This is a genomic window from Streptomyces sp. NPDC058880 (assembly GCF_042742535.1).
Taxonomy (GTDB): domain Bacteria; phylum Actinomycetota; class Actinomycetes; order Streptomycetales; family Streptomycetaceae; genus Streptomyces.
The window spans coordinates 1-55,397 of record NZ_JBHYMC010000042.1; the positions used below are offsets into that span (position 1 = coordinate 1).

At 73.0% G+C, this 55,397-nt stretch carries 54 protein-coding genes (1 of these 54 running past the window's edge); 19 read left to right on the top strand and 35 right to left on the bottom strand.

Annotated features, from left to right (window positions below):
* The 5 genes from ACFW2G_RS22205 to ACFW2G_RS22225 all read right to left on the bottom strand — a co-directional run.
* A partial coding sequence (locus tag ACFW2G_RS22205) for a DEAD/DEAH box helicase (RefSeq protein WP_384681019.1) occupies nt 1-1,549 on the bottom strand: 1,549 nt, incomplete at its 3' end.
* A 101-nt stretch (nt 1,550-1,650) separates the two neighbouring features.
* Nucleotides 1,651-1,854, bottom strand: a complete 204-nt coding sequence (locus ACFW2G_RS22210) for a cold-shock protein (RefSeq protein WP_030028954.1) — start codon at nt 1,852-1,854, stop codon at nt 1,651-1,653.
* Nucleotides 1,855-2,070: 216 nt separating this feature from the next.
* The gene (locus ACFW2G_RS22215) at nt 2,071-3,228 is read right to left on the bottom strand and encodes an acetyl-CoA C-acetyltransferase (RefSeq protein WP_384451218.1); all 1,158 of its coding nucleotides are present in this window, start codon (nt 3,226-3,228) and stop codon (nt 2,071-2,073) included.
* A gap of 26 nt (nt 3,229-3,254) precedes the next feature.
* Complete coding sequence (locus ACFW2G_RS22220) at nt 3,255-3,845, bottom strand: TetR/AcrR family transcriptional regulator (protein WP_037926744.1); 591 nt, start codon at nt 3,843-3,845, stop codon at nt 3,255-3,257.
* Between the two features lie 252 nt (nt 3,846-4,097).
* Complete coding sequence (locus ACFW2G_RS22225) at nt 4,098-4,880, bottom strand: SDR family oxidoreductase (RefSeq protein WP_384451215.1); 783 nt, start codon at nt 4,878-4,880, stop codon at nt 4,098-4,100.
* Between the two features lie 87 nt (nt 4,881-4,967).
* On the opposite strand from ACFW2G_RS22225, the gene ACFW2G_RS22230 reads away from it, so the two are divergent.
* Together ACFW2G_RS22230 and ACFW2G_RS22235 are read left to right on the top strand one after the other, a co-directional pair.
* A complete protein-coding gene (locus tag ACFW2G_RS22230) occupies nt 4,968-6,113 on the top strand; it encodes an acyl-CoA dehydrogenase family protein (RefSeq protein ID WP_384581110.1) in 1,146 nt (381 codons plus the stop codon).
* Nucleotides 6,113-7,105, top strand: coding sequence for an acyl-CoA dehydrogenase family protein (locus ACFW2G_RS22235; protein ID WP_384581112.1), 993 nt, complete (start codon nt 6,113-6,115; stop codon nt 7,103-7,105). Before ACFW2G_RS22230 ends, ACFW2G_RS22235 begins: the two co-directional genes overlap by 1 nt.
* On the opposite strand, the gene ACFW2G_RS22240 is transcribed toward ACFW2G_RS22235, so the two are convergent.
* The gene (locus ACFW2G_RS22240) at nt 7,092-7,820 is read right to left on the bottom strand and encodes a class I SAM-dependent methyltransferase (RefSeq protein ID WP_037926758.1); all 729 of its coding nucleotides are present in this window, start codon (nt 7,818-7,820) and stop codon (nt 7,092-7,094) included. The two genes, ACFW2G_RS22235 and ACFW2G_RS22240, sit on opposite strands and share 14 nt — an antisense overlap.
* A gap of 226 nt (nt 7,821-8,046) precedes the next feature.
* Between ACFW2G_RS22240 and ACFW2G_RS22245 the strand changes: the two genes are divergently transcribed.
* The 3 genes from ACFW2G_RS22245 to ACFW2G_RS22255 all read left to right on the top strand — a co-directional run bounded on the left by ACFW2G_RS22245 (nt 8,047) and on the right by ACFW2G_RS22255 (nt 10,027).
* Nucleotides 8,047-8,775 carry a VWA domain-containing protein gene (locus tag ACFW2G_RS22245; RefSeq protein ID WP_384451206.1) on the top strand — a complete coding sequence of 243 codons (729 nt, stop codon included), beginning with the start codon at nt 8,047-8,049 and terminating at the stop codon, nt 8,773-8,775.
* A gap of 35 nt (nt 8,776-8,810) precedes the next feature.
* Nucleotides 8,811-9,374 (top strand): pyridoxamine 5'-phosphate oxidase family protein, encoded by a 564-nt coding sequence (locus tag ACFW2G_RS22250; protein WP_052031194.1) that lies wholly within the window; start codon nt 8,811-8,813, stop codon nt 9,372-9,374.
* 185 nt (nt 9,375-9,559) lie between these two features.
* Nucleotides 9,560-10,027 (top strand): HIT family protein, encoded by a 468-nt coding sequence (locus ACFW2G_RS22255; RefSeq protein ID WP_037926764.1) that lies wholly within the window; start codon nt 9,560-9,562, stop codon nt 10,025-10,027.
* On the opposite strand, the gene ACFW2G_RS22260 is transcribed toward ACFW2G_RS22255, so the two are convergent.
* From ACFW2G_RS22260 to ACFW2G_RS22280, 5 genes are all read right to left on the bottom strand, one after another.
* A complete protein-coding gene (locus ACFW2G_RS22260) occupies nt 10,021-10,353 on the bottom strand; it encodes a DUF397 domain-containing protein (protein WP_384581115.1) in 333 nt (110 codons plus the stop codon). The genes ACFW2G_RS22255 and ACFW2G_RS22260 overlap by 7 nt on opposite strands.
* Nucleotides 10,338-11,174, bottom strand: coding sequence for a Scr1 family TA system antitoxin-like transcriptional regulator (locus ACFW2G_RS22265; protein ID WP_384581117.1), 837 nt, complete (start codon nt 11,172-11,174; stop codon nt 10,338-10,340). Before ACFW2G_RS22265 ends, ACFW2G_RS22260 begins: the two co-directional genes overlap by 16 nt.
* A gap of 220 nt (nt 11,175-11,394) precedes the next feature.
* Nucleotides 11,395-12,855 carry a glutamate synthase subunit beta gene (locus ACFW2G_RS22270; protein ID WP_384451193.1) on the bottom strand — a complete coding sequence of 487 codons (1,461 nt, stop codon included), beginning with the start codon at nt 12,853-12,855 and terminating at the stop codon, nt 11,395-11,397.
* Nucleotides 12,848-17,398 (bottom strand): glutamate synthase large subunit, encoded by a 4,551-nt coding sequence (gltB, locus tag ACFW2G_RS22275; protein ID WP_384581193.1) that lies wholly within the window; start codon nt 17,396-17,398, stop codon nt 12,848-12,850. Before gltB ends, ACFW2G_RS22270 begins: the two co-directional genes overlap by 8 nt.
* A 426-nt stretch (nt 17,399-17,824) precedes the next feature.
* Nucleotides 17,825-18,556 (bottom strand): VIT1/CCC1 transporter family protein, encoded by a 732-nt coding sequence (locus tag ACFW2G_RS22280; protein WP_037926773.1) that lies wholly within the window; start codon nt 18,554-18,556, stop codon nt 17,825-17,827.
* Between the two features lie 251 nt (nt 18,557-18,807).
* Between ACFW2G_RS22280 and ACFW2G_RS22285 the strand changes: the two genes are divergently transcribed.
* From ACFW2G_RS22285 to ACFW2G_RS22315, 7 genes are all read left to right on the top strand, one after another.
* Complete coding sequence (locus ACFW2G_RS22285; RefSeq protein ID WP_037926776.1) at nt 18,808-19,803, top strand: ADP-ribosylglycohydrolase family protein; 996 nt, start codon at nt 18,808-18,810, stop codon at nt 19,801-19,803.
* The gene (locus ACFW2G_RS22290; RefSeq protein ID WP_384581119.1) at nt 19,800-21,272 is read left to right on the top strand and encodes an ADP-ribosylglycohydrolase family protein; all 1,473 of its coding nucleotides are present in this window, start codon (nt 19,800-19,802) and stop codon (nt 21,270-21,272) included. Before ACFW2G_RS22285 ends, ACFW2G_RS22290 begins: the two co-directional genes overlap by 4 nt.
* 7 nt (nt 21,273-21,279) lie before the next feature.
* Nucleotides 21,280-22,422: an ADP-ribosylglycohydrolase family protein gene (locus tag ACFW2G_RS22295; protein WP_384581121.1), complete on the top strand. Its 1,143-nt coding sequence runs from the start codon at nt 21,280-21,282 to the stop codon at nt 22,420-22,422.
* Nucleotides 22,423-22,721: 299 nt separating this feature from the next.
* Nucleotides 22,722-24,152: an ADP-ribosylglycohydrolase family protein gene (locus tag ACFW2G_RS22300; RefSeq protein WP_384581123.1), complete on the top strand. Its 1,431-nt coding sequence runs from the start codon at nt 22,722-22,724 to the stop codon at nt 24,150-24,152.
* Nucleotides 24,149-25,174 carry a ribokinase gene (rbsK, locus tag ACFW2G_RS22305; protein ID WP_384581125.1) on the top strand — a complete coding sequence of 342 codons (1,026 nt, stop codon included), beginning with the start codon at nt 24,149-24,151 and terminating at the stop codon, nt 25,172-25,174. Before ACFW2G_RS22300 ends, rbsK begins: the two co-directional genes overlap by 4 nt.
* Nucleotides 25,175-25,293: 119 nt before the next feature.
* On the top strand, nt 25,294-26,580 hold the full coding sequence (locus tag ACFW2G_RS22310; protein WP_037927555.1) for a CoA transferase: 1,287 nt from the start codon (nt 25,294-25,296) through the stop codon (nt 26,578-26,580).
* Nucleotides 26,577-27,392, top strand: coding sequence for an HpcH/HpaI aldolase/citrate lyase family protein (locus ACFW2G_RS22315; RefSeq protein WP_384581127.1), 816 nt, complete (start codon nt 26,577-26,579; stop codon nt 27,390-27,392). Before ACFW2G_RS22310 ends, ACFW2G_RS22315 begins: the two co-directional genes overlap by 4 nt.
* 156 nt (nt 27,393-27,548) lie before the next feature.
* On the opposite strand, the gene lgt is transcribed toward ACFW2G_RS22315, so the two are convergent.
* The 11 genes from lgt to hisI all read right to left on the bottom strand — a co-directional run bounded on the left by lgt (nt 27,549) and on the right by hisI (nt 36,775).
* Entirely contained in the window at nt 27,549-28,607 is a 1,059-nt protein-coding gene (gene lgt, locus ACFW2G_RS22320; RefSeq protein WP_384581129.1) for a prolipoprotein diacylglyceryl transferase, read from the bottom strand.
* A gap of 88 nt (nt 28,608-28,695) precedes the next feature.
* The gene (locus ACFW2G_RS22325) at nt 28,696-29,646 is read right to left on the bottom strand and encodes a thioredoxin domain-containing protein (protein ID WP_078556928.1); all 951 of its coding nucleotides are present in this window, start codon (nt 29,644-29,646) and stop codon (nt 28,696-28,698) included.
* Nucleotides 29,647-29,741: 95 nt separating this feature from the next.
* Nucleotides 29,742-30,569, bottom strand: a complete 828-nt coding sequence (trpA, locus tag ACFW2G_RS22330) for a tryptophan synthase subunit alpha (RefSeq protein WP_384581131.1) — start codon at nt 30,567-30,569, stop codon at nt 29,742-29,744.
* Nucleotides 30,566-31,816 carry a tryptophan synthase subunit beta gene (trpB, locus tag ACFW2G_RS22335; protein WP_384581133.1) on the bottom strand — a complete coding sequence of 417 codons (1,251 nt, stop codon included), beginning with the start codon at nt 31,814-31,816 and terminating at the stop codon, nt 30,566-30,568. Before trpB ends, trpA begins: the two co-directional genes overlap by 4 nt.
* 204 nt (nt 31,817-32,020) lie before the next feature.
* Nucleotides 32,021-32,176 (bottom strand): tryptophan biosynthesis modulator TrpM, encoded by a 156-nt coding sequence (gene trpM, locus ACFW2G_RS22340; RefSeq protein WP_370466706.1) that lies wholly within the window; start codon nt 32,174-32,176, stop codon nt 32,021-32,023.
* A 77-nt stretch (nt 32,177-32,253) separates the two neighbouring features.
* A complete protein-coding gene (trpC, locus tag ACFW2G_RS22345; protein ID WP_037926797.1) occupies nt 32,254-33,063 on the bottom strand; it encodes an indole-3-glycerol phosphate synthase TrpC in 810 nt (269 codons plus the stop codon).
* Nucleotides 33,064-33,235: 172 nt separating this feature from the next.
* A complete protein-coding gene (locus ACFW2G_RS22350) occupies nt 33,236-33,733 on the bottom strand; it encodes a DUF2752 domain-containing protein (RefSeq protein ID WP_078556930.1) in 498 nt (165 codons plus the stop codon).
* Nucleotides 33,734-33,822: 89 nt separating this feature from the next.
* Complete coding sequence (locus tag ACFW2G_RS22355) at nt 33,823-34,074, bottom strand: HGxxPAAW family protein (protein ID WP_037926800.1); 252 nt, start codon at nt 34,072-34,074, stop codon at nt 33,823-33,825.
* A gap of 135 nt (nt 34,075-34,209) precedes the next feature.
* Nucleotides 34,210-34,884 carry a TIGR02234 family membrane protein gene (locus ACFW2G_RS22360; protein WP_384581135.1) on the bottom strand — a complete coding sequence of 225 codons (675 nt, stop codon included), beginning with the start codon at nt 34,882-34,884 and terminating at the stop codon, nt 34,210-34,212.
* Between the two features lie 14 nt (nt 34,885-34,898).
* Nucleotides 34,899-36,389, bottom strand: a complete 1,491-nt coding sequence (locus ACFW2G_RS22365; RefSeq protein ID WP_384451162.1) for an anthranilate synthase component I — start codon at nt 36,387-36,389, stop codon at nt 34,899-34,901.
* A 17-nt stretch (nt 36,390-36,406) separates the two neighbouring features.
* Complete coding sequence (hisI, locus tag ACFW2G_RS22370; RefSeq protein ID WP_384451159.1) at nt 36,407-36,775, bottom strand: phosphoribosyl-AMP cyclohydrolase; 369 nt, start codon at nt 36,773-36,775, stop codon at nt 36,407-36,409.
* A gap of 91 nt (nt 36,776-36,866) precedes the next feature.
* Here hisI and ACFW2G_RS22375 point away from each other — a divergent pair, with 91 nt between their 5' ends.
* Nucleotides 36,867-37,499: a TIGR03085 family metal-binding protein gene (locus ACFW2G_RS22375; RefSeq protein WP_037927566.1), complete on the top strand. Its 633-nt coding sequence runs from the start codon at nt 36,867-36,869 to the stop codon at nt 37,497-37,499.
* A gap of 127 nt (nt 37,500-37,626) precedes the next feature.
* On the opposite strand, the gene hisF is transcribed toward ACFW2G_RS22375, so the two are convergent.
* The 8 genes from hisF to hisD are packed head-to-tail and all read right to left on the bottom strand — an operon-like array spanning nt 37,627 to nt 43,337.
* A complete protein-coding gene (hisF, locus tag ACFW2G_RS22380; protein ID WP_037926812.1) occupies nt 37,627-38,382 on the bottom strand; it encodes an imidazole glycerol phosphate synthase subunit HisF in 756 nt (251 codons plus the stop codon).
* Nucleotides 38,379-38,777, bottom strand: coding sequence for a RidA family protein (locus ACFW2G_RS22385; RefSeq protein ID WP_037926815.1), 399 nt, complete (start codon nt 38,775-38,777; stop codon nt 38,379-38,381). Before ACFW2G_RS22385 ends, hisF begins: the two co-directional genes overlap by 4 nt.
* The gene (gene priA / locus ACFW2G_RS22390; RefSeq protein ID WP_384451153.1) at nt 38,774-39,502 is read right to left on the bottom strand and encodes a bifunctional 1-(5-phosphoribosyl)-5-((5-phosphoribosylamino)methylideneamino)imidazole-4-carboxamide isomerase/phosphoribosylanthranilate isomerase PriA; all 729 of its coding nucleotides are present in this window, start codon (nt 39,500-39,502) and stop codon (nt 38,774-38,776) included. Before priA ends, ACFW2G_RS22385 begins: the two co-directional genes overlap by 4 nt.
* Nucleotides 39,502-40,152 carry an imidazole glycerol phosphate synthase subunit HisH gene (gene hisH / locus ACFW2G_RS22395; protein ID WP_384451150.1) on the bottom strand — a complete coding sequence of 217 codons (651 nt, stop codon included), beginning with the start codon at nt 40,150-40,152 and terminating at the stop codon, nt 39,502-39,504. Before hisH ends, priA begins: the two co-directional genes overlap by 1 nt.
* On the bottom strand, nt 40,149-40,316 hold the full coding sequence (locus ACFW2G_RS22400; protein ID WP_030855494.1) for a hypothetical protein: 168 nt from the start codon (nt 40,314-40,316) through the stop codon (nt 40,149-40,151). Before ACFW2G_RS22400 ends, hisH begins: the two co-directional genes overlap by 4 nt.
* Nucleotides 40,317-40,318: 2 nt before the next feature.
* Complete coding sequence (gene hisB, locus ACFW2G_RS22405; RefSeq protein ID WP_037926825.1) at nt 40,319-40,912, bottom strand: imidazoleglycerol-phosphate dehydratase HisB; 594 nt, start codon at nt 40,910-40,912, stop codon at nt 40,319-40,321.
* A complete protein-coding gene (locus ACFW2G_RS22410) occupies nt 40,909-42,036 on the bottom strand; it encodes a histidinol-phosphate transaminase (RefSeq protein ID WP_384581137.1) in 1,128 nt (375 codons plus the stop codon). Before ACFW2G_RS22410 ends, hisB begins: the two co-directional genes overlap by 4 nt.
* Nucleotides 42,015-43,337, bottom strand: a complete 1,323-nt coding sequence (hisD, locus tag ACFW2G_RS22415; RefSeq protein ID WP_037926831.1) for a histidinol dehydrogenase — start codon at nt 43,335-43,337, stop codon at nt 42,015-42,017. Before hisD ends, ACFW2G_RS22410 begins: the two co-directional genes overlap by 22 nt.
* A 285-nt stretch (nt 43,338-43,622) precedes the next feature.
* Between hisD and ACFW2G_RS22420 the strand changes: the two genes are divergently transcribed.
* A complete protein-coding gene (locus ACFW2G_RS22420; protein WP_037926834.1) occupies nt 43,623-44,360 on the top strand; it encodes an LON peptidase substrate-binding domain-containing protein in 738 nt (245 codons plus the stop codon).
* A 19-nt stretch (nt 44,361-44,379) separates the two neighbouring features.
* The gene (ybaK, locus tag ACFW2G_RS22425) at nt 44,380-44,874 is read left to right on the top strand and encodes a Cys-tRNA(Pro) deacylase (RefSeq protein ID WP_384451140.1); all 495 of its coding nucleotides are present in this window, start codon (nt 44,380-44,382) and stop codon (nt 44,872-44,874) included.
* Nucleotides 44,875-44,991: 117 nt separating this feature from the next.
* Here ybaK and ACFW2G_RS22430 read toward each other — a convergent pair whose 3' ends face one another.
* Genes ACFW2G_RS22430 through ACFW2G_RS22445 form a run of 4 tightly spaced genes read right to left on the bottom strand, consistent with a single transcriptional unit; the run spans nt 44,992 to nt 48,946 of the window.
* The gene (locus tag ACFW2G_RS22430) at nt 44,992-45,681 is read right to left on the bottom strand and encodes a hypothetical protein (RefSeq protein ID WP_052031196.1); all 690 of its coding nucleotides are present in this window, start codon (nt 45,679-45,681) and stop codon (nt 44,992-44,994) included.
* 28 nt (nt 45,682-45,709) lie between these two features.
* Nucleotides 45,710-46,576, bottom strand: a complete 867-nt coding sequence (locus ACFW2G_RS22435) for an ABC transporter permease (protein WP_078556932.1) — start codon at nt 46,574-46,576, stop codon at nt 45,710-45,712.
* On the bottom strand, nt 46,573-47,610 hold the full coding sequence (locus ACFW2G_RS22440; RefSeq protein ID WP_384451135.1) for an ABC transporter ATP-binding protein: 1,038 nt from the start codon (nt 47,608-47,610) through the stop codon (nt 46,573-46,575). Before ACFW2G_RS22440 ends, ACFW2G_RS22435 begins: the two co-directional genes overlap by 4 nt.
* A 28-nt stretch (nt 47,611-47,638) precedes the next feature.
* Nucleotides 47,639-48,946: an NYN domain-containing protein gene (locus tag ACFW2G_RS22445; protein ID WP_384581139.1), complete on the bottom strand. Its 1,308-nt coding sequence runs from the start codon at nt 48,944-48,946 to the stop codon at nt 47,639-47,641.
* A gap of 220 nt (nt 48,947-49,166) precedes the next feature.
* Here ACFW2G_RS22445 and ACFW2G_RS22450 point away from each other — a divergent pair, with 220 nt between their 5' ends.
* Entirely contained in the window at nt 49,167-49,325 is a 159-nt protein-coding gene (locus ACFW2G_RS22450; protein ID WP_172671389.1) for a hypothetical protein, read from the top strand.
* 93 nt (nt 49,326-49,418) lie between these two features.
* On the opposite strand, the gene dnaE is transcribed toward ACFW2G_RS22450, so the two are convergent.
* A complete protein-coding gene (gene dnaE / locus ACFW2G_RS22455; protein ID WP_037926841.1) occupies nt 49,419-52,961 on the bottom strand; it encodes a DNA polymerase III subunit alpha in 3,543 nt (1,180 codons plus the stop codon).
* Nucleotides 52,962-53,132: 171 nt separating this feature from the next.
* Between dnaE and ACFW2G_RS22460 the strand changes: the two genes are divergently transcribed.
* The 3 genes in view from ACFW2G_RS22460 to ACFW2G_RS22470 are tightly spaced (at most 48 nt apart) and all read left to right on the top strand, a layout consistent with a single transcriptional unit that may run on beyond the window.
* Nucleotides 53,133-54,467, top strand: a complete 1,335-nt coding sequence (locus tag ACFW2G_RS22460) for a DUF2252 domain-containing protein (RefSeq protein WP_037926843.1) — start codon at nt 53,133-53,135, stop codon at nt 54,465-54,467.
* A gap of 37 nt (nt 54,468-54,504) precedes the next feature.
* Nucleotides 54,505-55,194 (top strand): hypothetical protein, encoded by a 690-nt coding sequence (locus ACFW2G_RS22465; RefSeq protein WP_037926846.1) that lies wholly within the window; start codon nt 54,505-54,507, stop codon nt 55,192-55,194.
* Nucleotides 55,195-55,242: 48 nt separating this feature from the next.
* Nucleotides 55,243-55,397 carry the 5' end (the start) of a DsbA family protein gene (locus ACFW2G_RS22470; RefSeq protein ID WP_384451227.1) on the top strand. The gene runs 640 nt beyond the window's last position, so 155 of the gene's 795 nt are visible here — the first part of the coding sequence; the start codon lies at nt 55,243-55,245; its stop codon lies beyond the right edge, outside the window.

The following is a 55,397-nucleotide window of genomic DNA, read 5'->3' on the forward strand; positions in this document are numbered from 1 at the left end:
GGCCCTGGCCGCCGCGACGGCCCTGGCCCGAGCCGGACGCGGCCGGGGCCTGCCCGGACCCGCCGCCGGAGCGGCGGCCCCGGCCCGCGGCCGCCGGGGCGCCGCCGGTAGCGGTGCCGGTGCGGGGGCCGCCCGAGCGGCGGCGCGAGCCGGAACCGGAGCCGGAGCCGCTGCGCGCCTTCGGCGCGGGCTGCTGCGGTACCTCCAGCACCACCGGGATACCCGAGGGCTCCTTGGCGCCGGTCAGCCGGGCCAGCTCCTCGTCGGAGGACTTGATCTGCGCGGTGCGCGGGGTGATCCCGGCGTCCGACATGAGCCGGGTCATGTCCCGCTTCTGGTCGGGCAGCACCAGGGTGACCACGCTGCCGGACTCGCCGGCGCGCGCGGTGCGGCCGCCGCGGTGCAGGTAGTCCTTGTGGTCGGTGGGCGGGTCCACGTTGACGACCAGGTCGAGGTCGTCGATGTGGATGCCGCGGGCCGCCACGTTGGTGGCGATCAGCGCGGTGACCTCGCCCGTCTTGAACCAGTCCAGGGTGCGGTTGCGCTGCGGCTGCGAGCGGCCGCCGTGCAGGCCGGAGGCGCGCACACCGTCCGCCAGGAGCTTCTTGACCATGCGGTCCACGCCGCGCTTGGTGTCCACGAACATGATCACCCGGCCGTCGCGAGCGGCTATGCGCGTCGCCACGGCCTTCTTGTCGGTCTCGTCCATGACGTACAGGACGTGGTGCTCCATGGTGGTGACCGCACCGGCCGAGGGGTCGACGGAGTGGCCGACCGGGTCGCTCAGGAACATCTTGACCAGCTTGTCGATGTTCTTGTCGAGGGTCGCCGAGAAGAGCATGGTCTGGCCCTCGGGCCGGACCTGCTTGAGCAGCGCGGTGACCTGCGGCATGAAGCCCATGTCGGTCATCTGGTCGGCCTCGTCGAGGACCGTGATCGACACCTGCGACAGGTCCGCGTCGCCGCGGTCGATGAGGTCCTTCAGGCGGCCGGGGGTGGCGACGAGCACCTCGGCGCCGCGGCGCAGGGCGCCCGCCTGCCGGTTGATCGACATGCCGCCGACGACGGTGGCGATGCGCAGGTTGACGGCCGTGGCGTACGGAGCCAGGGAGTCGGTCACCTGCTGCGCGAGCTCGCGGGTCGGTACGAGGACCATCGCGAGCGGCGCCCTCGGCTCCGCGCGGCGGCCGGCGGTACGGGCCAGCAGCGCCAGGCCGAAGGCGAGGGTCTTGCCGGAGCCGGTGCGACCGCGGCCGAGCAGGTCACGGCCGGCGAGGGAGTTCGGGAGGGTCGCCGCCTGGATGGGGAACGGCTCGGTGACGCCCTGGGCCGCGAGGGTCTTCAGCAGCGCCTCGGGCATGTCCATGTCCTCGAACGCGGCGACCGGCGGCAGTGCCGGGACGGTCGGCTCGGGCATGGTGAATTCCTGGGGCCGGGGTGCGGGCGGGGCGGACTTCTGCCGTCCCGCACCAGCCTTCGGACGCCCCTGGGCCGCTCCTCGTCCCCGGGCGGGGCGGCGGCTGGGACGTGCGGAGCTGGAGCTGGTCATGCGAGAAAGCCCTCCTGAAACCGGCAGGTGAAACACAGGTCGAGACAGCAGACAAGCCGGGGCCCGCACCTCGCGGTGCGGACCCCGGCATGCTGAAGGAATTAGGCGGGGATGATGTTCTCCGCCTGGGGGCCCTTCTGGCCCTGCGTCACGTCGAAGGACACGCGCTGGCCCTCGGTGAGCTCACGGAAGCCCTGGGTGGCGATGTTCGAGTAGTGGGCGAAGACGTCCGGGCCGCCGCCGTCCTGCTCGATGAAGCCGAAGCCCTTTTCCGAGTTGAACCACTTCACGGTGCCAAGTGCCATGTTGAATCTCCTGAATAGGCGGCAAGGGCCCCATCCGGAGATTCCGGGAAAAACAATAAAAGCGCCTGAGGAACATTCCCGTCAGGCGCACATAGAGTTCATGGGTACCACAACTGCAACGCCGCTTAATTTAGCACATGTACGCCCCGGTGTGCGGACCGGCCGGTGTGACCTGTGCCCCCGCGCTGTCGGCGGGGGCGGTGGACCGCCGGCCGGCTACAGCCGTTCGATGATCGTCACGTTGGCCTGGCCGCCGCCCTCGCACATGGTCTGGAGGCCGAACCGGCCGCCGGTGCGCTCCAGTTCGTGCAGGAGGGTGGTCATCAGCCTGACCCCGGTCGCGCCCAGCGGGTGGCCCAGGGCGATGGCACCCCCGTTGACGTTGACGCGCTCCGGGTCGGCCCCGGTCTCCTTCAGCCAGGCCAGCACCACCGGGGCGAACGCCTCGTTGATCTCGACCAGGTCGATGTCGGCCAGCGACATGCCGGTCTTCTTCAGCGCGTACGCCGTCGCCGGGATGGGCGCGGAGAGCATGCGGACGGGGTCCTCGCCGCGCACCGAGAGGTGGTGGATGCGGGCACGCGGCCGCAGGCCGTGTTCGTGCAGCGCCCGCCCGGAGGCGATCAGCAGGGCGGCGGCGCCGTCGGAGACCTGGGAGGAGACCGCGGCGGTGATGGTCCCGCCCTCGACGACGGGCTTGAGGGCGGCCATCTTCTCCAGGGTGGTGTCCCTGCGCGGCCCCTCGTCCGCGGCCACGTCCCGGTAGGGTGCGATCTCGCGGTCGAAGCGCCCCTCGTCGACGGCCCGCACGGCCCGCCGGTGGGAGCGGAGCGCGTACTCCTCCATGTCGGAGCGCGAGATGCCCCACTTCCGCGCGATCAGCTGCGCGCCGTGGAACTGGTTGACCGGGGCGTCGCCGTACCGGGCGCGCCAGCCTTCCGAGCCGGCGTAGGGGCCTTCCGTGAGGCCGAGGGGTTCGGCGGCCTGCCGGGAGGCGAAGGCGATCGGGATCATCGACATGTTCTGGGTGCCGCCGGCGACCACGAGGTCCTGGGTGCCGGAGAGCACGCCCTGAGCGGCGAAGTGCACCGCCTGCTGGGAGGAGCCGCACTGGCGGTCGACGGTGACCCCGGGCACCTCCTCGGGCAGGCCGGCGGCGAGCCACGCGGTGCGTGCGATGTCTCCGGCCTGCGGGCCGACCGTGTCGAGGCAGCCGAAGACCACGTCCTCCACGGCGGCCGGGTCCACCCCGGACCGTCCAACGAGCTCCCTGAGGACGTGCGCGCCGAGGTCGGCCGGGTGGACGGCGGACAGGCCCCCACCGCGCCGCCCGACGGGGGTGCGTACGGCGTCGACTATGTAGGCCTCGGGCATCGGGACTCCTCAGACGGTCGGACCGGTCAGGTGGGGCGCAGGGCGATCCCGTCCAGGACCATCGACAGGTACTGGCGGGCGATCTCTTCGGGGCTGTGCTGTCCGCCCGGCCGGTACCAGGACGCCGCCACCCACACCGTGTCGCGCACGAAACGGTAGGTGAGGCGGATGTCGAGGTCGGCCCGGAAGACCTGGGCGGCGACTCCTCGTTCCAGCGTCCCCAGCCAGGCCTTCTCGAACTTCTGCTGTGAGTCGGACAGGTAGTGGAACCGGGGCTGGGCGGAGAGGGTGCGGGCCTCCTTCTGGTAGATCGCGACGGCGGCGCGGTGCCGGTCGATCTCGCGGAAGGACTCGGTGACGAGGGCCTCGATGGTCTCCCTGGGGCCGAGTCCGGCGGCGAGGACGGCGTCGTACCCGTCCCACAGCTCGGTCAGGAAGGCGGAGAGGATCTCGTCGAGCATCGATTCCTTGGAATCGAAGTGGTAGTAGAGGCTGCCGGCGAGCATCCCGGCGGCGTCGGCGATCTTGCGGACGGTGGTGGCGTCGTAGCCCTGTGCGGCGAAGACCTCGGCGGCGGTGTCGAGGAGTTCGCGGCGCCGCTCGGGCGAGGGCGTCACCTGCTGCTTCTTCCTGGCCGCCGGCCTGGCTCGCGGCGTGGCTCGGGGCGTGGCTTCCGGCTGGTTCGTTGGCACGCGTCCATTGTCGGGCCAGGTCGTGTCCGGTGGATCCGGGCGGGCTCGCGGCGTCCGGCGCCGGGTCGCGCCGCGCCGCCCCCGGTCGCCGATCCCCCGCGGGGGCTCCCCCGTCCGTGCCGCGGCCCGCGGCGGCGGAGGCCGCGAGCCGGTTCGCCCCGATCCATCGGACCCGGCCTAGGCGCGCTGACTGCTGACGGAGACGGTCTCGCCCGTCATGTACGACGCGTAGCCGCTGGCCAGGAACACGATGACGTTGGCGACCTCCCAGGGCTCGGCGTGGCGGCCGAAGGCCTCGCGGGCGGTGAGTTCGGCCAGGAGTTCCCCGCTGGTGACCTTCACCAGGTGCGGGTGCATGGCCAGGCTCGGGGCGACCGCGTTGACGCGTACGCCGAACTCCGCGGCCTCCAGGGCCGCGCAGCGGGTGAGCGCCATGACCCCGGCCTTGGCCGCGGCGTAGTGGGCCTGGCCCGTCTGGGCGCGCCAGCCGACGACGGAGGCGTTGTTGACGACGACTCCGCCCGTGCCGGTGGCCCTGAAGGAGCGCAGGGCGGCCCGGGTGCAGCGGAAGGTGCCGTTCAGGGTGACGTCGAGGACGCGGTTCCACTGCTCGTCGGTCATGTCGGCGAGGGCCGCGGTGCCGCCGAGCCCGGCGTTGTTGACGACGATGTCGAGGCGGCCGTGGGCCTGTTCGGCGTGGGCGAACAGGGCTCGGACCTGGTCCTCGTCGGTGACGTCGCAGGGCAGGGAGGTGATGCGGCCGGCACCGAACTCGGCCGTGAGCGCGTCCTCGGTCTCCTTGAGCCGGCGGACGTGGGCGTCTCCGATGACGATGCGGGCGCCCTCCTCCAGGAAGCGGCGGGCGGTGGCCCCGCCGATGCCGGCACCCGCAGCGGCGGTGATGACGGCGGTGCGGCCGTGCAGCAAGTGGTGGCCGGCGGTGTACCGGGGCTCGTTCATACGAACTCCTCGACGCTGCTCATGGCCGTACGTTAACCTACCAAACACTTGTTAGGGAAGTGTGGCGTTCGAGGAGGCGGGCACCCGATGGACCTGACCCAGACAGCCGGAGTGGAGGCCTTCCGGGCCGAAGCACGCGCCTGGCTGGCCGACCACGTACCCGCCTCCCCCCTGCCCTCGCTGGAGACCCGGGAGGGCTTCGCCGCGCACCGGGAGTGGGAGGCCCGGCTGCACGCGGACCGCTGGGCGGTGGTGTCCTGGCCCGAGAAGTACGGCGGCCGGGGCGTCGACCTGGTGAAGTGGTTGGTCTTCGAGGAGGAGTACTGGGCGGTCGGCGCGCCGGGCCGGGTCTCGCAGAACGGCATCAGCCTCCTCGCGCCGACGCTCTTCGACCATGCGACGGTCGAACAGCGGGCCCGCGTACTGCCGCCGATGGCGAGCGGCGAGGTGGTCTGGGCGCAGGCCTGGTCGGAGCCGGAGTCGGGCTCCGACCTGGCCTCGCTGACGTCGCGTGCGGTCCGCACCGAGGGCGGCTGGCTGCTGTCCGGGCAGAAAACCTGGTCCTCGCGGGCGGCCTTCGCGGACCGGGCCTTCGGCATCTTCCGCACCGACCCGGACACCCCGAAACCGCACCAGGGGCTGACGTACCTGATGTTCGACCTGCGGGCGCCGGGGGTCACGGTGCGGCCGATCGGCCGTCTCGACGGCAAGCCGGCCTTCGCGGAACTCTTCCTGGACGAGGTCTTCGTCCCGGACGAGGACGTGATCGGGGAGCCCGGGCAGGGCTGGCGGATCGCGATGTCCACCACCGGCAGCGAACGCGGGCTGACCCTGCGCTCCCCCGGCCGGTTCCTCGCGGCGGCGGACCGGCTGGCCGCGCTGTGGCGCGCGCAGGGGGACCCGGCCGACACGGCGCTGCGCGACCGGGTGGCCGACGCGGTGGTCGGGGCGCGCGCCTACGAGCTGTTCACCTGGGCCGGCGCCTCCCGATTCGCCGCGGGCGGGGCCGTCGGCGCCGAGTCCAGCCTGAACAAGGTGTTCTGGTCGGAGTACGACATCGCCCTGCACGAGACGGCACTGGACCTGCTGGGTGCGGACGCCGAGCTCGCGGACGGGGAGTGGGCCGAGCCGTGGGTCTTCTCGCTGGCCGGGCCGATCTACGCCGGGACCAACGAGATCCAGCGCGACATCATCGCCGAGCGGCTGCTCGGCCTGCCGAAGGGCCGCCGCTGATGCGCTTCCTGCCGACCGACGAGCAGTCGGACTTCGCCCGCACCCTGCGCTCCCTGCTGGGCTCGGCCCGGGTTCCGGCGGCGGTACGGGCCTGGGCGGACGGCGCGTACGCGCCCGGGCTGGCGCTGCGCTCCCGGCTCGCGGCGACGGGCCTGTTCGCGCTGGCCGCCCCCGAGGCCTACGAGGGGGCCGGCCTGCTCCCGGCGGAGCTGTCGCTGGGCTTCGTGGAGCTGGGCCGGGCCGGGATGCCGGGGCCGGTGGTGGAGAGCGCCGCCGCGTCGGTGCTGCTGTCGGAACTGGGGGACGAAAAGCTCGCCGAGCGGTTCCTGCCCGGCCTGGTCGCGGGTGAGGCCTGGGCCACCCTGACGCTGCCGGACGGCGGGCCGTACGCCCTGGACGCGGACGCGGCCACGTACTGCTTCACCGTGTCGGCGGCCGGCGAGCTGCGGCTGGCCGCCCCCGCGCCGGGGGAAGTCCTGCGGTCGACGGACCCGGCGCGGCGGCTGTCGCGCCCCACGGCGGCCGGGGGCACACTCCTGGCCGCGGGGCCGGCTGTGGCGCGCGCGGCCGGGGCGGCCGGGCGCTGGGCCCGGCTGCTGACGGCGGCCCAGTGCCTGGGCGTGGGCGAGGCACTGCTGGAGCGGACGGTCGGATACGTCCGGCAGCGCACGCAGTTCGGGGTGCCGGTCGGCTCCTTCCAGGCGGTCAAGCACCGGCTGGCCGACACCCTCCTGGCCCTGGAGTTCGCCCGCCCGCTGCTGTGGGCGGCGGCGCTGTCGCTCGCCCCCGGCGACGTGGCGGCGGCGAAGCTGCGGTGCGGAGAGGCGGCGTACCGGGCGGCCATGACAGCCCTCCAGCTCCACGGCGCGGTCGGCTACACCGAGGAGCTGGACCTGTCGCTGTGGCTGCGCAAGGCACGCCCGCTGCGGGACGCCTGGGGCACGCCGTCGGCGTGCCGGGCGGAGGTGCTGCGGTCGGTCACACCCGGCTGACGTGGAGTCCGACCACGTAGTTCTCTTCGACCGTGCCGTCGGGGAAGAGCGGGGCCAGCAGCTCCCGTTCCGCCGCGAAGTAGTCGCGGGTGCCGGCCTCGCCCAGCATCAGGAAGGCGGAGTGGCTGGCCAGGTTGGCGAGGTGTGCGTCCAGCGGGATGCGCCGGGACCAGCGCACGGTGCGGGAGGTGAACCCGCCGAAGCCGCGGGGCAGGGTACGGAAGCCCTGCCCGCCGGCCGCCCCGAAGAACGCCGCCAGCCGGGCCTCCTGCTCGGCGATCCAGGGCACGGTGAGGTCCGGGTCGTTCCACCAGAGGGCGAGCGCGCCGCCGGGGCGCAGGACGCGGCGGGCCTCGGGGACGGAGCGGGCCGGGTCGGTCCAGTGCCAGGCCTGGGCGTAGGTCAGGAGGTCGAACGCGGCGGTGGCCAGCGGAAGCCGGTCCCCGTCCCCGCGTACGACCGGGATCCCGGGATGCGCCCGGCGCAGCTGCGCGGCCATCCCGTCCCCGGGCTCCACTGCGAGGACGTCGGCGCCCCGCTCGTGCAGCACGGCGGTGGCGATCCCGGTGCCCGCGCCCACGTCGGCCACGCGCGCCCCGGCGAGCGGGCGCCCGGCGAGCTCCTCGACGGCGTCGAAGAGGGCCGGCGGGTAGCCGGGGCGGTGGGCGGCGTAGGAAGCGGCAGCGGCGTCGAAGGAACGGGCACGTGTCGTCATGCGTCCATTGTTTTCGATCACATGGGCCGGGCAACAGGATCGAGGTGTCAGGGCCGGATCGCACCGGACTCCCCTGTCAGACGCGGGCCGTTGCGCAGGACCGCACCCGACGCTCTCCGCGCCGTCACATACGAGGACGGGTCGGATCAGCGGAGGCCGCACGGGGCGACCGGCGTCGACCGCCGGAGCAGTCACGGCCGCGGAGCGTTCGGCATACCCTCGCCCCATGACGAGCAGCGCCATCAGCCTCCGCAAGGTCGAGGAGTCGGCTCCGGCCCTCGTGAAGCTCTACAAGACGGCCGGGGTGTCCCTGCGCAAGTACGGCCTGGAGGGCGGACGCGCCGCCGTCTACCTGGTCCTGGACTACTCCGGGTCGATGCGCCCCTACTACCAGGACGGCAGCGTGCAGGCCCTCGCCGACCGCGTGCTGGGGCTGTCCGCGCACCTGGACGACGACGGCCGCGTGCCGGTGGTCTTCTTCTCCACCGAGGTCGACGCGGTCGAGGAGATCTCCCTGGCCGGGCACGAGGGCCGGGTCACCGAGATAGCCTCCCGCCTGGGCCACATGGGCAAGACGGCCTATCACGCGGCGATGGACGCGGTGATCGACCACTACCTCGACTCCGGTGCGACGGCCCCCGCCCTCGTCGTCTTCCAGACCGACGGCGGGCCGATCAACAAGCCCCTGGCCGAGAAGTACCTGTGCAAGGCGGCCCGGCTGCCGCTCTTCTGGCAGTTCGTCGGCTTCGGCAACACCCGCAGCACCCAGTTCGACTTCCTGCGCCGGCTGGACGAGCTGCCCGTGCCCGCCCGACGGCCCGTGGACAACGCCGGCTACTTCCACGCGGGCCCGGACCCGCGCGCCGTGCCGGACGGCGAACTGTACGACCGCCTCGTCGGGGAGTTCCCGGCCTGGCTGGCGGCGGCACGCGGTGCGGGCATCGTGCGCGCCTGACCGGGGTGCACGGGTGCCCGCGCTTTGATGGACGTATGACGCATACCAGTTGGGCAGTCTTCGAGAAGGCGGAACCGGACCTCGCGGCGGCCGTCCAGGCCCGCTTCGCGCAGTACCCGCACCACGTCCTGGCCACCCTGCGCAAGGACGGCTCCCCGCGGGTGACCGGCCTGAACGTCGACATCCGGGGCGGCGAGCTGTGGCTGGGGATGATGGCCGGCTCGATGAAGGCCAGAGACCTCCAGCGCGACCCGCGCTTCGCCCTGCACACCAATCCGGGCGAGGGCGAGACCATGCCGGACGGGGACGTACGGATCTCCGGGCGCGCGGTGGAGCTCGTGGACCCGCCCGAACTCCACCGGTACGCGGAGGAGACGGAGACCCCGCACCCCTTCCACCTCTTCTACGCCGACCTCACGGAGGTCGTCCACATCGGCATCGAGGGCGACGACCTGGTGGTGCGGACCTGGCTGCCGGACCACAGCCTGCGCACCCAGCGCCGGGGAACCGATGACGAACCACCGCGCGAGGACCCGGCGCCGGAGGACGAGCCGGGAGGCGGGGGCCTGCCCCGGAGCGGCGCGGCCCCCGGTGCGTAGGCCGGCGGAGCGGCGGCGCAGCGGCCGGGCGCAGAACCAGTAGCGGTCGGGCGGGCCGGTGGGCGATCCGTGCGGAGGCCGGAGGTGGTGAAGCAGCCGAAGGGGTCCGCTTCCCGGTCCGCGCGGCCCCGGACCTGCCGGCCGGACCGGACGAGCACCGCTCCCGGGTCGTAGGCTCTCGGTCCATGACGACTCCCCACTGCTACGCGTGCAGCCAGGAGGCCGTGTTCGACGACCTTCCACCACGCGAGTGCGTGGCACACGACCGGCAATGGCGGGTGGCGCACGCCTTCAACACCGCATTGCCCGGCTGGCTGGTGCTGCTGCCGCGGCGCCACGTCCTCACGGTTCACGACCTCACCGCCGCCGAGGCATCGTCCCTGGGGGTGTGGCAGGTCAGACTCTCCCGGGCGCTGCGGAGCGTGACCGGTTGCGCCAAGACCTACGTCGTCCAGTTCGCCGAGGCCGAAGGCTTCGCGCACGTTCACTTCCACATCGTTCCGCGCACGGCGGATCTGCCGCCCGAGCATCGCGGGCCGGGTGTTTTCGAGCTGCTCCGGCGACCGGAGCACGAGCGGGTGACGACCGGGCAGGCCGACCGGATGGCCCTCTCCCTCCGTGACCGGCTGAACGGATACCCGGACGCTCAGTAGGCGACCGGTGCCTCCGCGCCGGCGCCTGCCGGAATCCCGACCGGCACCGGGCCGCCCCGGCCGGGTCCCCGCTCCGCACCGCCCGGCGGAACGGAGCGCGCGCCCGCTCCTGCACTGCGAAACGGAGGAACCGGGAGCCGCACGGCCGCGACGAACAACGCCCATGAGGCGGCGGGGAACGCGAGAACCGGGCCGGCCTCGGCCAGCTTGCTGTCACGGACGCGGATCGGGCCGGGGATGTGGTCGGACACCTCGACGCAGCTGCCGCCGTCCCCGTTGCTGTACGAGGACTTGCGCCAGCTCCGGCCTTTCACGTCCGCACGCATGTCGCGTACTCCTCCGCCACCGACTCGACCAGGGTCAGGGACACCTCCGGCGACAACGCAGCAGCCCTGGCAAGATCGTATGACTTCCAGTGGCGCTGGACCAGGGCCGGATAGTCGAGCAGCTGCCCCGCGTAGGGGCCCTCGGTGTACGCCACGTCAGGTGCTTCGGCGAACTGCATGATGGTCATCATCGAGCCCACTGCCCCGTGCGCCCCGGCAGCGAACGGCACGACCTGCACCATGATCCGATGGGCACGGGCGTACGAAGCGATGTGCCGAAGCTGAGCCGCCATCACTGCGGGCCCTCCGACTGCCGTCCGCAGGACCGCCTCGTGCAGGACGACCCACACCTCAGGGGCCTCTGGATCGCCGAGGAGCCGCGCACGCTCCGTGCGTGCCGCGACCAGGGCGTCGACACGCTCTGCGAGTGCGGTGGGACTCGTCGCCCGGATCACCGCTCGGGCGTAGGCCCCCGTCTGGAGCAAACCCGGCACCAGAGCGGGAGCGTACTCGTAGATCGCCGTAGCCAGCCCTTCCAGCTCGGCCGCATCGGCGAAGTATTCGCTGTGCTTGGACGTGAAGGCCCGGGCCAGGCGGAAGAAGTAGTCCCCTGTGTTCAGCTCTCTGTCGATGAGCTTGGCGATCTCCGGGCGCAGTCGGCGCCGCCCGCTCTCCATCATCCCGACGTAGGCCCCCGTGGCGAAGATCCGCTCGCCCAGCCCCTCCTGGGTCAAGCCCGCGGCCTCCCGCTTGCCCCGCAGTTCCTCACGGGCGAACTCCTCCGGCGTCTGTGCCCCGTCCTCGTCATTCGGCTTGGCCATGAGCCAACTCCCCGCTCCCGCAGTGCCCTCGCTCCGCGAAAAGCGTAGTCCTCGCCTCCCCGGCGGTTCAGCGGAACGCATGGATACGACCACCCGACGCCGCAGCGCCCGCCACCCCTGGTCGGGGACGTGGCGGGCGCTGCGTCGGGTGTTCCGTACGCCGTTGTACGGACCGTATGAGGGGTCCCGCCCTTCGCGAGGCGGGGGTGCTTGCCGGTGCCTACACGGTCAGCGAGCGGTCCGTCGGCTTGACCGGGTACGGGAGGGTGCTGCTGCCGGTCAGGTAGCGGTCCACGCCACGGGCGGCCGAGCGGCCCTCCGCGATGGCCCAGACGATGAGGGACTGGCCGCGGCCCGCGTCGCCGGCGACGAAGACGCCGTCGACGTTGGTCGCGTACGAGGCGTCGCGGTCGATGTTGCCGCGGGCGTCCAACTCCACACCGAACTGCTGGACCAGGCCGTTCGCCTGGTCGGTGCCCGTGAAGCCCATCGCCAGGGTCACCAGCTGCGCGGGGAGGACGCGCTCGGTGCCGGGCTTCTGGACGAGCTTGCCGTCGACGAACTCGACCTCGACCAGGTGCAGGGCCTGGACGTTGCCGTCCTCGTCGCCCTCGAAGTGGGTGGTGGAGACGGAGTAGACCCGCTCGCCGCCCTCCTCGTGGGCCGAGGTGACCTTGTAGAGCATCGGGAAGGTCGGCCACGGCTGGTTGGCGTTCCGCTCCTCGCCCGGCTTCGGCATGATCTCCAGCTGGGTGACCGAGGCCGCGCCCTGGCGGTGGGCGGTGCCCACGCAGTCCGCGCCGGTGTCGCCGCCGCCGATGACGACCACGTGCTTGCCCTCGGCCGTGATGGGCGGGGCCAGGAAGTCGCCCTCCTGGACCTTGTTCGCGAGCGGCAGGTACTCCATCGCGAAGTGGATGCCCCCCAGGTCGCGGCCCGGGACCGGCAGGTCGCGCGAGACGGTGGCGCCGGCGGCGACGACCACCGCGTCGAACCGCTTGCGCAGGTCGGTCGCCGTGATGTCCCGGCCGACCTCGATGCCGGTGCGGAACTTGGTGCCCTCCGCGCGCATCTGCTCGATGCGGCGGTTGATGTGCACCTTCTCCATCTTGAACTCGGGGATGCCGTAGCGGAGCAGGCCGCCGATGCGGTCCGCACGCTCGTAGACGACCACGGTGTGGCCGGCCCGGGTCAGCTGCTGGGCGGCGGCCAGGCCGGCCGGTCCGGAGCCGATCACGGCGACGGTCTTGCCGGACAGGCGCTCCGGGGCCTGCGGGGTGACGTCTCCGTTGTCCCACGCCTTGTCGATGATCGAGACTTCGACGTTCTTGATGGTGACGGCGGGCTGGTTGATGCCGAGGACGCACGCCGACTCGCACGGGGCCGGGCACAGGCGGCCGGTGAACTCCGGGAAGTTGTTCGTCGCGTGCAGCCGCTCCGACGCCGCCGCCCAGTCATCGCGGTAGGCGTAGTCGTTCCACTCGGGGATCAGGTTCCCGAGCGGGCAGCCGTTGTGGCAGAACGGGATGCCGCAGTCCATGCAGCGGCCGGCCTGCTTGCTGATGATCGGCAGCAGCGAGCCCGGGACGTAGACCTCGTTCCAGTCCTTCAGCCGGTCGGCGACGGGACGGGAGCAGGCGGTCTCGCGCGTGGTGGTGAGGAAGCCCTTCGGGTCAGCCATGGGTCGCCGCCTCCATCATCTTCTCCGTGGTCTCGGTTTCCGAGAGTCCGGCGAGCTCAGCGGCGTCCTTGGCGGCGAGCACTGCCTTGTACGTGGTCGGGATGATCTTGCTGAAGCGGTCCGCCGCGGCGGACCAGTCAGCCAGGAGCTTCGCGGCCACGGTCGAGCCGGTCTCCTCCTCGTGGCGGCGCACCACATCGTGCAGCCACTGCTTGTCGGTGTCGGACAGGGCCTCGACCGCGCCCGCGTTGCCGACGTTGACGTTGTGCGGGTCGAGGTCGACGACGTACGCGACGCCGCCCGACATGCCGGCCGCGAAGTTGCGGCCCGTCTCGCCCAGGACGACTGCCGTGCCGCCGGTCATGTACTCGCAGCCGTGGTCGCCCACGCCCTCCGAGACGACCAGGGCACCGGAGTTGCGGACGCAGAAGCGCTCGCCGGTGCGGCCGCGCAGGAACATCTCGCCGCCGGTGGCTCCGTAGCCGATGGTGTTGCCGGCGATGGTGGAGTACTCGGCGAGGTGGTCGGCACCGCGGTCCGGGCGGACCACGATCCGGCCGCCGGACAGGCCCTTGCCGACGTAGTCGTTGGCGTCGCCCTCCAGGCGGAGGGTGACGCCCTTCGGGACGAAGGCGCCGAAGGACTGGCCGGCGCTGCCCGTGAAGGTCAGGTCGATCGTGTTGTCGGGCAGGCCCGCGCCGCCGAACCGCTTGGTGACGTGGTGGCCGAGCATCGTACCGACGGTCCGGTTGATGTTCCGGATGGCGACCTGGGCGCGGACCGGCTGGGCCGCCTCGGCGGTCTCGGCGTTCAGCGCGTCGGCCGCGAGCTCGATCAGCTCGTTGTCGAGGGCCTTCTCCAGACCGTGGTCCTGCTCGATCAGGGCGTGGCGGACCGCGCCCTCGGGCAGCTCGGGCACGTAGAAGAGCGGCTCCAGGTCGAGACCCTGCGCCTTCCAGTGCGAGACGGCCTTGGTGGTGTCCAGCAGCTCGGCGTGGCCGACGGCCTCCTCGATCGTGCGGAAGCCCAGCTCGGCGAGCAGCTCGCGCACCTCCTCCGCGATGAACTCGAAGAAGTTGACGACGAATTCGGGCTTGCCGGAGAACCGGTCGCGCAGGACCGGGTTCTGGGTGGCGATGCCGACCGGGCAGGTGTCCAGGTGGCAGACGCGCATCATGACGCAGCCGGAGACGACGAGCGGCGCGGTCGCGAAACCGAACTCCTCGGCGCCGAGCAGGGCGGCGATGACCACGTCGCGGCCGGTCTTGAGCTGGCCGTCGGTCTGGACGACGATGCGGTCGCGCAGGCCGTTGAGCAGCAGGGTCTGCTGGGTCTCGGCGAGACCCAGCTCCCAGGGACCGCCCGCGTGCTTGAGCGAGGTGAGCGGGGAAGCGCCCGTTCCGCCGTCGTGGCCGGAGATCAGGACGACGTCCGCGTGGGCCTTGGAGACGCCCGCCGCGACCGTGCCGACGCCGACCTCGGAGACCAGCTTCACGTGGATGCGGGCGGCCGGGTTGGCGTTCTTGAGGTCGTGGATCAGCTGGGCCAGGTCCTCGATGGAGTAGATGTCGTGGTGCGGCGGCGGGGAGATCAGGCCGACGCCCGGGGTGGAGTGCCGAGTCTTGGCGACCCACGGGTAGACCTTGTGGCCGGGCAGCTGGCCGCCCTCGCCGGGCTTGGCACCCTGCGCCATCTTGATCTGGATGTCGTCCGCGTTGACCAGGTACTCGCTCGTCACGCCGAAGCGGCCGGAGGCGACCTGCTTGATGGAGGAGCGGCGCGCCGGGTCGTACAGGCGCTCGGGGTCCTCGCCGCCCTCACCGGTGTTGGACTTGGCGCCCAGCTGGTTCATGGCGATGGCGAGGGTCTCGTGCGCCTCCTTGGAGATGGAGCCGTACGACATGGCGCCGGTGGAGAAGCGCTTGACGATCTCGGAGACCGGCTCGACCTCGTCGAGGGAGATCGGGGTACGCCCCGGCAGTCCGGTCTTGAAGCCGAAGAGGCCGCGCAGCGTCATCAGGCGCTCGGACTGCTCGTTCACACGGTCCGTGTACTGCCGGAAGATGTCGTACCGGCGGTTGCGGGTGGCGTGCTGGAGGCGGAAGACCGTCTCCGGGTCGAACAGGTGCGGCTCGCCCTCGCGGCGCCACTGGTACTCGCCGCCGATCTCCAGGGCGCGGTGCGTGGCCGCGACGCCGGAGACCGGGTACGCCTTGGCGTGGCGGGCGGCCACCTCCTTGGCGATGACGTCCAGGCCGGCGCCGCCGATCTTGGTGGCGGTGCCGTTGAAGTAGGTCTCGACGAACGCGTCGTCCAGGCCGACGGCCTCGAAGACCTGGGCGCCGCGGTAGGAGGCGACGGTGGAGATGCCCATCTTGGACATGACCTTCAGGACGCCCTTGCCGAGCGCGTAGATCAGGTTCCGGATGGCCTGCTCCGGCTCCAGGCCGGACAGGAAGGTACCGGCGCGCAGCAGGTCCTCGACGGACTCCATGGCGAGGTACGGGTTGACCGCGGCGGCGCCGTAGCCGATGAGCAGCGCGACGTGGTGGACCTCGCGCACGTCACCGGCCTCGACCAGCAGCCCCACCTGGGTGCGCTGCTTGGTGGCGATGAGGTGGTGGTGCACGGCGGCGGTGAGCAGCAGCGACGGGATCGGCGCGTGCTCGGCGTCCGAGTGGCGGTCCGAGAGGACGATCAGGCGGGCGCCGCCCGCGATGGCCGCGTCGGCCTCGGCGCGGATCTCCTCGATCCGGGCGGCGAGCGACTCGCCGCCGCCGGAGACCCGGTAGAGGCCGGAGAGCGTGGCGGCCTTCATCCCGGGCATGTCGCCGTCGGCGTTGATGTGGATGAGCTTGGCCAGCTCGTCGTTGTCGATCACCGGGAAGGGCACGGTGACGCTGCGGCAGGAAGCCGCGGTCGGCTCCAGCAGGTTGGACTGCGGGCCGATCGACGACAGCAGCGAGGTGACGAGTTCTTCGCGGATGGCGTCCAGCGGCGGGTTGGTGACCTGCGCGAACAGCTGGGTGAAGTAGTCGAAGAGCAGCCGGGGGCGCTCGGACAGCGCCGCGATCGGGGAGTCCGTGCCCATGGAGCCGAGCGGCTCGCCGCCGGTACGGGCCATCGGCGCGAGGATGACGCGCAGCTCCTCCTCGGTGTAGCCGAAGGTCTGCTGGCGGCGGGTGACCGAGGCGTGCGTGTGCACGATGTGCTCGCGCTCGGGCAGGTCGGTCAGCTCGATCTCGCCGGTCTCCAGCCATTCGGCGTACGGGGCGGCGGAGGCGAGCTCGTCCTTGATCTCGTCGTCCTCGACGATCCGCTTCCGGGCGGTGTCGACGAGGAACATCTTGCCGGGCTGCAGGCGGCCCTTGCGGACGACCTTGGCCGGGTCGATGTCGAGGACACCGACCTCGGAGCCGAGGACGACGAGGCCGTCGTCGGTGACCCAGTAGCGTCCGGGGCGCAGGCCGTTGCGGTCGAGGACCGCGCCGACCTGGGTGCCGTCGGTGAAGGTGACGCAGGCGGGGCCGTCCCAGGGCTCCATCATCGTGGAGTGGTACTGGTAGAACGCGCGGCGGGCCGGGTCCATGGAGGTGTGGTTCTCCCACGCCTCCGGGATCATCATCAGCACGCTGTGCGGCAGCGACCGGCCGCCGAGGTGGAGCAGCTCCAGGACCTCGTCGAAGGAGGCCGAGTCGGAGGCGTCCGGGGTGCAGATCGGGAAGATGCGGTCGAGCGCGCCCTCACCGAAGGCGGTCGAGGCGAGCTGGGACTCACGGGCCTTCATCCAGTTCCGGTTGCCCTTGACCGTGTTGATCTCGCCGTTGTGCGCGACGAAGCGGTACGGGTGGGCGAGCGGCCAGGATGGGAAGGTGTTCGTGGAGAACCGGGAGTGGACCAGGGCGAGCGCCGAGGCGAAGCGGCGGTCGGAGAGGTCCGGGAAGAAGGGCTCCAGCTGGCCGGTGGTCAGCATGCCCTTGTAGACGATGGTCCGGGCGGAGAGCGACGGGAAGTACACGCCGGCCTCGCGCTCGGCGCGCTTGCGCAGCACGAAGGCCTTGCGGTCCAGCTCGATGCCGGCCGCCCCGCCCCCGGAGACGAAGAGCTGGCGGAAGGCCGGCATGGTGGCGCGGGCGCCGTTGCCGAGCAGGTCGGGGGTGACCGGGACCTCGCGCCAGCCGAGGACCGTGAGGTTCTCCTCGGCGGCGATGGCCTCGATCCGCTCCGCGGCGACGGCCTGTGCGGTGCCGTCGGCGGGCAGGAAGGCGATGCCGACGGCGTACGCGCCGGCCTCGGGGAGCTCGAATCCGGCGACCTCGCGGAGGAAGGCGTCCGGCACCTGGGACAGGATTCCCGCGCCGTCGCCGGAGTCCGGCTCGGAGCCGGTGGCGCCACGGTGCTCGAGGTTCCGCAGAACGGTCAGGGCCTGCTCAACGAGGGTGTGGGTGGCCTCGCCGGTGAGGTTCGCCACGAATCCGACGCCGCAGGCGTCCTTCTCGTTGCGCGGGTCGTACATGCCCTGCTGGGCGGGGCGACCGTCCATGGGCGACCAGGCGGTGTTCAGGCCGGTCGCGGAGTGCGTGGATGCGGAACGCATCGGCTCTCCCGTCGTCGTCGTGGCATATGTGCTGGCCGAGGGACGACGTTGGCCCTCTGCGAAATTTCGTGCAGATTACATGATGACGACAATCCCGAGAAGCGGATATGCCATTCCAGCATGCGGACACTGCGCGAGGCAGAAAGAGGGGACTTCCGCGGCGCTCTACGGGCGGATCGCGGGGTGGCGCCGGGCGGTCCCGGCGTGTTCCCGCGCATCCCGGCGCAGTGCGTGGGGCGAAGGTCCCGATACAGGGCGAGCATCATTGCCCGCCCGGAGTCCTGGAGTGATGCCCAGGGGACACGGGATCGAAACCACCGAGTAACGGACTACTTATGTTGCGTACTGCATAGTGTCTCACTCCGATGGTCGTCAGCCTATGGCCGCGCCGATCCAGGTGCCCAGGACGTACGTCACACCGGCGGCCGCGCCGCCGAGCAGCAGCTGGCGCAGGCCGCTGTACCACCACGACCGGGCGGTGACCCGGGCGACGACCGCGCCGCAGGCGAAGAGGCCGGCCAGCGCGAGCAGCACCGCCGGCCACAGGGCCGTGGCGCCGAGCAGGTACGGCAGTACGGGCAGCAGCGCACCCAGGGCGAAGGAACCGAAGGACGAGACGGCGGCGACGAGCGGCGACGGCAGGTCGTCGGGGTCGATGCCGAGCTCCTCGCGGGCGTGGATCTCCAGGGCCTGCTCGGGGTCGCGGGACAGCTGCAGGGCGACCTCGCGGGCGAGCGCCGGCTCGACGCCGCGCGAGACGTACAGCTCGGCCAGCTCCTCCATCTCGTCGACGGGGTGCTTGCGCAGCTGCTGCCGCTCGACGTCGAGCTCGGCGAGGACCAGTTCGCGCTGGGAGGCCACGGAGGTGTACTCGCCGGCGGCCATCGAGAAGGCTCCGGCGGCGAGTCCGGCGAGGCCCGTGATCACGATGGTCTGCGGGGCGACGGCTCCGCCGGCCACGCCGGTCATGAGGGCGAGGTTGGAGACGAGCCCGTCCATCGCGCCGAAGACGGCCGGCCTCAGCCATCCGCCGTTGACATCGCGGTGGGTGTGGTTGTCGCGGTGGGCGGTGTGCAGCGGCGCTTCGACGTCGATGATGGACATGTGGTGCTGTCTCCCCAATTGTCGTGGCGGACGCCATGACGCGCCCCGCTCCCCCTGAACGCCTCGAAACTACGCACGATTTCCGTCGCCCGCCAGCAAGGAAGGCCGTACTTACCTGCGGTTTTGCGGGTCGGCGACCGGGTGACGCCGGTGTTCGCGGGGTGTTTCGCGGCGCGCGACAAACCGTATGTCATGGCACAAATCCCCCATGGGCTCATGATGGGCCCCATCCACGTGGGAGAGGCGCGCCAATGGAGCCGGTGAAGCAGATTGCATGCGATCCGCAGGTCCTCCTGGAACGGGCCAGGGGCGCTCTTCTGGGGCTCGCGGTGGGCGACGCGCTCGGCGCCCCCGCGGAGAACATGAAGCCGTCGGAAATCCGGGCGCGATGGGGCCGCATCGAGGGCTTCGTGTCGGACGACCCGGCAGGCACCGACGACACCGAGTACGCGATCTTCTCGGGGCTGCTCCTGGCCCGCCACGGCTCGGCGCTCACCGTCTCCCATGTCGAACGGGCGTGGCACCACTGGATCGCGGACCTCGACGAAGGCCCCTTCCGGGGGGCGGGGTTCTCCGAGCGCGGCACCCTGGAGAACCTCCGCCGCGGCCTGGCCGCGCCCATTTCCGCGCAGCACCGGCACGCGTGGTCGGACGGACTGGCCATGCGGGCCGCGCCGTTCGGGGTCTTCGCGGCGGGCCGGCCCGCCGAGGCGGCGCGGCTGGTCGCCATCGACGGCACGGTCAGTCACGACGGGGAGGGCATCTACGGCGGCCAGGCGGTGGCGGCGGGCGTGGCGGCGGCCATGGCGGGCGGCAGTGCGGCGTCCGTGGTCTCCGCCGCCCTGTCGGTCATTCCGTCTGACTCGTGGACGGCCCGTTCCCTGCGCCGGGCGGTCACCGCCGCCCCGCGCGGGGAACGGGCGGTGCGCTCGGCGGTGGTCATCGGCGGCTACCCCTGGACGGACCTGGCGCCGGAGGCAGTGGGCCTGGCGTTCGGCGCCTTCGCCGCCTGCCGCGGCGACTTCCCCTCCTCCGTGCTCACCGCCGTGAACATGGGCCGCGACGCGGACACCACCGCCGCGGTGGCGGGCGCCCTGGCCGGCGCCATGTCGGGCGCCGCGGCGATCCCCGCCGCCTGGGGCTCGGCCATCGGCCCGGTGCGCGGAAGCTGCCTGCCGTCGATGCGGGGCTACCACGTCCTGGACATCGCGGACCTCCTCACCCCGGAATACGAGGCCGCCCGATGACTCCGTCCCCCGCGACCGGACCCACCCCACCCGAGCCCGCACCGGCCCTCCCGGCCGGGCAGCGGCGTCCCGCACCGGCCGACCGGGCGGAAGCCCTGGCCGGACGCGGCCCGGACGGGCGGCCGCAGGCGGCTGCGACCGGCCCCGGCGACACCTCGGGCCGCAGGGCGCAGGCCCTGCCGCGGATCGGACCGGCGGGGCCGGCGGCCGCGAGCCCCGGACCGGCCGGGCCGGCGGGCGGGGCGGCGGCGCTGCGACCGCCGGTGCGGGCGGACACCCACGGCGGGGCGTCGGCACTACGGGCCGTGATCCGGCCCGCGGCGGCCCCGCGGCCCGGACAACGGGCAGCGGACCGGCGCCCCATCGAAGGCCTCCTGCTCGGGCTGGCCGCAGGCGACGCGGCCGGCTGGCCCGCAGCCCGGCACCGCGCCAGCCGGATGCCGCAGTGGACCCGCCGCCTCACCCGCGAGCTCGACACCTTCGCCGAGCAGAACGCCACCACCACCCTCCCCGTCCCCATCGCCCTCAACCAGCCCCCGGAGCCACTGCGCCTCGGCCCGTCCGACGACGCCGAATGGGCGGCATTCGCCGCCGAGTCCGTGCTCACCGCCGCGGGCGTCCTGCTCAGCGACCTCTCCCGTTCCCGCCGCATGCGCGCCGCCATCGACCTCGCCTGGAACGCCCTCGCCTCCGAGGTCGCCGCGGCAGCGGAACGCGCACCCGAGGTGGAGTCCGCCGTCCTGCCCCTGCGCGCGCGGATCTCGGTACGCGCCGGCCTCGGCAACCTCGCCGCGGGCCTGCGCCCGCCGGCCACCGGCCACGACAACCCGCACTACTTCGACGACGCCGCCTGCGTCCGCGCCTGCGTGCTCGCCGTCGTGCACCCCGGCGACGCCGGGGCCGCCGCCGACCTCGCCGAGTTCGACGCCCGCTACACCCAGGACGGCGACGGCGTGCACGGCGCCCGCGCCATGGCCGCCGCCATCGCCACCGCCCTGACCACGGCGGACGTCGACGCCGCCGTCGACGCCGCGCTCGCCCGGCTGCCCGCTGCCACCGAGATCGGCCGCAACGCCCGGCACGCCGTCGGTCTGGCCCGCGCCCATGCGGACGGCGGCGCGTTCGCCATCGTCCCGACCCTTGAGCACGAGATCGTGGACCACGTGTACAGCTACGGCATCGCCGCCGCCGAGACCGTCCCCGTCGCCCTCGCCCTGGCGACCGCCGCACGCGGCAGGACGGGCGAGGCCGTGCCGGCCGCCGCATGCCTGTCCCGCGTCGCGGACTCCGCTCCCGCCCTGGCCGGCGCGCTCACCGGCGCGATCGGCGGCGGCGACTCCGTTCCCGCCGCCTGGCGCGAGGCCTGCCGCACCCTCTCGGGGTGCGCCCTCCCCCGCCTCGCCGGCACCGACCTGGTCGAACTCGCCACGCTCCTCGCACGGACGGAACTCACCTCACCCAAGGGATGATTCGGACATGACGCTCACGTTGGAGGACCGGGCCCTCGGGGCCCTCGTCGGCGCCGCCGTCGGCGACGCCCTCGGCGGCCCGGTGGAGGGCTGGACCCCGGACCAGATCGTCGAACGGCACGGCGGCCGCGTGCACGGCGTCGTCGGCCCGTGGCACGAGAACTGGCGCACCGCCCGCCCCATCGCGCCGTACCACAAAGGCGACGGACACGTCACGGACGACACCTTGATGACGCACGCGCTGGTACGGGTGTACGAGACGGTACGGGACCACCTCGACGCGTACGCCGTCGCCGAGCACCTGGTCCCCGATCTGATGACCACCCCGCGCTGGATCCCCGAACTGGAGGCCGAGGCACTGCCGTTGCAGCGGATCTTCCTCGCGGAGAAGTGGATGGTGACCCGCCTGCACTACGCACACGCGGATCCGCGCGAGGCCGGCACCGGCAACATCGTCAACTGCGGCGCGGCCATGTACATGGCCCCGGTGGGCATCGTCAACGCGGGCAACCCGGCCGGGGCCTACGCCGAGGCCCTGGACGTCGCCGGGGCGCACCAGTCCTCGTACGGGCGGGAGGCCGCGGGCGTCTTCGCGGCGGCGGTGGCGGCGGCGTGCCTGCCGGGGGCGACGGCCGCCTCGGTGGTGCAGGCAGCCCTGTCCCTGGCCAAGGACGGCACGCGCGCGGCGATCGCCGCCGTCGGCGAAGTGGCGTGCCGGTACCGGGATTTCGAGTCGGCGCTCGCCCCGCTGCGGGCGGCGGTGGCCCCCTACGACTCGGTCGGCCCGGACTACCGCACCCCGTCGCTCGACGCCCGCCGCCCGTCCCGCCTCCATGCCATCGAGGAGCTCCCGATCGCGCTGGGGATGCTGCTGGTCGCGGACGGACGGTACGAGACGGCCGTGCTCGGGGCCGTCAACTACGGGCGGGACTGCGACTCCATCGCCACCATGGCGGGGGCGATCGCCGGAGCCCTGGGCGGCGAGGCCGCGGTCCCGGCGGTCTGGGCCAAACAGGTCGCCGGAGCCAGCCGCCTGGACCTGCACGCCCCGGCCGTCGCGCTGGCCGCCGTGGCCCGGGAGGTCTTCGCCCGCGACCGGGCCCGCCGCCGCGCCCACGAGTCGGCCTTCGCCGCGATCGCGACCCCCTGATGCCCCCGCCGACGCCCCCGTCCCCCTGCGGCCCCCCTCCGGCCGGCCCCGCGCCCCGGTCCGGGAGCCCGGGCCCCACCCGCCCGGCCCCCCGGACCGCCGCGACACCGCCGAGGGCGGTCACCGGCTCCGCCCCCGGTGCGGGCCCGAAGCCCGGCACCGGATCGGCACCGGGCACGCCGGAACCGCCGTTCGGCTCCCCGGCAGCGGCCGTCACCCCGAGCGGAGCGGCAGCGGCAGCGGCAGCGGCAGCGGCAGCGGCCCGGGAACGCCCTGCCGGACCCGGCCCGGTCGGCGGCGTGCGTCTGACCTGGGCGCAGCCCGAGGACCTGCTCGGGCACGAGCTGCGTCAGGCGGCCGAGGACGGCCGGGACCCCGGCCCCGCCCTGCGGACCTGGTCCGCCGCGGGCGGCCACCCGGCGCCGGAGCGCGCCGGGGCCTCTCCCGTCCCGGCGTCCCCGCACCTGCGGGCGCTGGCCTCCCGCCTGCTGGACGAACTCGCCCTCCTGCCCTCGCCGTTGGCCGCCGACGAGCCCACCGCATGGGCGGCCATCGCCGCCGCCTGCACGACGACCGGCGCACCCGCTCCCGCGACGCCCCGGCCCGCCCCGGACCGGGACTCCCGGCCGGCGCCCCGCGCGAAGTCCGGACCGGGGGCGGGGCCGGGCGGGGACGGGCTGCGCAGCCGGCTCGAAGCCGCCTGGGTCGGGCGGGCCGCCGGGTGTCTGCTCGGGAAGCCCGTCGAGAAGCTGCCGCTGGAGGGGATCAGGGCGCTGGCCCGCGCCGCCGGGAACTGGCCGCTGGACGACTGGTTCAGCGCCCGCGACGTCCCGGCGGAGCTGCTGGCCGCGTACCCCTGGAACCGCCGCTCCGCACCCACCTGCCTCGCCGAGAACATCGACGGCATGCCCGAGGACGACGACCTCGACCACCCCCTCCTCGGCCTCCTCCTGCTCCAGCGCCACGGCAAGGCCTTCACCACCGCCGACCTCGCCCGCCTGTGGCTGGACGAGCTGCCCGCCGGGCGTACCTTCACCGCCGAGCGCGTCGCGTACCGCAACCTCCTGCTCGGGCTGGAGCCCCCCGAGACCGCCACCCACCACAACCCGTTCCGCGAATGGATCGGTGCACTCATCCGCGCCGACGTGCACGGCTGGACCAACCCGGGCGACCCGGCCGCCGCCGCGGCCCAGGCCTACCGGAACGCCGCCCTCACCCACACCGGCAACGGCGTCTACGCCGCCCTCTTCGTCGCCGCCGCCACCGCCGCGGCCGCCACCGGCCGCGCGGACGTCCACACCGCGCTGCGGACCGGGCTGGCCGCCGTACCGCCCCGCTCCCGTCTCGCCGGGGCGATCCGCTTCGGGATCCGCACGGCCGCCGAGGAGGCCGACTTCGACCGCGTCGTCGACCGGCTGCACGCCCGCTTCGGGCACTACCACTGGGTCCACTCCGTCCCGAACACCGCCCTGATCGCAGCCGCCCTCACCCATGCCGACGGGGACTTCACCCGCTCCGTCTGCCGTGCCGTGTCCGGCGGCTGGGACACCGACTCCAACGGGGCCACCGCCGGGGCCCTCGCAGGCCTCCTCGCCGGGGCACCCGAACGGATCCCGCACCGCTGGACCGCCCCGCTCAAGAACCGCCTCGCCAGTACCGTCCCCGGCTTCGACGGCATCGGCTTCGACACCCTCGCCCACCTCACCGCACAGGAGGCAGCACGCTCATGACGGTCATCGCCGTGCTCGGCAGCACCAACATGGACCTCGTCGCCTACGTCCCCAAGGCCCCGCTCGCCGGGGAGACGGTCACCGGTCGCGCGTTCCGGACCGTCCCCGGCGGCAAGGGCGCCAACCAGGCCGTCGCCGCCGCCCGCTCCGGCGGGAAGGTGGTCATGATCGGCGCGGTCGGGGCCGACGAGTTCGGGGTACGGCTGCGCTCCGCGCTCACCGCCGCCGGCGTCGAGACGGCGGCGCTGCGCACCGTCGAGGGCGCCAGCGGCACCGCGCACATCACCGTGGACGACGAGGGCGGCAACCGCATCGTGGTCGTCCCGGGGGCGAACGGCAGCGTAACCGGTCTGGAGGCGGGGGACGAGGCGCGGATCGCCGCCGCCGGTGCCCTCCTCCTCCAGCTGGAACTGCCGCTGCCCGCCGTGCTCGCCGGGGCCCGCACCGCCCGTGCGCAGGGTGTCCGTACGGTACTCACCCCGGCCCCCGCCCAGCCCCTGCCCGCCGAGCTGCTCGCCGTCACGGACCTGCTGGTGCCCAACGAGCACGAGGCCGCCGCCCTGACCGGGCTGACCGACCCCCGGCAGGCCGCCGAGGCCCTGCTGGACGCGGTGCCCGAGGTGGTCGTCACCCTCGGCGCGGCCGGGGTCCTCCACGCGGCACGCGGCCGGGACCCGCTGCGGGTGCCCGCGCCCCGGGTCCGGGCGGTGGACACCACCGCGGCCGGGGACACCTTCGTCGGGGCCCTGGCAGTGGCCCTGGGCGAGGGCCGGCCGATGCCGGAGGCGCTGCGCTGGGCTTCGGCCGCGGCCGCGCTCTCGGTGCAGCGCCACGGCGCCCAGGACTCGATGCCGACCCGGGCCGAGACGGAAGCCTTCGCCCTGGCCGCGTGGCAGGCGGACCCCCGGCCGGGGAGCGGCACCCTCACCGGTGCCGACGAGGCCGGGACCGTACCCCCGGACCGCCCCGGCGGCCGCCGGACCACCGGTTCCGACGGCGCCGGGACCGGAGCCGGCTGGTGACCCCGGACACCCCGTCGGGCAGCGGCGCCGGGCCGACGCCCTCCGAAGCCCGCCCCCTCCGTGGCGGCCGGGACGCAGAACCGAACCGGGCCGGCCCGCCGGCCCCCGCGGCCGGGCCCGTGCCGCCGGGCGTCGCACCGGGCCCCCACCCGGCGGCGGGCCCCGGCGGGCCCCGGCCACGGACCGGGCGCCCGCCCGCCCCCACCCGGCCGGGGCAGGGGCGGGGGCCGCTGCGCGGGCTGCGGGTGCTCGACCTCGCCACGCTCTTCGCCGGACCCCTCGCCGCGACCCTGCTCGGCGACTTCGGCGCCGACGTCGTCAAGGTCGAGCACCCGGCCCTGCCCGACCCCTCCCGCGGTCACGGCCCCGCCAAGGACGGCATCGGCCTGTGGTGGAAACTGCTCGGCCGGAACAAGCGGACCATGACCCTCGATCTGTCCACCCCCGGTGGTCGGGACACCCTCCTGCGGCTCGCCGCCACCGCCGACGTGGTCATCGAGAACTTCCGCCCCGGCACCCTGGAGAAATGGGGCCTGGGCTGGTCCGAACTCTCCGACGCCAACCCGCGCCTGATCCTGGCCCGTGTCACGGCCTTCGGCCAGCAGGGGCCGTACGCCCACCGCCCCGGCTTCGGCACCCTCGCCGAAGCCATGAGCGGGTTCGCCGCGGCCACCGGCGAGCCGGACGGGCCGCCGACCCTGCCGCCTTTCGGACTCGCCGACTCGATCGCAGCGCTGACCTGCGCGTACGCCGTGATGACAGCGCTCGCCGGACGGGAGCGCACCGGACACGGGCAGGTCGTGGACCTGGCCATCGTCGAGCCGATTCTCACCGTGCTCGGCCCGCAGCCGCTCTGGTACGACCAGCTGGGGTACGTCCAGCCCCGCACCGGAAACCGCTCCGCCAACAACGCCCCCCGCAACACCTACCGCAGCGCCGACGGCCGCTGGCTGGCGGTCTCCGCCTCCGCCCGGTCCGTCGCCGAGCGGGTGGTGCGGCTGGTCGGCCGGCCGGAGCTGATCGCCGAGCCCTGGTTCGCCACCGGTACCGGGCGGGCCCGGCACGCAGACGTCCTCGACGAGGCCGTCGGCGGATGGATCGCCCGCCACAAGGCGGAGGAGGTCGTCTGCGCCTTCGAGGAGGCCGACGCGGCGGTCGCCCTCGTCTACGACGTGCGCGACGTGATGGACGATCCGCAGTTCGCGGCCCTCGACACGCTGACCGAGGTGGAGGATCCGGAGCTGGGGCCGCTGCGGATGCAGAACATTCTGTTCCGGTTGTCCGAGACCCCGGGCGGGATCCGCTGGGCGGGCCGCCCGCACGGCGCGGACACGACCGAGGTGCTGGCCGAGCTCGGACTGTCCGGCGCCGAGATCGCCGCACTGCGCGCCGAGGGGGCCCTGTGATCCTGACCTGGCTGTACGCACCGGGCGACCGCCCGGCCGTGGTCGCCAAGGCACTGGGCTGCGGGGCGGACGCCGTCATCGTCGACTTGGAGGACGCGGTGGCGGTCTCGCGCAAGGAGTACGCCCGTGCCGCCACCGTCGAGCTGCTCGCCGAACCGCTGCCGGTCCCCGTCCACGTGCGCGTCAATGCGATCGACTCCCCGTGGGGCGGCGCCGACCTGGCCGCTCTCGCCGGGCTGCGCGGGCTCGCGGGGCTGCGGCTGCCCAAGGTCAGCGCGCCGGAGCAGATCGCCGCGACCGCCGACCGCACGGGCGGGGTGGGCCTGTACGCCCTGCTGGAGTCGGCGCTGGGCGTGGAGCGCGCGCACGGGATCGCCCGCGCGCACCCGGCCCTGCGCGGGCTCTCCCTCGGCGAGGCGGACCTGCGGGCGGATCTGGCGGTCAGTGCGGAGGAGGGGCTGGACTGGTGCCGCTCCCGGGTGGTGGTCGCGGCGCGCGCGGCCGGGCTGGCTCCCCCGTCCCAGTCGGTCTTCCCCGACATCCGGGACCTGGAGGCGCTGGCGGCCTCCTGCGCCCGCGGCCGGTCCCTCGGCTTCCTCGGCCGGGCGGCGATCCACCCGCGTCAGCTCCCCGTGATCGAGCGGGCCTATCTCCCGGCGCCGGAGGAGGTGAACGCCGCGATGGAGGTGCTCGGCGCGGCGCGGGCCGCGCCCGGCGCGCTGGCGCTGCCCGACGGGCGGTTCGTGGATCCGGCCGTGGTGGCCTCGGCCCACCGCACCCTGGCGCTGGCCGCCCGGCTGCCGGTCCGCTGATGCCGCACCGGGCGGGCCACCGGGCCCGCACCGCGGGACCGCGCGCCGGGCGCCCTGGGCCGGGGCGCGCGTGGGCGGCGCGTCGCGGACGCCGGCCGGTACGGGAGAGGGGGTGCCGCATGGCGTGCGGCACCCCCTCTCCCGACCGGTTCGCGGTCAGGGCGTGTCGGCCTCCGGGGCCCCGGCGTCCACGGCCGGCTTGCGCAGGTCGGCCTTGACCGCTCCCTGCCGTACCGCGGTGTCGGCGCTCCCGGCGCCGGTCGGCGGGGCGTCCACGGGCGCGGCGTCGGCCTTGGCCTCGGGCCCGGCCCCCGGCTCGGTGTCGGTCTCGGCCTCGGCCTCGGCCTCGGTGTCGGCCTCGGTCCCGGCCTTGGCCGCGCCCTTGTCGCCCTCGCCGCCGGGGGCGTCCGGCTCGACGATCTCCTCGCGGCCCGGCCGCAGCTTCGCCGAGACGACCAGGTAGACCACCGCGAGCACGAAGACGATGATCGAGGTCCAGACGTTCAGCCGCACGCCGAGGATGTGGTGCGCCTCGTCGACGCGCATGTACTCGATCCAGCCGCGGCCGACGCAGTACGCGGCGACGTAGAGGGCGAAGGCCCGCCCGTGGCCGAGCGTGAAGCGGCGGTCGGCCCAGATCACCAGGAAGGCGACGCCGACGCACCACAGCGACTCGTACAGGAAGGTCGGGTGGTAGGTCCCGGCGTCCCGGTTCGGGCCGGCGCTGATCTCCACCGCCCAGGGCAGGTCCGTGGCCCGGCCGTAGAGCTCCTGGTTGAACCAGTTGCCCCAGCGACCGCACGCCTGGGCCAGCGCGATGCCGGGGGCCAGGGCGTCGGCCCAGGCCGGCAGCGGGATACCGCGCAGTCGGCAGCCGATCCAGGCTCCGACCGCGCCCAGCGCGATCGCGCCCCAGATGCCGAGGCCGCCCTCCCAGATCTTGAAGGCGTCGACCCAGTTGCGGCCCTCGCCGAAGTAGAGCTGGTAGTCGGTGACCACGTGGTAGAGGCGACCGCCGACCAGGCCGAACGGCACCGCCCACACGGCGATGTCCGCGACCGTGCCCGGCTTTCCGCCGCGCGCGATCCAGCGCTTGTTGCCGAGCCAGACGGCGACGAAGACGCCGATGATGATGCAGAACGCGTAGCCGCGAAGCGGGATCGGTCCGAGATGGATCACGCCGGTCGACGGACTGGGGATGTAAGCAATGTCCATGGCAGACCTGACGCTACCCTGCCGGGCGGTGCGTACCGCAACCCGCCCGGCGGGGTCGAAACCAAATCCACACATGGACCGGCGGACGTCAGTCCGCCGCGGAGCCGCTCCCGGAGCTGTTCGCGGAGCTCTTCGCCGCCGTCCTGGAGGGCGACGGTGAGGCCTGCGCCCCGCTCTTGCCGGTGTCCTTCTCGGAGCCCTTCTCTGAGCCCTTCTCGGAGCCCTTGGCACCGGCCGCCCCGCCGGAGCCCTGGGCGCCCGCCTCCACCTTCTGCTTCAGCTTCTGCGGGGTCAGCGGGTCCGCCTGGTCGGAGAAGACGTCCTTGCCGTCGAGCAGCACGGTCGGCGTGCCGCGGAAGTTCCCGGCGGCGAAGGCCTCGTGCGACTTGGCCACCCAGCTGTTGTGCGTGCCTTGCTCGACGCACGCCTCGAACGCGGGAGTGACCAGCCCGTCGACCTTGGCGGCGAGCTCCAGGAGCTTGGCGTTCTTGCCGTAGGCGTCGTCGATCTCCTCCGGCTGGTTCTGGAAGAGGACGTCGTGGTATTCGGTGAACTTGCCGGCGTCCTGGGCGCAGGCGGCCGCGTTCGCCCCCTTCAGGGAGCCGCTGCCGCCCATGTTGCCGTCGATGAGCGTGACCAGGTGGTAGTCCACCTTGAGCAGGCCCTTGGCCTCCAGCTCGTGGATGGTCTCGCGGTAGTTGTCCTCGAAGGACTTGCAGGCCGGGCAGCGGAAGTCCTCCCACACCGTGAGGGTGGCCTTCGCCTCGGGCTTGCCCGTCTGGATCGCGAGAGCGTCCTTGCCGGTGGCGCCGCTGGGGGCGACGACCGGGCCGCCCTTGGCGCTGGTGTCCTTGCCGGCGTTGGCCGCGATCACGCCCACGACCGTCGCCAGGCCCAGGACGCCGACCACCGCCGCCGCCACGATCAGGGTCCGCCGGCGCTTGTCCCGGGTCTTCTGCCGCTCGCGCTCCGCTTGGAGTCGCTCCCGGGCCGATCGTTTCGTCGCATCGCGGTTGGCACCGTCGTTCTTGTCGCTCACGCTCCGCCAAACGAAGCAGGGAGGCACTCGCGTGCCTCCCTGTCCGCCATTCCACCCGATCGGACTACAGAACCCGATCGGGTGTCGGTTTTGTCTTAGCTCCTGCGTACGCCTGCCGCAAGTTCGCCCGCCAGCGCCCGTACGGCGTCCAGCCCGGCCGGCAGGTCCGGCGCGTCCAGCAGCAGCTTCACGAAGGCCGAGCCGACGATCACCCCGTCGGCAAAGCCGGCCACTTCCTTGGCCTGGGCCGCGTTCGAGACGCCGAGGCCGACGCAGACCGGGAGCCCGCCGCGGGCCCCGGCCGCGGCACGGGTGCGCCGCACCAGGTCCTGGGCCTGGTTGCCGACCGACTCGCGGGTGCCGGTGACGCCCATCAGCGAGGCGGCGTAGACGAAGCCGGAGCCGGCCGCCGTGATGGTGGCCAGACGCTCGTCCTTGCTGCTCGGCGCCACGACGAAGACGGTCGCCAGGCCGTGCTTCGCGGCGTGCTCGCGCCACAGCGCGGACTCCTGGACCGGCAGGTCGGGCAGGATGCAGCCGGCCCCGCCCGCCTCCGCCAGCTCGGCCGTGAACCGCTCCACGCCGTAGCGGTCGATCGGGTTCCAGTAGGTCATCACCAGGATCGGCGCGCCGGTCGCCTCATGGGCCTCGCGCACGGTGCGCAGCACGTCGGCGATCTTGACTCCGCCGCGCAGGGCGATGTCGTCGGCGGTCTGGATGACGGCGCCGTCGAGGACCGGGTCACTGTGCGGGAGGCCGATCTCGACCACGTCCGCGCCGCCCTCGACGACGGCCTTGACCGCGTCGATGGCGCCGTCGACGGTCGGGAAGCCGGCCGGCAGGTACGCGACGAGCGCGGCGCGGTCCTCGGACTTCGTCTTGGCGAGCGTGTCGCTCAGCAGCTGGATGTTGCCGTTGCTCACTTCGACTCCCCCTCGGCCGTCTCTGCGTCGTACAGCCCGAAGTAGCGGGCCGCCGTGTCCATGTCCTTGTCGCCGCGGCCGGACAGGTTGACGACCAGCAGGCCGTCCTTGCCCAGCTCCCTGCCCAGCTCCAGGGCGCCCGCGAGAGCGTGCGCCGACTCGATCGCCGGGATGATGCCCTCCGTGCGGGAGAGCAGGCGCAGGGCCTGCATCGCGGCGTCGTCGGTGACCGCGCGGTACTCGCCGCGGCCGGCGTCCTTGAGGTAGGAGTGCTCCGGGCCGATGCCCGGGTAGTCCAGGCCGGCGGAGATGGAGTAGGGCTCGGTGATCTGGCCCTCCTCGTCCTGCAGGACGTAGGAGCGGGAGCCGTGCAGGATGCCGGGCTCGCCCGCGGTCAGGGTGGCCGCGTGCTCGCCGGTCTCGACGCCGTGCCCGGCGGGCTCGAAGCCGACCAGGCGGACGTCGGTGTCCGGGATGAAGGCGTGGAAGAGGCCGATGGCGTTGGAGCCGCCACCGACGCAGGCCGCGACGGCGTCGGGCAGCCGGCCGGCGCGCTCCAGGATCTGGCGGCGGGCCTCGACGCCGATCACGCGGTGGAAGTCGCGGACCATCGCCGGGAAGGGGTGCGGCCCGGCCACCGTGCCGAAGAGGTAGTGGGTGCGGTCCACGTTGGCGACCCAGTCGCGGAACGCCTCGTTGATCGCGTCTTTCAGGGTCCGCGAACCGGACTTCACCGCGATGACCTCGGCGCCCAGCATGCGCATGCGGGCGACGTTCAGCGCCTGCCGCTGGGTGTCGATCTCGCCCATGTAGATGACGCACTCAAGGCCGAAGAGGGCGCAGGCGGTGGCGGTGGCCACGCCGTGCTGGCCGGCTCCGGTCTCGGCGATCACGCGGGTCTTGCCCATGCGCCGGGTGAGCAGCGCCTGGCCCAGCACGTTGTTGATCTTGTGCGAGCCCGTGTGGTTGAGGTCCTCGCGCTTGAGGAAGATCCGAGCGCCGCCGGCGTGCTCGGCGAAGCGGGGCACCTCGGTGAGGGCGCTCGGGCGGCCGGTGTAGTTGACCATGAGGTCGCCCAGCTCGGCCGCGAAGGACGGGTCCTCCTTGGCCTTCTCGTACTCGACGGCCACCTCGTCCACGGCGGCGACGAGCGCCTCCGGGATGAACTTGCCGCCGAAGTCGCCGAAGTAACCCTCGGCGTTGGGAACGTGACCCTCCGGGTCCGGGATGAAGAACTCGCTGGACATGTCCAGTGCTCCTACGGGTGCGAGATGCGGCGGGTGGTTTCACCGTAGGGCGCCGCCCGCCCGTGCCGCGCACACCCCGCTGGGGGTGTCCTGCGTACGGTGCGGGGCAGCCCGCTCCCGGAGCCGGTCGGCCCGGGCAGCGGGCCGTACGGGACCGCCGGGCGACGCGGTACGCCTTCGCGCACCGGGTCGCGGCAGCCCTCGTTACGGCGCTTCTCCGCGGCGCCATCGCATGCCGTTGACCTGGCCGGGCTCGGAGCCGATCACGTACCGGACCCGCCGCCCGTGGACGCGCCGGGCCGGGGCGCGGCAGCCGCGGGGGCGGCAGCCGCGCGCCAGGGGCGCGTACGCCGTCGGCACGCCGCCCGGGCCGCGGCGGGATGCCGGCGGCGCGGACCGCGCGCGGACGCGGGGACGGTCAGGGGTCACGGGAAGGGTCAGCTCCGTCCGTGGCGCAGGGCCGGGTGGGCCCCGGCGGCGACGAGGTCGGCCACGGCCGCCTTCGGGTCGCGGCCGGTGACCAGGGACTCACCGACGAGGACGGCGTCGGCGCCCTCGTTCGCGTAGGCGATCAGGTCGTGCGGTCCGCGGATGCCGGACTCGGCGACCTTGACGATGTGGGGCGGAATCTCGCCGACGACGCGCTCGAAGGTGGAGCGGTCGACCTTGAGGTCCTTGAGGTTGCGGGCGTTGACCCCGATGATTCTGGCGCCGGCGGCCACCGCCCGCTCCACCTCCTCCTCGTCATGGACCTCGACGAGCGGGGTGAGACCGATGGACTCGGCCCGCTCGATGAGGGAGACGAGGGCCTCCTGCTCCAGAGCCGCGACGATCAGCAGCGCGAGGTCGGCGCCGTAGGCGCGGGCCTCCCAGAGCTGGTAGGCGGTGACGATGAAGTCCTTGCGCAGGATCGGGATGTCCACGCGGGCGCGGACGGCCTCCAGGTCGGCCAGCGAGCCGCCGAAGCGGCGCTGCTCGGTGAGGACGGAGATGACCGCCGCACCGCCTGCCTCGTAGTCCGCGGCGAGCCCGGCCGGATCCGCGATCGCGGCCAGCGCGCCCTTGGAGGGGCTGGAGCGCTTGACCTCGCAGATCACCTTGACGCCGTCGCCGCGCAGGGCCGCGACGCCGTCCTTGGCCTGGGGCGCCTTGGCGGCACGCTCCTTGAGCTCGTCGAGGCTCACGCGGGCCTGCCGTTCGGCAAGGTCTTCGCGGACCCCTTCGATGATCTCGTCGAGCACACTCACGCGAGCGGCCCCCTTCCGGGTCGATGACGGTCGGCCGCCCTGCAGACACGAACCACTGCAAGGTCGGCCATCAAATGGTATCCGGCGGAGGCGTCGCCCTCCGCACTCGGTTGACGGCGTCCCAGTAACTGGACATTCGGAATGCGCCCTTCATCCCGGCTGTACGCCGGGCTCAGGGCGCCAGCGCCGACCCGAAAGAGAGATTTCGGACAACGGCGAAAACCAGTACCACCGCGCCCACCGCCCACGAGTGGGCGGGACGCAGGACGATCCTGGGGGCCGGCCGGCCGCGGAAGGCGCGAACCAGCCACAGGGCCATGAAACCCGCGAAGACGAAGTAGCCGACGACGGCGAGGGCATTCGACCCGAAAGCAGCGGCCAGGTCCCCGTGGGCGAACGCGTGCGCGCTGCGCAGGCCGCCGCAGCCCGGACACAGGAGGCCCGTCAGCTGCAGCAGCGGGCAGACCGGGTAGTGGCCCGGCTCGTTGGGGTCCACGGCGCCCACGTACGCGAACGCCGCGCCGACCGCGGCCAGGTAGGACGCCGGGACGGCGAGCCGCCTGGCCAGGGAGGCCCGCTCGACGGGACCGCGGGGGCCGGCGGGCAGGGCGGGACCCGCGGGGCCGGCCTGCGGGCCGGGTACGGCGTCGGGGGTGCTGGAGGCGTCCACCTGCTGATTCTCTCCGCTCACGACAAAAGGCGCAGCCCGGCGGGGCCGCGCCTTTCGGCTCTCTTCCAGGACCGGCGCAGGTGGCGCGCTCAGGCCTTGGCGGGGACCTTGTTCGCGGCGATGACCTCGGCGAGGTCCTTGTGGGTGGCCTTCGGCGCGCCCATGCCCGCGGCCTTCATCCCCAGGCCGACGACCCCGCCGAGCGCGACGACGACCATCCCGGCCCAGAACCCGATCGGGTTCGCGAGCACCATGAAGGCGCCGGAGATGCAGAAACCGATGAAGGCGATGATGACACCGGTCCAGGCGGCCGGGGTGTGTCCGTGGCTCGTGCCCGCCATGAGTTGCTCCTCGTTTGCTCTGTCGCACTGCTTCGTCGAACGTGTGGTCCGGGTCGGACGCTCGGTGACATTGTCCCGCACCGGGCGGCCTCGCCGTCCAGGGGGGGTCGGCTCGGGGCCGGGCGAGGGGCCCGGTCAGCGGGTCCGGTCGCCGCTCGGGCCCGTGGTCGGGTCCTCGCCGCGGTCCAGAGCCTTCCACAGATCCTCCGGCCGGTCCGGATCAACCGCCGCCACGGCCCGTGGGCGGGGGGTGCCGTCACGCTCGTAGCGGCCGCCCATCGCGGGCCAGCCGCTGCCGAAGCGCAGTGCCAGCAGCCCGGCGGCCAGGATGAGGACCGCGCCGGCGGCCGTCACGTACGGCCACGTGGTCTGCGTGAGGCCGGCCACGTGCGCCGCGTTGTCCGCGGTCGAGCGGACCGCCTGGGCGTCCAGGGCGGTGCGTCCGTCGGAGCCGAAGAGGGCCGACAGCGCCGCACCGAGGCCGCTGAGCGCGAGCAGGCCCGACACCAGGAGCCGACCCTTGCCCCGGACGGCGAAGACGGCGACCAGCGCGGCCAGTCCCACGATGGCCAGGGCCGCGGGGAGCCCGGTCACGGCCCGCCCGTCGGCGCTCAGCTGGAGCGAGTCGCTGCCGATGGCGGCCGTGCCCCGGGCCCAGACCCGGCCGGAGGCCAGCAGGACCACGGTGGCGCCGAGCGCGCCGAGCAGCAGCGCCGCGGCCACGCTGCGGCGGCTGCTGCGGCTGTCGGGGGCCTCGGACTCGGCGGAGGCTTCGGATCGGGGCGGGGGTACGGCACTCACGCACCCCACTATCCCCTACGCCCTCAGGAGCCGCTCAGGCGGTTCGCCGCAGCCACGGCCCGCAGCACGGCGGCGGCCTTGTTGCGGCACTCGTTGTCCTCCAGCTCGGGCACGGAGTCGGCGACGACACCGGCCCCCGCCTGCACGTACGCCGTACCGTCGCGCAGCAGCGCCGTTCGGATGGCGATGGCCGTGTCGGAGTCCCCCGCGAAGTCCAGGTAGCCGACGCAGCCGCCGTAGAGGCCGCGGCGGGAGGGCTCCAGTTCCTCGATGATCTGCATGGCGCGCGGCTTGGGGGCGCCGGAGAGGGTGCCCGCCGGGAAGCAGGCCGTGAGCACGTCGAAGGCGGTCTTCCCCTCGGCCACGCGTCCCGTCACGGTGGAGACGATGTGCATGACGTGGGAGTAGCGCTCGATCGACATGAAGTCGACGACCTCGACGGACCCCGGTGCGCAGACCCGGCCGAGGTCGTTGCGGCCGAGGTCGACGAGCATCAGGTGCTCGGCGCGCTCCTTGGGGTCGGCGAGCAGTTCCTCGGCGAGGTCGTTGTCCTCCTGCGGGGTGGCGCCCCGGTGGCGGGTGCCGGCGATGGGATGGACCATGGCCCGCCCGTCCTCGACCTTGACCAGCGCCTCCGGGCTCGACCCGACCACGTCGAAGCCGTTCTCGAAGCGGAAGAGGTACATGTACGGGGACGGGTTCGTGGCGCGCAGCACCCGGTAGACGTCCAGCGCGGAGGCCTCGCAGGAGGTCTCGAACCGCTGCGAGGGCACCACCTGGAAGGCCTCGCCGGCCCGGATGCGCTCCTTGATGTCCTCGACGGCCGCCTGGTACTCCTCGCCGCCCCACAGGGCGGAGTACTCCGGGAGCGCGGAGGCGGGCAGCGGGGCCGGGACGTAGGGCGCGGGCCGCGCCAGGTCCGCCTCCATGGCGTCCAGCCGGGCCACGGCGTCCGCGTGGGCCTCATCGACGCCGGAGTCGAGGTCGTTGTGGTTGATGGCGTTGGCGATGAGCTGGACGGTGCCGTCCCAGTGGTCCAGCACCGCGAGGTCGGAGGTGAGCAGCATCGTCAGCTCGGGCAGTTCAAGGTCGTCGCTGCCGTGCTCGCCGATGCGCTCCAGGCGGCGGACGATGTCGTAGCCGAGGTAGCCGACCATCCCTCCGGTGAAGGGGGGCATGCCACCCGCGAGGTCGCGGGGGGTGTGCAGGGTCTCGACGGTGGCGCGCAGGGCGTCGAGGGGGTCGCCGTCGGTGGGTACGCCGACGGGCGGGGTGCCGATCCAGTGCGCGCGCCCGTCCCGGACGGTCAGGGTCGCGTCGCTGCGGACCCCGACGAAGGAGTACCGGGACCAGGACCGGCCGTTCTCCGCGGACTCCAGGAGGAAGGTGCCGGGGCGTTCGGCGGCCAGCTTGCGGTAGAGCCCGACGGGCGTGTCCCCGTCGGCGAGCAGCTTGCGGCTCACGGGGATGACGCGGCGGTCGGCCGCGAGCTTGCGGAACGTCTCAAGATCCATTGCGTGGGGACCCCTACCTAGTCGGCTGCGCGGAGGAGGACGTCGTCGTCGAAGCAGGTGCGGGATCCGGTGTGGCAGGCGGCTCCGACCTGGTCGACCTTGACGAGCACGGTGTCGGCGTCGCAGTCGAGGGCGACGGACTTGACGTGCTGGAAGTGGCCGGACGTGTCCCCCTTCACCCAGTACTCCTGCCGGCTGCGGGACCAGTACGTGCAGCGGCCGGTGGTCAGGGTGCGGTGCAGGGCCTCGTCGTCCATCCACCCGAGCATGAGCACCTCACCGGTGTCGTACTGCTGGGCGATGGCCGGTACCAGGCCGTCGGCGGAGCGCTTGAGGCGCGCGGCGATGGCGGGGTCGAGGTTGCCGGGGCGGGGGGGCGTACTCATGGGCCCATTGTGCCGGGCCCGGATGGGTGTGGTGATCCATGTCCGTCCGATGGGCGGGCATCCGGCGCGTTCCGGCCGTAGGCTGGCCCGCATGTCTACCCATGCGAAGCGTGAACGCCTTTTGCTGGCGGACCTGTTGGAGGCGGCCGGCCCCGAGGCCCCCACGCTGTGCACCGGCTGGAGGTGCCGCGAGCTGGCCGCGCACGTGGTGGTGCGGGAGCGGCGGCCGGACGCGGCGGGCGGCCTGCTGCTGAACGTGCTGAAGGGGCGGCTGGACGCGGCGATGGCCGAGTACGCCGCCAAGCCGTACGAGGAGCTCGTCCGGCTGATCCGCACCGGGCCGCCGCGGATGTCGGTGTACGCGCTGAAGCAGATCGACGAGGCGGCGAACGCGGTGGAGTTCTACGTCCACGCGGAGGACGTCCGCCGGGCCCAGCCGGACTGGTCCCCGCGGGAGCTGGACCCGGTGTTCTCGGACGCGCTGTGGTCCCGTCTGGAGAAGATGGCACGGCTGACGGGGCGCCGTTCGCCGGTGGGTCTGGTGCTGAGGCGCCCGAACGGGCAGACCGCGGTGGCGCACAAGGGTGCGCCGGTGGTCACGGTGACGGGCGAGCCGGGCGAGCTGACGCTGTTCTGCTTCGGCCGGCAGGCGTCCGCCGCGGTGACGCTGGACGGCGAGCAGGAGGCCGTGGCCAAACTGACGGTGGCCGAACTGGGCCTCTAGGCGTGCGGTGAGCGTGCGCGCCGGGCGCCGCGGGGCAGGCGGGACGTCCGCGACCCGCCCCGGCGCTGTGACCGACTCCGGACCATGGCCCGCGCCGGGCGGTGCTCCCACCCGGCGCGGGACAGACCTAGCGGACGGGGTGACCGGCTTCGCGGAGGGCGGCCTTGACCTCGGAGATGCGGAGGTCGCCGAAGTGGAAGACGGATGCCGCGAGCACGGCGTCCGCTCCCGCCTCGATCGCCGGGGCGAAGTCCGCGAGGCGGCCCGCGCCGCCCGAGGCGATCACCGGCACGGTGACGTGCTTACGGACCGCCGCGATCATCTCGGTGTCGTAGCCGTCCTTGGTGCCGTCGGCGTCCATCGAGTTCAGCAGGATCTCACCGGCCCCCAGCTCCGCTGCCCGGTGGGCCCACTCGACGGCGTCGATGCCGGTGCCCCGGCGACCGCCGTGCGTGGTGACCTCGAAGGACCCCGACCCGGTGCGGCGGGCGTCGACCGACAGGACGAGGACCTGCCGGCCGAACCGCTCCGCGATCTCCTGGATCAGCTCGGGCCGGGCGATGGCGGCCGTGTTCACGCCCACCTTGTCCGCTCCCGCGCGCAGGAGCTTGTCGACGTCGTCGGCCGTGCGGACGCCGCCGCCCACGGTCAGCGGGATGAAGACCTGCTCGGCGGTGCGGCGCACCACGTCGTAGGTGGTCTCGCGGTTGCCGGAGGACGCGGTGATGTCGAGGAAGGTCAGCTCGTCGGCGCCTTCGGCGTCGTACAGCTTGGCCATCTCCACCGGGTCGCCCGCGTCGCGCAGGTTCTGGAAGTTGACGCCCTTGACGACCCGGCCGTTGTCCACGTCCAGGCAGGGGATCACGCGTACGGCGAGGCTCATGCGGGCACCGCCCGGTACGCCTCGACCTCCACCTCGACGACCATCGACGGGTCGACGAAGCCGGAGACGATGAGCATCGTCGCGGCCGGGCGGACCGCGTCGAGGAGCTCCTTGTGGGCGCGGCCCACCTCGTCCACGTCGCGGGCGTGCGTCAGGTACATGCGGGTGCGGACGACGTCCTCGGGGCCGAGGCCGGCCTGGGCGAGGGCTTTGAAGGCGACGCCGAAGGCCGCGACGGTCTGGTCGTACGGGCCGCCCGCATCGGCCGCGGTGCAGCCGGAGACCAGCACGAGGCCGTTGGGCAGCTGCACGGCTCGGGAGTAGCCGATGACGTCCTCGTAGGGGCCGCCGGAGGAGATGCGGCGCACGGCGCCGGCGTCGGAGGTGTTGCTCATGCGGAGACCACCTTCAGGGCTTCTTCCAGGGTGAAGGCCTTGGCGTACAGGGCCTTGCCGACGATCGCGCCCTCGACGCCCAGCGGCACCAGCTCGGACAGGGCCCGCAGGTCGTCGAGGCAGGAGATGCCTCCGGAGGCGACGACGGGCCGGTCGGTGGCGGCGCAGACGCTCCGCAGCAGCTCCAGGTTGGGGCCGGTGAGCGTGCCGTCCTTGCCGATGTCGGTGACGACGTAGCGGGCGCAGCCCTCGGAGTCGAGGCGGGCCAGGGTCTCGTAGAGGTCGCCGCCCTCGCTGGTCCAGCCGCGGCCCTTGAGGGTGGTGCCGCGCACGTCGAGGCCGACGGCGATCCTGTCGCCGTGCTCGGCGATGGCCTTGGCGGCCCACTCGGGGGTCTCCAGGGCCGCGGTGCCGAGGTTGACGCGGGTGCAGCCGGTGGCGAGGGCCGCGGCGAGCGAGGCGTCGTCGCGGATGCCGCCGGACAGCTCGACCTTGATGTCCATGGCGCGGGTGATCTCGGCGACCAGGGCACGGTTGTCGCCGGTGCCGAAGGCGGCGTCCAGGTCGACCAGGTGGAGCCATTCGGCGCCCGCGGCCTGCCAGGCGAGGGCGGCCTGCAGCGGGGAGCCGTAGGACGTCTCGCTGCCGGAGACGCCGTGGACGAGGCGGACGGCCTGGCCGTCGCGGACGTCGACCGCGGGAAGGAGTTCGAGCGGGTTCGGCATCAGAGGGTCTCGATCCAGTTGGTGAGGAGCTGGGCGCCGGCGTCGCCGGACTTCTCGGGGTGGAACTGGGTCGCCCACAGGGCTCCGTTCTCCACCGCCGCGACGAAGCGTTCGCCGTGCGTGGCCCAGGTGACCTTGGGGGCGCGGATCAGCGGGTTGGTCGTCTCCAGGGTCCACTCGCGCGCCGCGTAGGAGTGCACGAAGTAGAAGCGTGCGTCGGCGTCCAGACCGGCGAAGGCCTGGCTGTCGGCCGGGGCCTCGACGGTGTTCCAGCCCATGTGCGGGACGACCGGGGCCTTGAGCGGGCCGACCGTGCCGGGCCACTCGTCGAGACCTGAAGTCTCCACGCCGTGCTCGATGCCGCGCTCGAAGAGGATCTGCATGCCGACGCAGATGCCCATGACCGGGCGTCCGCCGGAGAGGCGGCGGCCGATGATCCAGTCGCCGCGGACGTCCTTGAGTCCCCGCATGCAGGCGGAGAAGGCGCCGACGCCGGGGACGAGGAGTCCGTCGGCGTCCATGGCCTTGTCGTAATCGCGGGTGATCTCGACGTCCGCGCCGACGCGCGCGAGGGCGCGTTCGGCGGAGCGGACGTTGCCGAAACCGTAGTCGAGGACCACGACCTTCTTGGTGGGGTGTGCTGTGCTCATTCCCAGATTCCTTGGATTCGCAGGACTCCGGCTGCCAGACACATCGCGGAGGCGAGGGCGAGCAGGATGATGACCGACTTGGGCATCTGCTGCTTCTGGAAGGAGTAGACGCCCCCGGCCAGGAAGAGGCCGAGGACGATCAGGATGGTGTTCAGCCCGTTCACTGCTAGAGGGCGCCCTTCGTGGAGGGCAGGATGCCGGCGGCGCGCGGGTCGAACTCGGCGGCGTAGCGCAGCGCGCGGGCGAGGGCCTTGAACTGGCACTCCACGATGTGGTGGGCGTTGCGCCCGTACGGGACGTGGACGTGCAGGGCGATCTGGGCCTGCGCGACGAAGGACTCCAGGATGTGCCGGGTCATCGTCGTGTCGTAGGCGCCGATCATCGGCGCCATGTTCTCGGGCTCGGTGTGCACGAGGTAGGGGCGGCCGGACAGGTCGACGGTCACCTGGGCGAGGGACTCGTCGAGCGGCACGGTGCAGTTGCCGAAGCGGTAGATGCCCACCTTGTCGCCGAGCGCCTGCCGGAAGGCGGCGCCGAGCGCGAGGGCGGTGTCCTCGATGGTGTGGTGGGAGTCGATGTGCAGGTCGCCGTCGGTCTTGACGGTGAGGTCGAAGAGGCCGTGGCGGCCGAGCTGGTCGAGCATGTGGTCGTAGAAGCCCACGCCCGTCGAGACGTCGACCCGGCCGGTTCCGTCGAGGTTTATCTCGACGACGACGGAGGTCTCCTTGGTGGTCCGTTCGACCCGTCCGATGCGGCTCATGCGTGCTGCTCCTTCTTCAGTGCGCGAACCGCTTCCAGGAACGCGTCGTTCTCTGCCGGGGTGCCGGCGGTGACCCGCAGCCGGCCGGGTACGCCGTTGTCCCGGACCAGGACCCCGTGATCGAGGATCTTCTGCCAGGCGGTGTGCGCGTCCTCGAACGTCCCGAACTGGACGAAGTTCGCGTCGGACTCGGTGACCTCGTAGCCGATGGCGCGCAGTTCGGCGACCAGGCGGTCCCGCTCGGACTTGAGCTGCTCGACGTAGCCGAGCAGGGTGTCGGTGTGCTCCAGCGCCGCCAGGGCCGTCGCCTGGGTGACGGCGGACAGGTGGTACGGCAGGCGCACCAGCTGCACGGCGTCGACGACGGCGGGGTGCGCGGCCAGGTAGCCCAGGCGCAGGCCGGCCGCGCCGAAGGCCTTGGACATGGTCCGGGACACCACCATGTGGGGGCGGCCCTCGATGAGGGGCAGCAGGGAGTCCCGGTGGCTGAACTCCACATAGGCCTCGTCGACGATGACGAGGGAGGGCTTGGCCGCCTGGGCCGCCTCGTAGAGGGCCAGGACGGTCTCCGCCTCGACGGCGGTGCCCGTGGGGTTGTTGGGCGAGGTGATGAAGACGACGTCGGGGGCGTACTGTGCGATCGCCCGCTCCGCGGCCGCCACGTCGATGCGGAAGTCCTCGCGGCGCGGGCCGGAGATCCACTCCGTGCCGGTACCGCGGGAGATCAGCGCGTGCATGGAGTAGGAGGGCTCGAAGCCGATCGCGGTGCGGCCCGGCCCACCGAAGGTCTGCAGCAGCTGCTGGATGACCTCGTTGGAGCCGTTGGCGGCCCATACGTTCTCCCGCGTGACCGGGTGCTTGCCGGTACGCGTGAGGTAGGCGGCCAGCTCGGTGCGCAGCTCGACCGCGTCCCGGTCCGGGTAGCGGTTGAGGGTGCGGGCGGCCTCGGCGACGCGCTCGGCGATGCGCGCGACGAGCTCCGCGGGCAGCTCGTAGGGGTTCTCGTTGGTGTTCAGCTGAACCGGCACGTCCAGCTGCGGGGCGCCGTACGGGCTCTTGCCGCGCAGTTCGTCCCGGATGGGGAGGTCGTCGATGCCGATGCTCACGGGGTGGGCACCTTCCATCCGAAGCGTGCCTTGAGGGCGGCACCGTGGGCGGGCAGGTCCTCCGCCTCGGCCAGGGTGACCACGTGGTGGGTGACCTCGGCGAGGGCGTCGCGGGTGTAGTCGACGATGTGGATGCCGCGCAGGAAGGACTGCACGGACAGGCCCGAGGAGTGGCAGGCGCAGCCGCCGGTGGGCAGCACGTGGTTGGAGCCGGCGCAGTAGTCGCCGAGGGAGACCGGGGCCCACGGGCCGACGAAGATCGCGCCGGCGTTGCGGACGCGGGCGGCCAGGGCGGCCGCGTCGGCGGTCTGGATCTCCAGGTGCTCGGCGCCGTAGGCGTCGACAACCTTGAGACCGTCCTCCAGGCTGTCGACCAGGACGATCGCGGACTGCTTGCCGGCGAGGGCGGGCTTGATCCGGTCCTCGACGTGCTTGGTCGCGGCGACCTGCGGCTCCAGCTCCTTCTCGACCGCGTCCGCGAGCTCGGCGGAGTCCGTGACGAGGACGGCCGCGGCCAGCGGGTCGTGCTCCGCCTGGCTGATGAGGTCGGCAGCGACGTGGACCGGGTCGGCCGTGGAGTCGGCGAGGACGGCGATCTCGGTCGGGCCGGCCTCGGTGTCGATGCCGATGCGTCCGGTGAAGTAGCGCTTGGCGGCGGCGACCCAGATGTTGCCGGGGCCGGTGACCATGTTGGCGGGACGGCAGTCCTCGGTCCCGTAGGCGAACATCGCCACGGCCTGGGCGCCACCGACCGCGTACACCTCGTCCACGCCGAGCAGGGCGCAGGCGGCGAGGATGGTCGGGTGCGGCAGGCCCCCGAACTCCTTCTGCGGCGGGGACGCGAGCGCGACCGACTCGACGCCCGCCTCCTGGGCCGGCACCACGTTCATGACGACGGACGACGGGTAGACCGAGCGGCCGCCCGGGGCGTACAGCCCCACACGCTCCACCGGAACCCACTTCTCGGTCACGGTGCCGCCGGGGACCACCTGGGTGGTGTGCTCGGTGCGGCGCTGCTCGCGGTGCACCGTCCGGGCCCGCCGGATCGACTCCTCAAGGGCTGCGCGGACGGCCGGATCGAGCGCGTCGAGGGCGGCCTTGAGAGCCTCAGCGGGCACCCTGACCTGCTCCAACGTCACTCCGTCGAACTTCTGCGCGTACTCGATCAGCGCCGCCGTGCCACGATGATGCACGTCCTCGCAGATGGGCCGCACCTTTTCCAGGGCGGCTTCCACGTCGAACTCGGCACGGGGCAGCAGATCGCGCAGGGCGCCGCCCTCGGGGAGGGCGTCACCGCGCAGGTCGATACGAGAGATCACCTCCCAATTCTCTCAGACCGCCACGCGCCACCGTCCGCCCGTATCACTGGCTGATACACGCCACGGGCACCACAGGCGCCCGTGGGCGTTCACCCGCACGTGCGCGGCGGCCGGGCGGAACCGCCGGAGCGGGCCGGCCCGGACGGGGGACCGGCGGATCCGGCCGTCCCCGGGCGCCGCGCCGATTCGGCGGCGGGATCCGGCTCCGGGGCCGGCGGCGGAGGCCCCCCGACTGCTGCGGCGGGGGGTGACGGGCTGCGTCCGCGGACGATTACCCTGTGCGTCGTGACCACCGTTCGCCTGCCCCTCTTCCCGCTGAACTCGGTGCTGTTCCCGGGCCTCGTCCTCCCGCTGAACGTCTTCGAGGAGCGTTATCGCGCCATGATGCGCGAGCTGCTGAAGTCGGGCGAGGACGAGCCGCGCCGTTTCGCCGTCGTCGCGATCCGCGACGGCCGGGAGGCCGCCCCGACCGCGTCCGGCCTGCCGGACCCGACGTCCATGCCGGAGCGCGGCCCGGCCGCGGGTTTCGGGTCGGACCCGATCCAGGCGTTCCACCGGGTGGGCTGCATCGCGGAGGCGGCGACGATCAGGGAGCGGGAGGACGGCACCTTCGAGGTCTTGGCGACCGGTACGACGCGGGTCCGGCTGCTCTCGGTCGACTCCTCGGGGCCCTTCCTGACGGCGGACCTGGAGGAGCTCCCGGAGGACGCGGGCGACGGCGCCGGGGTCCTCGCAGAGGGTGTGCTGCGTGCCTTCCGCAACTACCAGAAGCGGCTGGCCGGGGCTCGCGAGCGGTCCCTGACGGGCGCCGAACTGCCCGACGAGCCCTCGGTGGTGTCGTACCTGGTGGCCGCGGCGGCGGTGCTGGACGTCCCGGCGAAGCAGCGGCTGCTCCAGGCCCCGGACACGGCGACGCGGCTGGCGGAGGAGCTGAAACTGCTGCGCACGGAGACGGCGGTGATCCGTCATCTGCCGTCGCTTCCGGCGGTGGACCTGACCCGGGCTCCGACGAGCCCCAACTGAACCGACCGACGGGGGACCGATGGCCAAGAAGACGAAGCAGGCAGCCGGCACTCCGGCGATCGCGGCCCTGACGGCGGCCGGAGTCGCCTTCACCACGCACGCGTACGAGCACGACCCGTCGCACCCCTCGTACGGCGAAGAGGCGGCCGAGGCCATGGGGGTCTCTCCGACGCAGGTCTTCAAGACCCTGGTGGCCGACGTGGACGGCGTCCTCACGGTGGCGGTGGTCCCGGTCTCCGGGTCGCTGGACCTGAAGGCGCTGGCGACGGCGGTCGGCGGCAAGCGGGCGGCGATGGCGGACCCGGCCCTGGCCGAACGCACCACGGGCTACGTCCGCGGCGGCATCTCCCCGCTGGGCCAGCGCAAGCGGCTGCGCACGGTGATCGACGACTCCGCGACGGAACACTCCACGATCTGCTGCTCGGCGGGCCGCCGCGGCCTGGAGATCGAACTCTCCCCGTCGGACCTGACCAGCCTCACGGGAGCCACCCTCGCCCCGATCGGCCGGGCATAGGGCGTGTCGCGATAGGGGCGCCGTCCGCCCGAAGGGCGGGCCCTTCCGGGCGCGGTCCCGGGCAGCGCGGGAGGGCGGGCCTTCGCGCGGCGCCGCCGGCCCACCGCCCCGGACGGGTCAGGTGCGCGGGGCCTCGGACGCGGTCGGGCCGGCGTCGGCGGGCGGCAGCGGCACCCCGGCCGGCGGCGCCGGCCGGTAGTGGCCGCTCCACCCGTACAGCGGATCCGGCTCCGGTTCCCTCGGCGTCCACAGCGCGGTCAACCCCAGGTGCAGCAGCACCGCGGTCATCGGCCAGGCCAGCAGCGCCCCGTACGCCAGCAGTTCCAGCGGCGCATCGAACGGCACCCCCTTGCCGGCGGCGGAGGCCGCCGCGGCCAGGTCCGTCGACGAGGACCCGAGCCACAGTCCGAACCGCCACCCCGCCAGCGCGGCGAAGCAGGACCCGACGGCGAGACCGATCACCAGCGGCACCCCGCCGGCCCGGCGCCACAGGAAGGTGGCGACGGCGCTCACCACGCCCAGCCCCAGGGCCAGCAGGAAGAAGGTCCCGTCGGCGGCGATCCGCGCTTCGCTCTCGCTGTTGCGCAGGAACACCGCCTCGCCGTTGGACACGTACTGCACCCGGGGCGCGAGCCACCACCACAGCAGGCCGAGGAGCAGCCCGGCCACCCCGACCGCCAGGGCCACGACGGCCCCGTCGCGGATGTCCTCCGGGCGGATGGCCGCGGCGGTGCCGCCCGGCTTCTCGGGCGGCGACGGCGGCGGGTCGAACGGGGACTGCGGGGTCACGGCTTCGGTCACCCCCACATCGTGCCAGGTGTGTCCGGCGGTGGTGTCAGCGGACGGCCGCCCGGCGGTACGCCCAGGTCGCCACGGCCAGGGAGACGACCCCGACGGCCGCGCACACGCCGAGGTCGAAGACGACGGCGGCCCAGTCCGGCGACGCCTCGAAGGTCCGCGCGAAGGCCTCCACCCCGTAGGTGGACGGCAGCAGGTCCCGCGCCCACACGATCACGGCCGGCATCCGCTCGGGCGGCAGCACGCCCAGCAGCAGCGCCGCCGACATGCCGAGCTGCCCCGCGAGGGTGGCGAGCTCCTGCCGCGGTGCCAGCAGCCCCAGGGCCGCGCCGAGCCCGGCCAGCGCGGCTCCGGCCAGCGGCACCACGGCGGCCAGGATCCACAGTCCGCCCATCGGCAGGCCGAAGAGCAGACATCCCAGGACGGCGGTGACCAGCGTCCCCGGCAGCGTGAAGGAGGCGTAGGCGGCGGCCGCGCCCAGCACCACCGAGGCGGGCGGCACCGGCAGGGTGGCGTAGTGGTCGAGTCCGCCGCCGGCCCGCAACTGCCCGAAGTACTGCGCGAGCAGGTTCAGCGCGACGAAGGCGACGACCAGCACCGAGGACCCGGCCACGACGGCCCGGGCCTCGGATCCCCCGTCGACGACGCCCCGCATCAGGATCATGATTCCGACGGACTGGAAGGTCGCCACGAACAGCAACGGAATGCGGGCCACCCGCGCCCGGGACAGCTGCGCGCGGTAGACAGCGGCCAGCGAGGGGAGGAAGCGCGCGGCGGGCGCCAGCGGCGCGGCCTGAGGTTCCCGTGCGCAGCCCGTGGGAAGCGCGGCCGGTGCGGCCTGAGCCGTGGGTGCGGCATCGGGCGCGAGCACGGCCCGGACGCCCCCCGTCGAACGGTCGCTCACGACTTCACCAGCCCTTTCGTCCTGCCGCCGAGGGCCAGGTACACGTCTTCCAGGCTGGGAGTGGCCAGGGTGAAGTCGTCGAGCGCGGAGAAGGCCGGGCCCCCGGTGACCGAGGCGACCGCCGCCCGTGCCTCGTCCGGCGCCAGCCGGAGCACCCAGCGGCGCCCCGACTCGACCGCCCGCTCGCGCAGCCGGGCGACCTCCGGCACCTCCAGCGGGGCGCCCTCGCGCCACACCAGCTCCAGCCGGACCTCGCCCGAGACGCGCGCCTTCAGCGCGGTCGGCGTGTCGCAGGCGATGACCTTGCCCTGGTCGATGACGGCGACCCGGTCGAGGACCGTCTCGGCCTCGATGACGTTGTGGGTGACGAGCAGCACGGTCACGCCGTGCCGGGCGCGGCGGCGGTCCACCGCCGCCCACACGGCCCGCCGGGCCACCGGGTCCATTCCGGTGGTGGGTTCGTCGAGGACCAGCACGGGCCGTTCGCCCACGAGCGCGGCGGCGACGCAGGCCAGGCGCCGCTGGCCGCCGGAGAGCTTCTTCAGGGGTCGCCCGGCGATCCCTGCCAGTCCGAGTTCCTCCAGTACGGCGTCGCGCGCGGCGCGTGCCGACCGTACGTCGAGCCCGCGCAGCCGTGCGGTGGTCTCGGCGGCCAGCGCCACCGTGAGCTCGTCGAGGGCGGTGGACTCCTGGCCGAGGTAGGAGAGCAGTCTGGAGGCCCGTCGGGGGTGGCGCACGAGGTCGTGGCCGAGGAGGGTCACGGTGCCCGAGTCGGGCCGCATGAGGCCGGTGAGCTGGCGGACCAGGGTGGACTTGCCGGCGCCGTTGGGGCCGAGCAGGCCGAAGATCTCGCCGCGCCGGACGTCGAGGCTGACGCCGTCGTTGGCGCGGGTTTCGGGCAGGGCGGGGGCTCCGCGCCGCCCGCGCACCGCGGGATACGTCTTGACCAGGTCACGCACCGTGCAGACCACGTCCGACGCCGCTCCCGCGGCCGCCGCCGTGCTGTCCTGCGCCTGTGCTGTGCCCGTACTCACGAGGGAGCAGCCTACGGGGTTCCCGCCCCTACTCGGCCGCCGGGGTCAGCGGGGCGGACAGGTCGGCAGGTCCCGTTCCGGGTGCGGCGGCCGGTACCGCGGCGACGTGCTCGGCGGCGGCGCGGACGTCGATCTCCCTCCAGAACCCGGCGCGGATGGCGTAGCGGTCGTGCTCGTCGATCTGGTCGTCCTTGTGCGCGAGCAGGCCGAACCGGGCGGCGTAGCGCAGCAGCTCGCCGTCGATCCGGTGCGGGATGCGCGGGTACATGGTGGCCAGTTTCTGGAGGTGTGCGGTCTCCGGGAGGCGTTCCATCCAGCGCCGGGCGAACACCTGTCCCACCTCGAATGGGTCCCCGCCCACGGTGGTGATGTCCTCCTCCCGGTCGGCCCAGCGCTGTTCGGCGCTGGTGAGCTGGGCGAGGGTGGGCAGCGAGGCGGTCTCGGCGGGCTCGCCCAGCGGTCCGGCGCGGTCGATCCAGCCCCGGTCGGAGGACCAGCGCAGGGCGCTGGCGGGGGACGGCGCGCTGCTCGCCGCGGCCTGCTGGCCACTGTGCGGTCCGGTGGCGCGCAGGGCCCCGGCGAGGTCCTTGGGCGTGGGGACGCTCTTTCCGCCGGGGGCGGTCGGCGCCGGTACGGGGACGGCCTCCCGGTCGTCCTCCGCGGGGGCGGCGGCACCATTGCGGGCGGCCTCGGCGAGCGCGGCCTCGGGCAGCGGCGCCGAGAGGATGGCCGCGATGTCGGGGCGGGGCACGGGCGGCGGGGAGCAGAGTCCGGCGAGGTCCTTGGCGCGGACGGCACGGGTGATCCAGGCCCGGTCGAGGACGCGGCGTTCGTCGGCCTCGGCGACGAGGTCCTCGGACTGGTTGTAGTCGCCGTCGGCCGCCTGGACGGCCCACAGGTGGACCGCGACCCCGTGCTCCTTGGCGGACATCAGGCCGGGCAGCAGGTCGCCGTCGCCGGTCACGAGGACCACGTCGGAGCAGGCGCGGTTGCGGGCGAGTTCGGTGAGCTCGGCGTGCATGGCGGCGTCGACGCCCTTCTGCGCCCAGCGGCCGTCGCTGCGGGTCAGGGCGCCGAGCCGGACCGTGACCCGGGACATGACGCGCAGTCTGCGGTGTTCGGGCTGCGGCACCCGGTCGGGTGCGCCGTCGAACCAGTAGATGCGCAGCAGGGGCTGCTGGGTGTCGGCCTCGGCCCGCTCGCGCAGGCCCTGGATCAGGGCGGCATGGTCGACGGTGATCCGGGAGCGGGAGGGCTCCCCGGCGAGAAGGCTGGCGGCGGCACCCAGCAGGTAGCCGGCGTCCACCAGGACGACGCAGCGGTCCACGCGTTCCACCCTCTTCCCTGGGGGTCCCCACGTGTTTTCGCGGGTTCCCCGAGTCTGCCCGACCTCGCGGGCGTTGAAGGCCGGAACTCGATCATCGGCGTGGCGGATCTCACGCGGCGGCGGGGCACCACCCTCGGCTACACGCGGTAATGATCCAAAATGCGCGGTTTCTGGTGCTGTGTGAGTGTGAAGGCGGTCCTGGCCCCTAGACCCTCACGGAGGCTCCACCATGGCCAAGAACAAGAACCAGAAGCAGCCGGCGAAGCAGCAGACCCGCTCGTCCGGGCAGGACGCGTCGCGTTCGGACTCCCCCGAGCAGTCGTCCCAGGCGCCGAGTCCGATGGACCTGGCCCACAAGAGCAAGCAGAAGAAGTTCGGACACAACTGACGCCTTCGCGCCGGTCTGTGACGGCCGAGAACCGCAAGGGGGCCTGCCCGGCGACACCGGGCAGGCCCCCTTTCGGGCGGGTGGCGGACGACGCTATCCGGCCAGGCAGGACGGTCCGAGCAGGACCTTGAGATCGCCGAAGAGGGCCGGGTCGGGCTGGACGCGGTGCCGGTCGAGGCGCAGCACGGTGGTGGTCCGCGGCCCCTGGAGCTTGATCCGGACCTCGGTGTTGCCCTTGTGGTGGCGCAGGATCTCCCCCAGACGGGTCACCATCGGGGGCGTGACCTTGACCGTGGGGATGGTGAGGACCACGGGGGCGTTGGTGCCGGCCGAGGAGAGGTCGGGGACCATCATCTCCATGGCGACCAGGCGGGGGACGTCCTCGCGCTTGTCGAGGCGGCCCTTGACGAAGACGACGGTGTCCTCGACCAGCTGGGTGGAGACGAGCTGGTAGGTCGCGGGGAAGAACATGCACTCGATGGAGCCGGCGAGGTCCTCGACGGTGGCGATGGCCCAGGCGTTGCCCTGCTTGGTCATCTTGCGCTGGAGGCCCGAGATGATGCCGCCGATGGTGACGACGGCGCCGTCGGAGTGCTCGCCGCCGGTCAGCTGGGAGATTCCGGCGTCGGTCTTGTCGGAGAGCACGTGCTCCAGACCGAAGAGCGGGTGGTCGGAGACGTAGAGCCCGAGCATCTCGCGCTCCTGGGCGAGCAGGTAGGACTTCTCCCACTCGACGTCCGAGAACTCCACGTCGAGGCCGAAGCCGGGCTCGTCGCCGCCGCTGTCGTCACCCATACCGCCGAAGAGGTCGAACTGCCCCTCGGCCTCCTTGCGCTTGACGGCGACCACGTTGTCGATCATGGATTCGTGGTGGGCGACCAGGCCCTTGCGGGTGTGGCCCATCTCGTCGTAGGCGCCGGCCTTGATCAGCGACTCGATGGTGCGCTTGTTGCAGACGACGGCCTCGACCTTGTCCAGGAAGTCAGGGAAGGAGGAGTACTTCCCCTTGGCCTTCCTGGTCTTGATGATCGAGTCCACGACGTTCTGGCCGACGTTGCGGACGGCGGTGAGGCCGAAGAGGATCACGTCGTCGCCCTGGGCGGCGAAGTTCGACTCGGACTCGTTGACGTTCGGCGGGAGCACCTTGATGCCCATGCGGCGGCACTCGTTCAGGTAGATCGCGGACTTGTCCTTGTCGTCCTTGACCGAGGTGAGCAGACCCGCCATGTACTCGGCCGGGTAGTTCGCCTTGAGGTAGGCGGTCCAGTAGGAGACCAGGCCGTAGGCGGCCGAGTGGGCCTTGTTGAAGGCGTAGCCGGCGAAGGGGACCAGGACGTCCCAGAGCTTCTGGATGGCCTCGTCGGAGTAGCCGTTCTTGCGGGCGCCCGCCTGGAAGATCGTGAAGTTCTTCGCCAGCTCCTCGGGCTTCTTCTTGCCCATGACGCGGCGCAGGATGTCGGCCTCGCCGAGCGAGTAGCCGGCGATGATCTGGGCGGCCTTCTGGACCTGCTCCTGGTAGACGATCAGGCCGTAGGTCACCGCGAGCACCTCTTCGAGCGGCTTCTCCAGCTCGGGGTGGATCGGGGTGATCTCCTGCTGCTTGTTCTTGCGCAGGGCGTAGTTGGTGTGCGAGTTCATGCCCATGGGGCCCGGCCGGTAGAGGGCCGACACGGCGGAGATGTCTTCGAAGTTGTCCGGCTTCATCAGCCGCAGCAGGGAGCGCATGGGCCCGCCGTCGAACTGGAAGACGCCGAGGGTGTCGCCGCGGCCGAGCAGCTCGAAGGTCTTGGGGTCGTCGAGCGGGAGGGCCAGGAGGTCGATGTCGATCCCCTTGTTGGCCTTCACCATCTTGACGGCGTCGTCCATGATCGTGAGGTTGCGCAGGCCCAGGAAGTCCATCTTCAGCAGGCCGAGCGACTCGCAGCTCGGGTAGTCCCACTGGGTGATGGTGACGCCGTCGGTGTGCCGCACCCAGACGGGTACGTGATCGGTGATCGTCTCGCTGGACATGATCACGCCGGCGGCGTGCACGCCCATCTGGCGGACCAGGCCCTCCACACCGCGGGCGGTGTCGATGACCTTCTTCACGTCCGGCTCGTTCTCGTACATGCCGCGGATCTCGCCGGCCTCGCCGTAGCGGGGGTGCGAGGGGTCGAGGATGCCGGAGAGCGGGATGCCCTTGCCGAGGACGTCGGCGGGCATGGCCTTGGTGAGGCGGTCGCCCATGGCGTACGGGTAGCCCAGCACGCGGGCCGAGTCCTTGATCGCGTTCTTGGCCTTGATGGTGCCGTAGGTGCCGATCATGGCGACCTTGTCGGCGCCGTACTTCTCGGTCACGTACCGGATCACCTCGACGCGCCGGCGCTCGTCGAAGTCGATGTCGACATCGGGCATGGACACGCGCTCGGGGTTGAGGAAGCGCTCGAAGATCAGGCCGTGCGGGATCGGGTCGAGGTCGGTGATGCCCATGGCGTAGGCGACGATCGAGCCGGCCGCGGAGCCTCGGCCGGGTCCGACCGCGATGCCCTGGTTCTTGGCCCACATGATGAAGTCGGCGACCACGAGGAAGTAGCCCGGGAAGCCCATCGAGATGATCGTGTCCATCTCGTACTCGACCTGCTTCATGCGGTCCTCGGGGATGCCCCCGGGGAAGCGGCGGTGCATGCCGCGCATGGTCTCCTCGCGGAACCAGGTGACCTCGGTGTAGCCCTCCGGGATGTCGAACTTCGGCATCAGGTTCCGGAACGTGAACATGCCCTCGGTGTCGATCTGGTCCGCGACCAGCCTGGTGTTGGCACAGCCCTCCTGCCAGGCGTCCGAGGAGTCGATCGCGTACATCTCGTCGGTCGACTTCAGGTAGTAGCCGGAGCCGTCGAAGCGGAAGCGGTCGGGGTCCGAGAGGTTCTTGCCCGTCTGGATGCACAGCAGGGCGTCGTGGGCGGAGGCCTCGCTGGCGTAGGTGTAGTGCGAGTCGTTCGTCACCAGCGGCGGGATACCGAGCTTCTTGCCGATCTCCAGCAGCCCGTCGCGGACCCGGCGCTCGATCTCGATGCCGTGGTCCATCAGCTCCAGGAAGTAGCGGTCCTTGCCGAAGATGTCCTGGTACTCGGAGGCCGACTTCAGGGCCTCGTCGAACTGGCCGAGGCGCAGGCGGGTCTGCAACTCGCCGGAGGGGCAGCCGGTGGAGGCGATCAGCCCCTCGGACCACTGGGCGATGGTCTCCTTGTCCATGCGCGGCCACTTCGTCAGCCAGCCCTCGGCGTACGCGTCGGAGGACAACCGGAAGAGGTTGTGCAGGCCGGTGGCGTTCGCCGCCCAGATCGTCTTGTGGGTGTAGCCGCCGGAACCGGAGACGTCGTCGCGCTTCTGGTGGGGCTGGCCCCACTGGATGCGGCGCTTGTTGCGCCGGGACTCGGGGGCGACGTACGCCTCGATGCCGATGATCGGCGTGACCCCGGCCTTCTGGGCGGAGTGGAAGAAGTCGTAGGCCCCGTGCAGGTTGCCGTGGTCGGACATGGCGATGTGCGTCATGCCCATCTCGTTGCACGCGTTGAACATGTCCTTCAGCCGCGCGGCACCGTCCAGCAGCGAGTACTGGGTGTGGACGTGCAGGTGCGTGAACGGCGTCTGGGTCACGGCGCTGGTCTCCTGGCGGCGGGGGGAGGGGGCAGCTTCGAATCCTACGTCCCACGGGTGACAGATCACGGGCACGCGGCGGTACGGTCGGGCGTTGCAGAACCAGGGGCGCCGGTCCCGCGTCCGGTCCGGCAGAGCCCGTACCACCCCGTGCACCAGGAGGAACCCGCCATGGCGGTCCCCGAGACGACCGACGAGCAGCGTGCCGAGCAGATCCTCGACGTGTTCGACACCGCATTCGGTGAACTGCTCGCCGCCGACCCCGCTGCCTTCCGGGTCAAGTTCCGCAAGATGGCGGCCTCGGCCTTCGCCTTCTACCGGGGCACGGCCTGCCTCTTCTACTCCGACCTGGAGCGGGACCGGCACGGCGGTCCGTACCTGGACGAGCGGACGGGCCGGGTGTGGATCCACGGCGATCTGCACGCCGAGAACTTCGGCACGTACATGGACGCCAACGGCCGGCTGATCTTCAACGTCAACGACTTCGACGAGGCGTACGTCGGCCCCTTCACCTGGGACCTCAAGCGCTTCGCGGCCTCCGTCGCGCTGATCGGCTACACCAAGGCGCTCAGCGACGGCCAGATAAGCGAGCTGGTGCGGATCTACGCCGGGGCCTACCGGGAGCGGATCCGCCTGCTGGCCGTCCGGGACCAGGCACCCGACAAGGACGAGGTCCCCTCCTTCACCCTGGACACCGCCGAGGGCCCGCTGCTGGACGCGCTGCGCTCGGCCCGCTGCCGCACCCGCTTCTCCCTGCTGGACTCGATGACGGAGATACGGGACCACGAGCGCCGCTTCGCCTGCGGCGGCGGTTCCGTCGAGCTGGACGCCGCGACCCGCTACAAGGTGCTGGCGGCCTTCGACGGGTACCTGGAGACCCTGCCCGACGAGTCCCTCGTGCGCCCCGACTCCTACCGGGTCAAGGACGTGGTCGGCCGCCGGGGCGTCGGCATCGGCTCGGCGGGCCTGCCCTCCTACAACATCCTGCTGGAGGGGCACAGCGACGCGCTGGAGAACGACGTCGTGATCTACCTCAAGCAGGCGCAGACCCCGGCCGCCTCCCGGCACGTCACGGACCGGGAGGTGCGGGAGTACTTCCTGCACGAGGGGCACCGCACGGTGATCTCGCAGCGGGCGCTCCAGGCGCACGCCGACCCCTGGCTCGGCTGGACGGAGCTGGACGGCACCGGCCAGCTGGTGGCGGAGGTGTCCCCGTACGCGGTGGATCTGGACTGGTCGGACCTGGACGACCCCGAGGAGATCGCCGCGGTGGTCGCCGACCTCGGCCGGGCCACGGCGACCATGCACGCGTCGGCCGACGAGGCGGAGAGCGGACAGTCCCTGGTGCCGTTCTCCACCGAGCGGGCCATCGACGCGGCGATCGCCTCGGACGAGGAGGGCTTCGCGGACCTGCTGGTCGACTTCGCCCACGCCTACGGGGCGCGGGCGCGCGCCGACCACCAGATCTTCGTGGACCTCTTCCGCAACGGCCGTCTCACCCCCTGAAACGGCTCCCACAGGAACACGTGGCACACTCGCGAGGATGGACTTTTCCGGGACGGGACTCAGAGGGCTGCGGGCCGCGTTGTTCAGCGCTGTCGTCGTGCTGCTCTCCTCCGGCTCGCACGTCCTGATGTCCCGGGTCCCGCTGCCTCCGGCGATGGTGGCCGGGGCCTTCGCGGGCGTGTTCGCGATCGCCTGGGCCCTCGCGGGCCGTGAGCGCGGCTTCGGCCCCATCGCGGGGCTGCTCGTACCGCTGGAGCTGGCCGCCGACACCGTCTTCACCGCCGGGCAGCACCTCTGCTACGGCCCGGCCGGTGGGCCGGTCGCGGGGCCGCTGCGCGCCATGGGCCTGGAGGAGCTCTGCGGGGGCACGCCGGTGGGCGGCCCGCTGGCCGAGGTGACCGGACCCGCCGCCGGTACGGCCGCGCTGCTGGCCTCGCCCGGCCCGTACACGCCGTGGCTGCTGCTCGGCGCCCATGTCTCGGTGGGGCTGCTCGCCGCCGCCTGGCTGCACCACGGTGAGCGGGCGCTGGGCCGGCTGCTGCGGGCGGTGGCCGCCTTCGCGTTCCGGCCGCTGCGGATGGCGGCGGCCGCGCTGGCGGGGGCCCGTCGGCCGGCACGGCGGGCGCGGCGGCCGGTCCCGGCGGGAGCCGGGGCCCGTACGCGCTTCCCCGCGCACTCCGTGGGACGGCGGGGACCTCCCGTGCTCGGTGCGCTCGCGCGCGCCTGACGCACGTACGGCAGTCCCTTCCCCACGTCACACACCACGGAGATCATGATGAGTTCACGCAACAGCCAGGCGAACAAGGCGGCGGCCCGCGAGCGGCTTCGGGCCGAGCGCGCGGCGCAGGCCAAGAAGGACAAGATCCGTCGACAGGTCATAGTCGGCGTCGGGGTCGTGGCCGCGCTGGGCCTGGCCGGCGGTATCGCCTA

What these genes read in the sequence shown, in the direction of transcription:
- gltB (WP_384581193.1), bottom strand. Translation starts at nt 17,398, where the DNA reads ATGGACGGTCGCCCCGCCCAGCAGGGCATGTACGACCCGCGCAACGAG.
- ACFW2G_RS22295 (WP_384581121.1), top strand. Translation starts at nt 21,280, where the DNA reads ATGACGCTCACGTTGGAGGACCGGGCCCTCGGGGCCCTCGTCGGCGCC.
- ACFW2G_RS22285 (WP_037926776.1), top strand. Translation starts at nt 18,808, where the DNA reads ATGGAGCCGGTGAAGCAGATTGCATGCGATCCGCAGGTCCTCCTGGAA.
- ACFW2G_RS22260 (WP_384581115.1), bottom strand. Translation starts at nt 10,353, where the DNA reads ATGCGTGCGGACGTGAAAGGCCGGAGCTGGCGCAAGTCCTCGTACAGC.
- trpB (WP_384581133.1), bottom strand. Translation starts at nt 31,816, where the DNA reads ATGTCCAGCGAGTTCTTCATCCCGGACCCGGAGGGTCACGTTCCCAAC.
- hisH (WP_384451150.1), bottom strand. Translation starts at nt 40,152, where the DNA reads ATGAGCACAGCACACCCCACCAAGAAGGTCGTGGTCCTCGACTACGGT.
- ACFW2G_RS22375 (WP_037927566.1), top strand. Translation starts at nt 36,867, where the DNA reads ATGTCTACCCATGCGAAGCGTGAACGCCTTTTGCTGGCGGACCTGTTG.
- hisF (WP_037926812.1), bottom strand. Translation starts at nt 38,382, where the DNA reads ATGAGCCTCGCCGTACGCGTGATCCCCTGCCTGGACGTGGACAACGGC.
- ybaK (WP_384451140.1), top strand. Translation starts at nt 44,380, where the DNA reads ATGGCCAAGAAGACGAAGCAGGCAGCCGGCACTCCGGCGATCGCGGCC.
- ACFW2G_RS22385 (WP_037926815.1), bottom strand. Translation starts at nt 38,777, where the DNA reads ATGAGCAACACCTCCGACGCCGGCGCCGTGCGCCGCATCTCCTCCGGC.
- ACFW2G_RS22280 (WP_037926773.1), bottom strand. Translation starts at nt 18,556, where the DNA reads ATGTCCATCATCGACGTCGAAGCGCCGCTGCACACCGCCCACCGCGAC.
- ACFW2G_RS22235 (WP_384581112.1), top strand. Translation starts at nt 6,113, where the DNA reads ATGCGCTTCCTGCCGACCGACGAGCAGTCGGACTTCGCCCGCACCCTG.
- ACFW2G_RS22230 (WP_384581110.1), top strand. Translation starts at nt 4,968, where the DNA reads ATGGACCTGACCCAGACAGCCGGAGTGGAGGCCTTCCGGGCCGAAGCA.
- ACFW2G_RS22215 (WP_384451218.1), bottom strand. Translation starts at nt 3,228, where the DNA reads ATGCCCGAGGCCTACATAGTCGACGCCGTACGCACCCCCGTCGGGCGG.
- rbsK (WP_384581125.1), top strand. Translation starts at nt 24,149, where the DNA reads ATGACGGTCATCGCCGTGCTCGGCAGCACCAACATGGACCTCGTCGCC.
- ACFW2G_RS22465 (WP_037926846.1), top strand. Translation starts at nt 54,505, where the DNA reads ATGGACTTTTCCGGGACGGGACTCAGAGGGCTGCGGGCCGCGTTGTTC.
- ACFW2G_RS22245 (WP_384451206.1), top strand. Translation starts at nt 8,047, where the DNA reads ATGACGAGCAGCGCCATCAGCCTCCGCAAGGTCGAGGAGTCGGCTCCG.
- ACFW2G_RS22240 (WP_037926758.1), bottom strand. Translation starts at nt 7,820, where the DNA reads ATGACGACACGTGCCCGTTCCTTCGACGCCGCTGCCGCTTCCTACGCC.
- ACFW2G_RS22255 (WP_037926764.1), top strand. Translation starts at nt 9,560, where the DNA reads ATGACGACTCCCCACTGCTACGCGTGCAGCCAGGAGGCCGTGTTCGAC.
- ACFW2G_RS22270 (WP_384451193.1), bottom strand. Translation starts at nt 12,855, where the DNA reads ATGGCTGACCCGAAGGGCTTCCTCACCACCACGCGCGAGACCGCCTGC.
- ACFW2G_RS22365 (WP_384451162.1), bottom strand. Translation starts at nt 36,389, where the DNA reads ATGGATCTTGAGACGTTCCGCAAGCTCGCGGCCGACCGCCGCGTCATC.
- lgt (WP_384581129.1), bottom strand. Translation starts at nt 28,607, where the DNA reads ATGGACATTGCTTACATCCCCAGTCCGTCGACCGGCGTGATCCATCTC.
- hisB (WP_037926825.1), bottom strand. Translation starts at nt 40,912, where the DNA reads ATGAGCCGCATCGGACGGGTCGAACGGACCACCAAGGAGACCTCCGTC.
- ACFW2G_RS22290 (WP_384581119.1), top strand. Translation starts at nt 19,800, where the DNA reads ATGACTCCGTCCCCCGCGACCGGACCCACCCCACCCGAGCCCGCACCG.
- ACFW2G_RS22355 (WP_037926800.1), bottom strand. Translation starts at nt 34,074, where the DNA reads ATGGCGGGCACGAGCCACGGACACACCCCGGCCGCCTGGACCGGTGTC.
- ACFW2G_RS22460 (WP_037926843.1), top strand. Translation starts at nt 53,133, where the DNA reads ATGGCGGTCCCCGAGACGACCGACGAGCAGCGTGCCGAGCAGATCCTC.
- ACFW2G_RS22265 (WP_384581117.1), bottom strand. Translation starts at nt 11,174, where the DNA reads ATGGCCAAGCCGAATGACGAGGACGGGGCACAGACGCCGGAGGAGTTC.
- ACFW2G_RS22225 (WP_384451215.1), bottom strand. Translation starts at nt 4,880, where the DNA reads ATGAACGAGCCCCGGTACACCGCCGGCCACCACTTGCTGCACGGCCGC.
- ACFW2G_RS22450 (WP_172671389.1), top strand. Translation starts at nt 49,167, where the DNA reads ATGGCCAAGAACAAGAACCAGAAGCAGCCGGCGAAGCAGCAGACCCGC.
- ACFW2G_RS22250 (WP_052031194.1), top strand. Translation starts at nt 8,811, where the DNA reads ATGACGCATACCAGTTGGGCAGTCTTCGAGAAGGCGGAACCGGACCTC.
- hisI (WP_384451159.1), bottom strand. Translation starts at nt 36,775, where the DNA reads ATGAGTACGCCCCCCCGCCCCGGCAACCTCGACCCCGCCATCGCCGCG.
- ACFW2G_RS22210 (WP_030028954.1), bottom strand. Translation starts at nt 1,854, where the DNA reads ATGGCACTTGGCACCGTGAAGTGGTTCAACTCGGAAAAGGGCTTCGGC.
- priA (WP_384451153.1), bottom strand. Translation starts at nt 39,502, where the DNA reads ATGCCGAACCCGCTCGAACTCCTTCCCGCGGTCGACGTCCGCGACGGC.
- ACFW2G_RS22410 (WP_384581137.1), bottom strand. Translation starts at nt 42,036, where the DNA reads ATGGAAGGTGCCCACCCCGTGAGCATCGGCATCGACGACCTCCCCATC.